The sequence below is a fragment of the Pseudoxanthomonas yeongjuensis genome (genome assembly GCF_010093345.1).
Classification (GTDB): domain Bacteria; phylum Pseudomonadota; class Gammaproteobacteria; order Xanthomonadales; family Xanthomonadaceae; genus Pseudoxanthomonas_A; species Pseudoxanthomonas_A yeongjuensis.
Window position 1 is genome coordinate 114186 of record NZ_PDWT01000005.1, and the last position, 57671, is coordinate 171856.

The 57671-nt window shown below is 66.3% G+C and carries 49 protein-coding genes (2 of these 49 cut by a window edge); 31 read left to right on the forward strand and 18 right to left on the reverse strand.

The annotated features are described in order from the left end of the window. Window positions 1-909, forward strand: the 3' end of a protein-coding gene (locus tag CSC74_RS13485) for a hybrid sensor histidine kinase/response regulator (RefSeq protein WP_162315007.1). 2532 nt of this gene lie to the left of the window's left edge; 909 of the gene's 3441 nt are visible here — the last part of the coding sequence; its start codon lies off the left edge, out of view; it ends in the stop codon at window positions 907-909. Here CSC74_RS13485 and CSC74_RS13490 read toward each other — a convergent pair. From CSC74_RS13490 to acs, 3 genes are all read right to left on the reverse strand, one after another. Beyond that, window positions 899-1987, reverse strand: coding sequence for a diguanylate cyclase (locus CSC74_RS13490; protein WP_162315008.1), 1089 nt, complete (start codon window positions 1985-1987; stop codon window positions 899-901). The two genes, CSC74_RS13485 and CSC74_RS13490, sit on opposite strands and share 11 nt — an antisense overlap. An 89-nt stretch (window positions 1988-2076) precedes the next feature. Further along, window positions 2077-2745: a response regulator transcription factor gene (locus CSC74_RS13495; protein WP_162315009.1), complete on the reverse strand. Its 669-nt coding sequence runs from the start codon at window positions 2743-2745 to the stop codon at window positions 2077-2079. Window positions 2746-2880: 135 nt separating this feature from the next. After that, window positions 2881-4824 (reverse strand): acetate--CoA ligase, encoded by a 1944-nt coding sequence (gene acs, locus CSC74_RS13500; RefSeq protein WP_162315010.1) that lies wholly within the window; start codon window positions 4822-4824, stop codon window positions 2881-2883. Window positions 4825-5056: 232 nt separating this feature from the next. On the opposite strand from acs, the gene CSC74_RS13505 reads away from it, so the two are divergent. Continuing rightward, window positions 5057-6433, forward strand: a complete 1377-nt coding sequence (locus CSC74_RS13505) for a DcaP family trimeric outer membrane transporter (RefSeq protein ID WP_162315011.1) — start codon at window positions 5057-5059, stop codon at window positions 6431-6433. A gap of 11 nt (window positions 6434-6444) precedes the next feature. Then, on the forward strand, window positions 6445-8112 hold the full coding sequence (locus CSC74_RS13510; RefSeq protein ID WP_162315012.1) for an MFS transporter: 1668 nt from the start codon (window positions 6445-6447) through the stop codon (window positions 8110-8112). A 183-nt stretch (window positions 8113-8295) separates the two neighbouring features. Here the strand turns inward: CSC74_RS13510 and CSC74_RS13515 are convergent, their stop codons facing one another. Both CSC74_RS13515 and CSC74_RS13520 read right to left on the reverse strand, forming a co-directional pair. Further along, window positions 8296-8610, reverse strand: coding sequence for an EF-hand domain-containing protein (locus tag CSC74_RS13515; protein WP_246193243.1), 315 nt, complete (start codon window positions 8608-8610; stop codon window positions 8296-8298). A gap of 143 nt (window positions 8611-8753) precedes the next feature. Beyond that, window positions 8754-9956 carry a DesA family fatty acid desaturase gene (locus tag CSC74_RS13520; protein WP_162315014.1) on the reverse strand — a complete coding sequence of 401 codons (1203 nt, stop codon included), beginning with the start codon at window positions 9954-9956 and terminating at the stop codon, window positions 8754-8756. 148 nt (window positions 9957-10104) lie between these two features. Between CSC74_RS13520 and CSC74_RS13525 the strand changes: the two genes are divergently transcribed. The 4 genes from CSC74_RS13525 to CSC74_RS13540 all read left to right on the forward strand — a co-directional run bounded on the left by CSC74_RS13525 (window position 10105) and on the right by CSC74_RS13540 (window position 15445). Beyond that, window positions 10105-10938: an ABC transporter ATP-binding protein gene (locus tag CSC74_RS13525; protein WP_162315015.1), complete on the forward strand. Its 834-nt coding sequence runs from the start codon at window positions 10105-10107 to the stop codon at window positions 10936-10938. A gap of 231 nt (window positions 10939-11169) precedes the next feature. After that, window positions 11170-11982: a bifunctional DNA-formamidopyrimidine glycosylase/DNA-(apurinic or apyrimidinic site) lyase gene (gene mutM / locus CSC74_RS13530; RefSeq protein WP_162315016.1), complete on the forward strand. Its 813-nt coding sequence runs from the start codon at window positions 11170-11172 to the stop codon at window positions 11980-11982. Between the two features lie 67 nt (window positions 11983-12049). Further along, a complete protein-coding gene (locus CSC74_RS13535) occupies window positions 12050-12616 on the forward strand; it encodes an ECF-type sigma factor (protein WP_162315017.1) in 567 nt (188 codons plus the stop codon). Between the two features lie 24 nt (window positions 12617-12640). Further along, window positions 12641-15445, forward strand: a complete 2805-nt coding sequence (locus CSC74_RS13540) for a serine/threonine-protein kinase (protein WP_162315018.1) — start codon at window positions 12641-12643, stop codon at window positions 15443-15445. Window positions 15446-15570: 125 nt separating this feature from the next. On the opposite strand, the gene CSC74_RS13545 is transcribed toward CSC74_RS13540, so the two are convergent. From CSC74_RS13545 to CSC74_RS13555, 3 genes are all read right to left on the reverse strand, one after another. Continuing rightward, the gene (locus CSC74_RS13545) at window positions 15571-16197 is read right to left on the reverse strand and encodes a thymidine kinase (protein ID WP_162315019.1); all 627 of its coding nucleotides are present in this window, start codon (window positions 16195-16197) and stop codon (window positions 15571-15573) included. 32 nt (window positions 16198-16229) lie between these two features. Next, window positions 16230-16964 carry a sel1 repeat family protein gene (locus tag CSC74_RS13550; protein WP_162315020.1) on the reverse strand — a complete coding sequence of 245 codons (735 nt, stop codon included), beginning with the start codon at window positions 16962-16964 and terminating at the stop codon, window positions 16230-16232. Window positions 16965-17073: 109 nt separating this feature from the next. Continuing rightward, the gene (locus tag CSC74_RS13555; RefSeq protein WP_162315021.1) at window positions 17074-17880 is read right to left on the reverse strand and encodes a tetratricopeptide repeat protein; all 807 of its coding nucleotides are present in this window, start codon (window positions 17878-17880) and stop codon (window positions 17074-17076) included. Between the two features lie 318 nt (window positions 17881-18198). Between CSC74_RS13555 and CSC74_RS13560 the strand changes: the two genes are divergently transcribed. From CSC74_RS13560 to CSC74_RS13570, 3 genes are all read left to right on the forward strand, one after another. Further along, complete coding sequence (locus tag CSC74_RS13560; protein WP_162315022.1) at window positions 18199-20175, forward strand: UvrD-helicase domain-containing protein; 1977 nt, start codon at window positions 18199-18201, stop codon at window positions 20173-20175. Between the two features lie 173 nt (window positions 20176-20348). Beyond that, window positions 20349-20735 (forward strand): hypothetical protein, encoded by a 387-nt coding sequence (locus CSC74_RS13565; protein WP_162315023.1) that lies wholly within the window; start codon window positions 20349-20351, stop codon window positions 20733-20735. 208 nt (window positions 20736-20943) lie between these two features. After that, on the forward strand, window positions 20944-21486 hold the full coding sequence (locus CSC74_RS13570) for a DinB family protein (protein WP_162315024.1): 543 nt from the start codon (window positions 20944-20946) through the stop codon (window positions 21484-21486). 7 nt (window positions 21487-21493) lie between these two features. On the opposite strand, the gene CSC74_RS13575 is transcribed toward CSC74_RS13570, so the two are convergent. Then, window positions 21494-22171 (reverse strand): YceH family protein, encoded by a 678-nt coding sequence (locus CSC74_RS13575; RefSeq protein WP_162315025.1) that lies wholly within the window; start codon window positions 22169-22171, stop codon window positions 21494-21496. A 273-nt stretch (window positions 22172-22444) separates the two neighbouring features. On the opposite strand from CSC74_RS13575, the gene CSC74_RS13580 reads away from it, so the two are divergent. From CSC74_RS13580 to plsB, 4 genes are all read left to right on the forward strand, one after another. Further along, window positions 22445-23356 carry a 5'-nucleotidase, lipoprotein e(P4) family gene (locus tag CSC74_RS13580; RefSeq protein ID WP_162315026.1) on the forward strand — a complete coding sequence of 304 codons (912 nt, stop codon included), beginning with the start codon at window positions 22445-22447 and terminating at the stop codon, window positions 23354-23356. Continuing rightward, entirely contained in the window at window positions 23353-24099 is a 747-nt protein-coding gene (gene pyrF, locus CSC74_RS13585; protein WP_162315027.1) for an orotidine-5'-phosphate decarboxylase, read from the forward strand. Before CSC74_RS13580 ends, pyrF begins: the two co-directional genes overlap by 4 nt. A gap of 340 nt (window positions 24100-24439) precedes the next feature. Continuing rightward, the gene (locus CSC74_RS13590; protein WP_162315028.1) at window positions 24440-25336 is read left to right on the forward strand and encodes a hypothetical protein; all 897 of its coding nucleotides are present in this window, start codon (window positions 24440-24442) and stop codon (window positions 25334-25336) included. A gap of 128 nt (window positions 25337-25464) precedes the next feature. Next, window positions 25465-28098 carry a glycerol-3-phosphate 1-O-acyltransferase PlsB gene (gene plsB, locus CSC74_RS13595; RefSeq protein WP_162315029.1) on the forward strand — a complete coding sequence of 878 codons (2634 nt, stop codon included), beginning with the start codon at window positions 25465-25467 and terminating at the stop codon, window positions 28096-28098. A gap of 3 nt (window positions 28099-28101) precedes the next feature. Here plsB and CSC74_RS13600 read toward each other — a convergent pair whose 3' ends face one another. Together CSC74_RS13600 and CSC74_RS13605 are read right to left on the reverse strand one after the other, a co-directional pair. Continuing rightward, window positions 28102-28839, reverse strand: coding sequence for an N-acyl amino acid synthase FeeM domain-containing protein (locus tag CSC74_RS13600; RefSeq protein ID WP_162315030.1), 738 nt, complete (start codon window positions 28837-28839; stop codon window positions 28102-28104). A gap of 397 nt (window positions 28840-29236) precedes the next feature. Beyond that, the gene (locus CSC74_RS13605) at window positions 29237-29479 is read right to left on the reverse strand and encodes a YdcH family protein (RefSeq protein ID WP_162315031.1); all 243 of its coding nucleotides are present in this window, start codon (window positions 29477-29479) and stop codon (window positions 29237-29239) included. Between the two features lie 31 nt (window positions 29480-29510). Between CSC74_RS13605 and ttcA the strand changes: the two genes are divergently transcribed. The 6 genes from ttcA to CSC74_RS13635 all read left to right on the forward strand — a co-directional run bounded on the left by ttcA (window position 29511) and on the right by CSC74_RS13635 (window position 34087). Further along, complete coding sequence (ttcA, locus tag CSC74_RS13610) at window positions 29511-30392, forward strand: tRNA 2-thiocytidine(32) synthetase TtcA (protein WP_211369648.1); 882 nt, start codon at window positions 29511-29513, stop codon at window positions 30390-30392. A gap of 115 nt (window positions 30393-30507) precedes the next feature. Then, window positions 30508-31413 (forward strand): recombination-associated protein RdgC, encoded by a 906-nt coding sequence (locus CSC74_RS13615; RefSeq protein ID WP_162315033.1) that lies wholly within the window; start codon window positions 30508-30510, stop codon window positions 31411-31413. An 80-nt stretch (window positions 31414-31493) separates the two neighbouring features. Next, window positions 31494-31862 carry a hypothetical protein gene (locus CSC74_RS13620; protein ID WP_162315034.1) on the forward strand — a complete coding sequence of 123 codons (369 nt, stop codon included), beginning with the start codon at window positions 31494-31496 and terminating at the stop codon, window positions 31860-31862. Window positions 31863-31973: 111 nt separating this feature from the next. Continuing rightward, complete coding sequence (locus tag CSC74_RS13625) at window positions 31974-32348, forward strand: hypothetical protein (protein WP_162315035.1); 375 nt, start codon at window positions 31974-31976, stop codon at window positions 32346-32348. A gap of 226 nt (window positions 32349-32574) precedes the next feature. Beyond that, complete coding sequence (locus tag CSC74_RS13630; RefSeq protein ID WP_162315099.1) at window positions 32575-33366, forward strand: M48 family metallopeptidase; 792 nt, start codon at window positions 32575-32577, stop codon at window positions 33364-33366. Window positions 33367-33478: 112 nt separating this feature from the next. Further along, complete coding sequence (locus CSC74_RS13635) at window positions 33479-34087, forward strand: hypothetical protein (protein ID WP_162315036.1); 609 nt, start codon at window positions 33479-33481, stop codon at window positions 34085-34087. Between the two features lie 249 nt (window positions 34088-34336). Here the strand turns inward: CSC74_RS13635 and CSC74_RS13640 are convergent, their stop codons facing one another. Then, on the reverse strand, window positions 34337-35185 hold the full coding sequence (locus CSC74_RS13640) for an alpha/beta fold hydrolase (RefSeq protein ID WP_162315037.1): 849 nt from the start codon (window positions 35183-35185) through the stop codon (window positions 34337-34339). Continuing rightward, window positions 35182-36180, reverse strand: a complete 999-nt coding sequence (gene hemH / locus CSC74_RS13645) for a ferrochelatase (RefSeq protein WP_246193245.1) — start codon at window positions 36178-36180, stop codon at window positions 35182-35184. Before hemH ends, CSC74_RS13640 begins: the two co-directional genes overlap by 4 nt. 292 nt (window positions 36181-36472) lie before the next feature. On the opposite strand from hemH, the gene CSC74_RS13650 reads away from it, so the two are divergent. The 4 genes from CSC74_RS13650 (at window position 36473) to tatC (ending at window position 38831) form a co-directional block, all read left to right on the forward strand. Continuing rightward, a complete protein-coding gene (locus tag CSC74_RS13650) occupies window positions 36473-37372 on the forward strand; it encodes a lipid-binding SYLF domain-containing protein (RefSeq protein ID WP_162315038.1) in 900 nt (299 codons plus the stop codon). A 93-nt stretch (window positions 37373-37465) separates the two neighbouring features. After that, window positions 37466-37690, forward strand: a complete 225-nt coding sequence (tatA, locus tag CSC74_RS13655) for a Sec-independent protein translocase subunit TatA (protein WP_162315039.1) — start codon at window positions 37466-37468, stop codon at window positions 37688-37690. A 21-nt stretch (window positions 37691-37711) separates the two neighbouring features. Beyond that, complete coding sequence (tatB, locus tag CSC74_RS13660; protein WP_162315040.1) at window positions 37712-38098, forward strand: Sec-independent protein translocase protein TatB; 387 nt, start codon at window positions 37712-37714, stop codon at window positions 38096-38098. Continuing rightward, complete coding sequence (gene tatC, locus CSC74_RS13665; protein ID WP_162315041.1) at window positions 38079-38831, forward strand: twin-arginine translocase subunit TatC; 753 nt, start codon at window positions 38079-38081, stop codon at window positions 38829-38831. The genes tatB and tatC overlap by 20 nt, the downstream gene beginning before the upstream one ends. A 185-nt stretch (window positions 38832-39016) precedes the next feature. Here the strand turns inward: tatC and CSC74_RS13670 are convergent, their stop codons facing one another. Further along, a complete protein-coding gene (locus tag CSC74_RS13670) occupies window positions 39017-39892 on the reverse strand; it encodes a BPSS1780 family membrane protein (RefSeq protein WP_162315042.1) in 876 nt (291 codons plus the stop codon). A gap of 54 nt (window positions 39893-39946) precedes the next feature. Then, on the reverse strand, window positions 39947-40684 hold the full coding sequence (locus tag CSC74_RS13675; protein ID WP_162315043.1) for a glutamine amidotransferase: 738 nt from the start codon (window positions 40682-40684) through the stop codon (window positions 39947-39949). 66 nt (window positions 40685-40750) lie between these two features. Here CSC74_RS13675 and glyQ point away from each other — a divergent pair, with 66 nt between their 5' ends. The 6 genes from glyQ (at window position 40751) to CSC74_RS13705 (ending at window position 51229) form a co-directional block, all read left to right on the forward strand. Continuing rightward, window positions 40751-41656: a glycine--tRNA ligase subunit alpha gene (gene glyQ, locus CSC74_RS13680; protein ID WP_162315044.1), complete on the forward strand. Its 906-nt coding sequence runs from the start codon at window positions 40751-40753 to the stop codon at window positions 41654-41656. Beyond that, a complete protein-coding gene (locus tag CSC74_RS13685) occupies window positions 41653-41985 on the forward strand; it encodes a cupin domain-containing protein (protein WP_162315045.1) in 333 nt (110 codons plus the stop codon). Before glyQ ends, CSC74_RS13685 begins: the two co-directional genes overlap by 4 nt. A gap of 159 nt (window positions 41986-42144) precedes the next feature. Further along, window positions 42145-44250 (forward strand): glycine--tRNA ligase subunit beta, encoded by a 2106-nt coding sequence (gene glyS / locus CSC74_RS13690; protein ID WP_162315046.1) that lies wholly within the window; start codon window positions 42145-42147, stop codon window positions 44248-44250. Between the two features lie 227 nt (window positions 44251-44477). Further along, window positions 44478-46286, forward strand: a complete 1809-nt coding sequence (locus tag CSC74_RS13695; RefSeq protein ID WP_162315047.1) for an autotransporter assembly complex protein TamA — start codon at window positions 44478-44480, stop codon at window positions 46284-46286. Between the two features lie 92 nt (window positions 46287-46378). Then, window positions 46379-50125 carry a translocation/assembly module TamB domain-containing protein gene (locus tag CSC74_RS13700; RefSeq protein WP_162315101.1) on the forward strand — a complete coding sequence of 1249 codons (3747 nt, stop codon included), beginning with the start codon at window positions 46379-46381 and terminating at the stop codon, window positions 50123-50125. 9 nt (window positions 50126-50134) lie between these two features. Continuing rightward, window positions 50135-51229, forward strand: coding sequence for a winged helix DNA-binding domain-containing protein (locus CSC74_RS13705; protein ID WP_162315048.1), 1095 nt, complete (start codon window positions 50135-50137; stop codon window positions 51227-51229). 200 nt (window positions 51230-51429) lie between these two features. Here the strand turns inward: CSC74_RS13705 and CSC74_RS13710 are convergent, their stop codons facing one another. After that, window positions 51430-52725 (reverse strand): sialidase family protein, encoded by a 1296-nt coding sequence (locus tag CSC74_RS13710; RefSeq protein WP_162315049.1) that lies wholly within the window; start codon window positions 52723-52725, stop codon window positions 51430-51432. 188 nt (window positions 52726-52913) lie between these two features. Between CSC74_RS13710 and CSC74_RS13715 the strand changes: the two genes are divergently transcribed. After that, window positions 52914-55268 (forward strand): Tex family protein, encoded by a 2355-nt coding sequence (locus CSC74_RS13715; RefSeq protein WP_162315050.1) that lies wholly within the window; start codon window positions 52914-52916, stop codon window positions 55266-55268. Between the two features lie 90 nt (window positions 55269-55358). Here the strand turns inward: CSC74_RS13715 and mnmG are convergent, their stop codons facing one another. Together mnmG and CSC74_RS13725 are read right to left on the reverse strand one after the other, a co-directional pair. Continuing rightward, window positions 55359-57248, reverse strand: coding sequence for a tRNA uridine-5-carboxymethylaminomethyl(34) synthesis enzyme MnmG (gene mnmG, locus CSC74_RS13720; RefSeq protein WP_162315051.1), 1890 nt, complete (start codon window positions 57246-57248; stop codon window positions 55359-55361). 412 nt (window positions 57249-57660) lie between these two features. Beyond that, window positions 57661-57671 carry the 3' portion of a hypothetical protein gene (locus CSC74_RS13725; protein WP_211369649.1) on the reverse strand. 556 nt of this gene lie beyond the right edge of the window, so 11 of the gene's 567 nt are visible here — the last part of the coding sequence; its start codon lies beyond the right edge, outside the window; the stop codon is at window positions 57661-57663.

Consider the following 57671-nt stretch of genomic DNA (forward strand, 5'->3'; position numbering starts at 1 on the left):
CGCCTGGACGCCGGCGGCATGCATACCGAGATCAGCGACTTCGATGCCGGCGCGCTGCTGCGCGAACTCGCCGCGCAATACGCACCGGTCGCCGCCGGGCGCGGCCTGGATCTGCGCGTGCATGCCGCCGCGCTGGCGGTACGCAGCGACCGCCGCCTGTTGCGCCGGGTGCTGCAGAACTTCATCGCCAATGCGCTGCGCTACACCCGCAGCGGCCGCATCGTGCTGGGCATGCGCCGTCGTGGCGGAAACCTGGAACTGCAGGTGTGGGACACCGGCCCGGGCATCCCCGAGCATCACATGCGGCAGATCTTCGACGAGTTCCACCGTTACCCGCAGCCGTTCGACTGGGGCGAACAGGGGCTGGGGCTGGGGCTGTCCATCTGCCAGCGCATTTCGCGCCTGCTCGGCCACGACCTGGGCGCGCACAGCGTGGTCGGCCACGGCAGCATGTTCTCGATCACGCTGCCGCGCGCGGCGCGCGCCTCCGCCGTCGCGTACGAGCCGAAACCGGCGCTGCGCGCCGCCGATTCGCTGGCCGGCCTGCGGGTGCTGTGCGTGGACAACGACCACGAGATCCTCGACGGCATGCGCGCCCTGCTCGGACGCTGGGGAGTGGAAGTGATCACCGCCGCGACCGTGGACGAGGCCCTGCAGGAGATCGCCGCGATGCCGGCGGTGATGCTGGTCGACTACCACCTGCACGACCGCCTGGACGGCCTGGAGACGCTGGATGCGTTGCGCGCCGCCAGTCCCTCGCCCATCGCCGGCGCATTGTTGACCGCCGATGGCCGCGACGAACTGAAGCAGCTCGCCCGCGAGCGCGGTTACCGGCTGCTGACCAAGCCGGTGAAGCCGGCCTCGCTGCGCGCCTTCCTGGCCGCGCACCACCAGGCGCTCACGGCCTGAGGGCGGGATCCTGCAGCGTTGGAACCGCATACTGCGGCAAACGCGCCACTTCGATGCAATCGCGGCCGCGGCGCTTGGCCGCGTACAGCGCCGCGTCGGCGCGGTTGATCCAGTCGGTCGCGCTGGCGATGGATGAGTTGACCTCGGACAAGCCGACGCTGATCGTGCAGTGCAGGTCGATGCCCGCGAACGCATACGCCGCCACCTGCCTGCGCAGGCGCTCGGCCGCGACGATGGCTTCTTCCCAACGCGTTTCCGGCATGACGATGCCGAACTCGTCGCCACCGTAGCGCCCGCCGCTGTCCATGTCGCGCAAGCAGGCCTTCATCAACCGCGCGAATTCTTCGATCACGTTGTCGCCCACGACATGGCCATGGCCGTCGTTGATCTGCTTGAAGCAATCGATATCGATCATCAGCAGCACCGCCGGGCGTCCGGTGCGGACGAACCGGCTCAGTTCCAGGTTGGCCGCATACAGCCACTGCTGGCGATTCAGCAGCCCGGTGGCCGCGTCGAAACGCGAGGTCTTCTCCAGCATGCGCTTCTGCTGCAGCGTCTTCTGCGCCAGCAGGCGACTGGTGCCGCCGATCACCAACGGCAACACCACCAGTATCGGCAGGCAGGCCAGCATGGTCCGGTAGCTGGTGACCGGCTGCAGCGGAAAGCCGAGCAGAGCGCTGGTCAGCAGGCAGGCCACGGCCATGCTCGCCAGGGTCTTGGCCCCGAAGCGGCGCCCGCCGACGATGATCTGGTTCATGGTCAGGATGATCGCCAGCAGCACGCTGGGCAGGGTGTCGAAGGCCATCGCCGCGATCCAGAAGCCGACCAGCGCCGAATCGACGAACAGGTTGCGGTATTCGGCGCGCAATGGATCGCGGCTGCGCAGGGCCAGGGCGTAGGCCAGGTGCGCCCACAGCAAGCCACACAAAACCAGCAGCGCCCACAGCCAGCGTGGGCTTTGGTGCTCCAGCAGCACCGCGCCCACGCACACTGCGCCCAGCGCGAAGCCCGCGGCACGCAGCGGGTGCATGCGCTTGCTGAAGTTGAGGCGGCGCCTCTCACCCCGGTCGCTGTCCATGGACGGATTATCGGCCAATGGAGGTGGTCGGACCGTGTCCTGGGTCATCCGGGAGCGAGCGTTCAAGGCGCAGGCAACAGGCGCCGTCGCTAGTCGGGCTCTTCCGGCGGCAATACCAGCGTATCGGGGTCCACCGACAGGCGCCCGGCCATCAGCACCGCCTGGGTGCGGTTGGTCACGCCGAGCTTGCGCAGGATCGCGGTGACATGGGCCTTGATGGTGGCTTCGGACACGCCCAGGTCGTAGGCGATCTGTTTGTTCAAACGGCCGGCGCCGAGCATCTGCAGCACGCGGAACTGCTGCGGCGTGAGTTCGCGCAGGCGTTGCGCCACTTCGTATTCGTCGCGGCCGATGCCCGGTGCGGCATGCGCTGCCGGCGGCGCCCAGCGCTCGCCTTCCAGGACCTGGCCGATGGCCTCGCCGATGGTGTCGGAGGACGCCGACTTGGGAATGAAACCGAGCGCGCCGTGGTCCAGCGCGCGCCGCATCACCCCGGGTTCCTCGCGCGCGGACACCACCACCACGGGCAGTTGCGGATGCAAGGCGCGCAGATGGACCAGGGCATTGAAACCGTGCGCGCCCGGCATGTTGAGGTCCATCAGCAACAGGTCGGCATCCGGATGGGCCTCGACCAGCGCATACAGCGCATCGACGCTGTCGGCTTCATGCAGCTTCACCCCCGGCATCACCCGCTGCACCGCCCCGCGCAGGGCCTCGCGGAACAGGGGGTGGTCGTCGGCGATCAGCAGGGTGGTCATGGAGGGGCGAGGAACCAATAGAGAGGAACGAGTGGAGAGAAACGAGGAACGAGGAGTGAGGGACGAGTCGGGAAAACGCCGTTGCTTTTGCTTTTGCTTTTACTCGTTCCTCACTCCTCGTTCCTCGTTCCTGCCTTACTTCACCTTGCGTTCCGCAACAAGAGACTCGACCACCGTCGGATCGGCCAGCGTCGAAATGTCGCCCAATTGCTCCGGCGCGTTCTCGGCGATCTTGCGCAGGATCCGGCGCATGATCTTGCCCGAGCGCGTCTTCGGCAGGCTCGGCGCCCATTGCAGGTGGTCGGGGGTCGCGGTCGGGCCGATGGTCTTGCGCACGTGCGCCACCAGCTCCTTCTGCAACTCCTCGGTCTGCGCCTCGCCGGCGACCAGGGTGACGTAGGCGTAGATGCCCTGGCCCTTGAGGTCGTGCGGGAAGCCGACCACCGCGGCCTCGGCGACCTTGGGGTGCAGGACCAGCGCGCTTTCCACTTCGGCGGTGCCGATGCGGTGGCCGCTGACGTTGATCACGTCGTCGACGCGGCCGGTGATCCAGTAATAGCCATCCTCGTCGCGACGGCAACCGTCGCCGCTGAAATAGGTGCCGGGGTAGGTGCGGAAATAGGTGTCGATGAAGCGCTGGTGGTCGCCGTACACGCTGCGCATCTGTCCCGGCCACGAATCCAGCAGCACCAGGTTGCCTTCGGCGGCGCCTTCGATGAATTCGCCGTTGGCATCGACCAGCGCCGGCTGCACGCCGAAGAACGGCAGGGTGGCCGAACCCGGCTTGAGGTCGATCGCGCCGGGCAGCGGCGAGATCATGATCCCGCCGGTCTCGGTCTGCCACCAGGTATCGACCACCGGGCAACGCGCATCGCCAACCACGTCGTAGTACCAGCGCCAGGCTTCCGGGTTGATCGGTTCGCCGACGCTGCCGAGCAGGCGCAGCGACTTGCGCGAGGTCCGCTTCACCGGCTCCTCGCCTTCGCGCATCAGCGCGCGGATCGCGGTGGGTGCGGTGTAGAACAAGGTGACCTGGTGCTTGTCGATGACTTCCCAGAAACGCGACACGCTGGGATAGTTGGGCACGCCTTCGAACATCACCGAAGTGGCGCCGTTGGCCAACGGTCCGTAGACGATGTAGCTGTGGCCGGTGACCCAGCCGACGTCGGCGGTGCACCAGTAGACGTCGTCCTCGCGCAGGTCGAACACCGCTTCGTGGGTGAAGGCGGAAAACAGCAGGTAGCCGCCGGTGGTATGCAGCACGCCCTTGGGCTTGCCGGTGGAACCGGAGGTGTAGAGGATGAACAGCGGATCTTCCGCGTTCATGCGTTCGGGCTCGCACTCGGCCGGCTGCGCATCGACCACCGCATCGAACCAGCGGTCGCGCGGCATCTGCATGTCGACCGCGCCGCCGGTATGGCGCACGACCAGCACGGTTTCCACCGTGTTGGTGCCGGGCAACTTGAGCGCGGCATCGACGTTGGCCTTCAACGCCACCTTCTTGCCGCCGCGCAGGCCCTCGTCGGCGGTGATGATCAGCTTGCTGGCGCAGTCGGCGACGCGATCGGCGATGGAATTGGCGGCGAAGCCGCCGAACACCACCGAGTGGATCGCGCCGATGCGCGCGCAGGCGAGCATGGCCACGGCCGCGTCGGGGATCATCGGCAGGTAGATGGTGACCCGGTCGCCCTTCCGCACGCCGAGGCTGCGCAGGGCATTGGCCAGCTTGCAGGTACGCTCGTACAGCTCGCGATAGCTGATGCGCTGGACCGGCGCATCCGGGCTGTCCGGCTCGAACAGCAATGCGGTCTTGTCGCCGCGCGTTTCCAGTTGCCGGTCCAGGCAATTGACGCTGGCGTTCAATTCGCCGTCGGCGAACCAGCGGATATGGAAGTCGTCGAGCTTGAAACTGACGTCCTTGATCTGCGTCGGCTTGGTGTACCAGTCCAGGCGCTTGGCGACTTCGCCCCAGAACTTGTCCGGATGCTCGACCGATTCGCGCCAGGCGCGCCGGTATCCATCGCGATCGATACGCGCCTTGGCGGCGAATTCCGGGTTGACGGGGTACAGGTCGGACATGGAGTTCTCCTTGCGGATAGATACGGGAACAGTGAGCGGCCGAGGGTACGTGCGCGCGATGCCGCAAGTCTACGCATTCAGGCAAGCCTCCATCTAGCACGAACCTTAGACCTTGGTCGTATTCGCATGCGATTACGACTAATGGCGAATAGGCGCGGCGGGAAGCGGCGCGCAGGCTCCCGGTTGCCGTGCCTACTGCGCGGTTCACTCATGCGTTATCGGGAGAGGGGTAATGAGCAAACGCTTTGTATCGATGTCGCGACGGCCCTTGGCCGCAGCACTGTTCGTCGCCCTGATCGCGCCGGGCGTGGCCTTCGCCGAAACCGCGAAGGAAAAGGAACTGGAGGCGCGCGTGGCCCATCTGGAACAGCAGATCCAGGCGCTGCTGTCTTCGCAGCAACAACAGCAGGCTGCGATCACCGAGACCCAGGCGCAGGTCAGCGAGGTCAAGACGGCGCAGGCCGCGCCCGCCGACGGCAAGCCGCGGATCCAGACTTCGCCGATCATGCCCGGCGCCAATCCGGGCACGGTCTTCTCGTATGGCGGCTTCATCAAGATGGACGCAATGGCCACCGACACCAGCGATGGCCGCATCGCCGACGGTTCGTCCGGCCGGTTGTTCTACCTGCCCAGCACGATTCCCGTCGGCGCCGATGGCGTCGATGGCGGCGACCCGTACACGGACTTCCACGCCCAGTTCTCGCGCTTCTGGCTGAGCGCCGATACGGTCACCGACTCGGGCAACAAGTTGAAGGCCTATATCGAAGCCGACTTCTTCGGCGGCGGCAGCAACGCCCTGGCCGGCAACGAAACCTCGACCAACACCTATGCGGTCACCCTGCGCCAGGCCTACGTCAGCTGGAACAACTGGCTGGCCGGCCAGACCTGGTCCAACTTCATGGATACGGCGGCGCTGCCCGACGCGGTCGACTTCGTCGGCACCACCGACGGCACCGTATTCGTGCGCCAGGCCCAGTTGCGCTACACCAAGGGACCGTGGTCGTTCTCCGCGGAAAACCCGCAGACCACCATCACCCCGTACCTCAACAATGGCGCGCGCTTCAACAGCGGGGACAACGTGATGCCCGACCTGACCGCGCGCTGGACCAGCAAGGGCGACTGGGGCCACTTCAGCGTCGCCGGCCTGGCGCGCCAGTTCAAATACCTGGACGAGACCGAAACCGGCGCCGCGGTCAGCGTCTCGGGCAAGTTCAACCTGGGCAAGAGCGACGACCTGCGCTATGCGGTCAACGCCGGCAGCGGCATCGGCCGCTACCTGGCCTTCGGCCTGGGCAGCGACACGGTCCTCGACGCCAATGGCGACCTGGATGCGCTCGATGGTTATGGCGCGTTCGTTTCCTGGCGCCATGTGTTCAGTCCGCAGCTGCGCGGCAACCTGATGTATTCGGCCGCCAGTTTCGACAACGACAAGGCCATCACCGGCCTTGGCGTGACCGAACGCGCGCAATCGCTGCACGCCAACCTGATCTACTCGCCGATCCCGAAGCTGGATCTCGGCGCCGAGCTGATCTGGGGCCAACGTTCGCTCGAGGATGAGCGCGAAGGCGATCTGAAACGCCTGCAAACCTCCGTCAAGTACAGCTTCTAAGGGGAGCCAACATGTCCACGACAACAGCAAACGGCGCCTTGCCCACGGGCAAGCCGCTGACCGCGGGCCACAAGAAGGTCATCTTCGCCTCCAGCCTGGGCACGGTCTTCGAGTGGTACGACTTCTACCTGTACGGATCGCTCGCCGCGATCATCGCCGCCCAGTTCTTCTCGGCGCTGAATCCGGCCAGCGGCTTCATCTTCGCCCTGCTCGCCTTCGCCGCCGGTTTCGCGGTGCGTCCGTTCGGCGCGCTGGTGTTCGGCCGCCTGGGCGACATGATCGGACGCAAGTACACCTTCCTGGTGACCATCGTGATCATGGGCTCGGCGACCTTCCTGGTCGGCATATTGCCCAGCTACAACACCATCGGCGTGGCCGCACCGATCATCCTGATCGGCCTGCGCATGCTGCAGGGCCTGGCCCTGGGTGGCGAATACGGTGGCGCCGCCACCTACGTCGCCGAGCATGCGCCCAACGGCAAGCGCGGGCTGTACACCAGCTTCATCCAGACCACCGCGACCCTGGGCCTGTTCCTGTCGCTGCTGGTGATCCTGGGTTGCCGCTTCGCCCTGGGCAACGAGGCGTTCGAGGCCTGGGGCTGGCGCATTCCGTTCCTGATGTCGATCGTGCTGCTGGGCGTGTCGGTGTGGATCCGCCTGCAGCTGGCCGAATCGCCGCTGTTCCAGGAAATGAAGGACAACGGCAAGCTGTCGAAGGCGCCGCTGACCGAGAGCTTCTTCTCCAAGAACGGCAAGATCGTGCTGCTGGCGCTGCTGGGCGCGACCGCGGGCCAGGCGGTGGTCTGGTACGCGGGCCAGTTCTACTCGCTGTTCTTCCTCACCCAGACCCTGAAGATCGATGGCACCACGGCCAACCTGCTGATCGCCGGCGGGTTGATCATCGGCACCCCGTTCTTCATCTTCTTCGGCTGGCTGTCGGACAAGGTGGGGCGCAAGCCGATCATCATGGGCGGCTGCCTGATCGCCGCGCTGACCTTCTTCCCGATCTTCAAGGCCCTGACCCATTACGGCAACCCGGCGATGGAAGAAGCCGTGGCGACCAGCCCGGTGGTGGTGGTGGCCGATCCGGCGACCTGCAAATTCCAGTTCGACCCGGTGGGCAAGAAGGTCTTCACCAGCAGCTGCGACATCGCCAAGGGCGCCCTGGCCAAGGCCGGCGTGACCTATTCCAACCAGGATGCACCGGCCGGCACGGTCGCGCACATCCAGGTGGGCAACGCGACGGTGGAAGCGTTCGAGGGCGGCGGCATGGAGGCGGCCGCGTTCAAGGCCCAGTCGGGTGATTTCGGCAAGGCCTTGTCGGCGAGCCTGACCGAGCACGGCTATCCGGCGAAGGCCGATCCGGACCGCATCAACATCCCGATGATGCTGGTGCTGCTGTCGATCCTGGTGATCTACGTGACCATGGTCTACGGCCCGATCGCGGCCTGGCTGGTGGAACTGTTCCCGACCCAGATCCGCTACACCTCGATGTCGCTGCCGTACCACATCGGCAACGGCTGGTTCGGCGGCTTCCTGCCGACCATCGCCTTCGCCATGGTCGTGGCCAGCGGCAACATCTACCAGGGCCTGTGGTATCCGATCATCATCGCGGCGATGACCCTGGTGATCGGCACCCTGTTCCTGCCGGAAACCAAGGACGTCGACATCACCAAATAGGTTTCCCCTGCGTCACCCGGATCCATGATCCGGTTTTACCAGCGCCGACTCGCAAGGGCCGGCGCTTTTTTGTGGGCCGGCTTTTTGTAGGAGCGGCGCAAGCCGCGAGCCTTTGGCTTTACTTTGGAGCAGGCAAAGAGCTCGCGGCTTGCGCCGCTCCTACAAGAAGCAGCTCCCACGCGGCTACTGCGGCGGCGCCGCCAGCTCTTTCGCGCTGAGGAAACCATCGCCATCGACGTCCTGCTTCTTGAATGTGGCCGCCAGCCGCTCGCGGTGCTCCGTGCGGGTGATGGCCCGGCCTTTTCCGCCAGGCAGTTCGTCCGCGCTCAACACGCCGTCGCGATCGGCATCGCGCGCATCGAAGGCATAGCTCATCCAGTCCAGGTATTCGTCCACGCCGACCCGCCCATCGGCGTTGGCGTCCATGCGCGCCAGGTAATCGCTGGTGGCGGCGACCTGGGCGAAGGCAGGCGCTGCGGCGAGCGCAAGCACGAACACGCAGGAGCGGGCCTTGCCCGCGATGCTCTTGCATGAGCCCGAGGAAGAGCATCGCGGGCAAGGCCCGCTCCTACGCCCCGAAGGAAATCCCGTTGGGGGGCAAAGGCAATATCGCGACGCGACCGCGTTTGTCATGGCACTGGTCAATGCGCGACCAGCGCGTAGCCCTTGAGGCGCTCGGCGTATTCCTGCAACGCGCGGATACCGCTGGCCTCGGCTTCCTGGCACCAGGCCTGCAATTGCTTCAAGCGCTCGGAGGCGTCGTGGGTCCGCGCTTCCAGCAGAGCGCTGAGGCGCGCGCGGTGTTCGACCAGGGCGTGGATGCGTGGACGCTGCAAGACCCAGCGCTGCAATTGTTCGCGCGCATCGGGCTGCAGCCAGCGGCCGTCGTCGGCCAGGCCCTTGCGCAGGCGGCGCGGCAGCAGGCGGCGCAATTTCTCGCCGGCCAGACGCGCTTCTTCCTTCAACGCCGGCTTCAGCACGTTGCGCTGGTAATCGGTCATGGCCAGGAAACGATGCGCGAGCAAGGCCTTCAGCGTGTCGGTATCGGGCACGGCGATGTTCGGGCGGACGTCCAGGGCAGGCGCGACGCGCAGCACCTTGGCCAGGCCCACGGATTCCATCAGCTTGATCATCGCCCAGCCGATGTCCACTTCCCAGCGCCGCATCGAAAAGCGCGCCGAGCTGGGAAAGGCATGATGGTTGTTGTGCAGTTCTTCACCGCCGATCCACACGCCCCATGGCGAAAGGTTGGTGGAAGTGTCGGCGGTTTCGAAATTGCGGTAGCCCCACCAGTGGCCCAGGCCGTTGACCACTCCCGCGGCCCAGAACGGGATCCACGCCATCTGGATAGCCCACAGGGCGACACCGGGAATGCCGAACAGGAGGAAGTCGAGGAACAGCAAGGCGATCGGGCCGAAGGTCGCGTGCGGCGTGTACAGATGGCGTTCGATCCGGTCGTCCGGCGCGCCCTTGCCGTACTGCTCGATGTCCCCGCGCTGCCAGCGCGCTTCGCGGTACAACTCGACGCCACGCCAGAACACATTGCCGATGCCCTTGAACTGCGGGCTGTGCGGATCCTCGTCGGTCTCCACCTTGGCGTGGTGCTTGCGGTGGATCGCGACCCATTCCCTGGTGATCATCGACGTGGTCAGCCAGGTCCAGAAACGGAAGAAATGGCTGACCACGGGATGGAAATCCACGCCGCGGTGAGCCTGGCTGCGATGCAGGTACAGGGTCACCGAGAAGATGGTCAGCTGGGTGAAGACCAGCAGCACCACGAGCATGCCCAGCCAACCAAGCCCGAGCAGGCCTCCGGAAAGGAAGTCGAACAGGAAATCGGGCATTGCAGGGCTCCAGCAGCAGACGGAAGCATCGGTGGATCCGATGCCGATCCAGTGATGATGGAGTCTGGCCAGGCAAATTTCACCCGTCGCCGGGGTATGGTATTCATCCGCCGCTGTCCCGTCCGCGCCTCCAGAATTCGCCCCTTCCATGTCCCTGTCCCCCACCGGGATCGCCCCGGATCCCGTTGTTCACCAGCCCCTGATCGAGCTCGACCGCGCCACCGTGGTCCGTGGCGACGCCGCGGTGCTGCACGCGCTGTCGCTGCGCATCGTCGCCGGCCAGCACACCGCGATCCTCGGAGCCAATGGCAGCGGCAAGTCCAGCTTCATCAAGCTGATCAACCGCGAGCTGTATCCGCTGGCGCGCGAGGGCGAATCGCCGGTCAGGGTCATGGGTCTAGATCGCTGGAACGTGAACGAACTGCGCACGCACCTGGGCGTGGTCACCGGCGACCTCGGCCGCGATCTGCTGGAGATGCCGGGACAGGGCGTGGAGGACGCGGTGCTTACCGGCTTCTTCGCCACGCTGATGCTGCACCCGGACGTGGAAATCGACGCCGGGCAGCGCCAGCGCGCGCGCGAAGCACTGGCCCGCGTGGGCGCGACCGCGCTGGCGCCGCGGCGATACGCCGAACTGTCCACCGGCGAAATGCGCCGCGTGCTGATCGCCCGCGCGCTGGTCAACCGCCCGCAGGCGCTGTTGCTGGACGAGCCCACCGCGGGGCTGGATCTGGTGGCGCAGCGCGATTTCCTGGATTTGTTGCGTGGACTGGCACGGCAGGGCATCACCCTGGTGCTGGTGACGCACCACCTGGAGGAAATCATCGCCGAGATCGATCGGGTGATCCTGTTGCGCGCCGGCAGCGTGCTGGCCGACGGCGCACGCGCGGACGTGCTGACGTCGGAATTGCTTTCGCAGGCCTACGGCGGGCCATTGAGGGTTCGCCGGGAAGGCGACGCGTATTCGGCCAGTGGCGGATGATCGTTTTTATTGCCCGTCATTACTTTATTGCCCGTCATTCCCGCGCAGGCGGGAATCGCTCATGCTTTGTAAAGTCGAACAACTCCGGCCCTACAAAGCAAAGGCAGTGAAGCAAGAGCGATTCCCGCCTGCGCGGGAATGACGGGCAAAAGCGATTACGCTTCCTCCTCACTCCTCACTCCTCACTCCTCACTCCTCACTCCTCACTCCTCACTTCTCGTTCCTCACCCCATGCCCGAACTGCCCGAAGTCGAAACCACGCGCCGTGGCCTTGACCCGCACCTCGTGGGCAAGCGCATCCGCCACGTCGTGCTGCGCCGCCCGGACCTGCGCTGGCCGATTCCCTACGACGTGGTCGAGACGCTGCCCGGGCAGCGCATCGACGCGGTGCGCCGCCGCGCCAAGTACCTGCTGATCGACACGAAGGCCGGCAGCGCACTGCTGCACCTGGGCATGAGCGGCAGCCTGCGTGTGCTGCCGGAGAAGACCCCGGTCACAACGCACGACCATGTCGACATCGCCATCGCCGGCGGCCGCGTGCTGCGCTTCAACGATCCGCGCCGTTTCGGCTGCCTGCTGTGGCAGCCCTCCGGCCAGGTTCATGAACTGCTGCAAGCGCTGGGACCTGAACCGCTGTCGGAGGAGTTCGACGGCGAGCACCTGTTCGAACGCAGCCGCGGGCGCACCGCGCCGGTCAAGACCTTCCTGATGGACCAGCGCGTGGTCGTCGGCGTAGGCAACATCTACGCCGCCGAAAGCCTGTTCCGCGCCGGCATCTCGCCGCTGCGCGAGGCGGGCAGGGTTTCGCGCGAACGCTACGTGCTGCTGGCGCAGGCGGTGAAGGAAATCCTCGCGTCCGCCATCGCCCGCGGCGGCACCACCTTGCGCGACTTCATCAGCCCCGATGGCGCGCCCGGCTACTTCGAACAGGAGCTCTCGGCCTATGGCCGTGGCGGGCAACCCTGCCCCAACTGCGGCCGCGCGCTCAAATCCGCCGAGATCGGCCAGCGCGCCAGCGTCTGGTGCGGCCACTGCCAGCGCTGAAGGCGGCGGTCGGCGCCCGATCGGGCGGATGGGCTATATTCCCTCCCTGCATTTTCGGGGAAGGGCGATGGCGGACTCGGCGGACATCACCGTATGGCTGGACTCGGCGCGCAAGGGCGACCGCGCCGCGCTGGATCATGTGCTGTCCACGCTCTACCAGGAGCTGCACACCATGGCCCGCCGCCAGTTGTCCGGCCAGCATGGCTACACCCTGGACGCGACCGCGCTGGTCCACGAGTCCTACCTGAAGCTGATCGGCAGCAGCGGCAACGCCAAGTTCGACGACCGCGCGCATTTCTTCGCCTACGCCGCTTCGTCGATGCGCAGCGTGGTCGTGGACTACGCGCGCAACCGCCTGGCGCGCAAGCGCGGCGGCGACCTCAAGCGCGTGGCCGAGATCCCCGAGGACGTGGAAGGCCCATTGCGCATCGACGAGGACACCCTGGCCCTGAACGATGCGCTGGACAAGCTCGCCGCCGCCGATGAACGCCTGGCCCAGGTGGTCGAGATGCGTTACTTCGCCGGCCTCTCGGAACTGGAAATCGCCGAACTCCTGCAACGCTCCGAGCGCAGCATCCGCCGCGACTGGCAGAAGGCGCGGCTGTTCCTGTTGTCGGCGATGCAGGAAGACTGACCCGGCGCCGGCGAATACCGCCCGATGGACGCCGAACGCTGGAAACGACTGTCGCCTCTGCTCGACGTCCTGCTCGAGCTGGAACCGCAGGCGCGCCTGGCGCAACTGCAACTCCTGCGCGAACAGGACCCCGGCATCGCCGACGAGCTGGAGAAATTGCTGGCCCTGGAGGACGGCAACGGCGACTTCATGGACAAGCCGCTGCTGGACAAGCCGGGGCAACCGCAGGTCGACACCCTGGTCGGGCCTTACCGCATGGAAGTGCTGCTGGGCGAAGGCGGCATGGGCATGGTCTGGCTGGCCGCGCGCGCCGACGGCCTGTACCAGCGCAAGGTCGCACTGAAGCTGCTGCGCCCCGGCCTGGCCGATCCCAACCTGCGCCTGCGCTTCAGCCGTGAGCGCGAGATCCTGGCGCGCCTGGCCCACCCCAACATCGCGCGCCTGCTGGATGCGGGCATCGGCAGCGAAGGCCAGCCGTACCTGGCCCTGGAGTACGTGGAAGGCATCCCCATCACCGACTATTGCCTGGTCCACGGCCTGTCGGTGGACACGCGACTGAAGCTGTTCCTGCAGGTCTGCGAAGCGGTCAGCCACGCCCACGCCAACCTGATCGTGCACCGCGACCTCAAGCCTTCCAACATCTTGGTCACGCCCACCGGCGAAGTGCGCCTGCTCGATTTCGGCATCGCCAAACTGCTCGACGATCCCGAGCCGGCGCCGGTGCACCCGCGCACCGAAGTGCGCGCCTTCACCCTGCACTACGCCGCCCCGGAGCAGGTGCGCGGCGAGCTGGTCACGACCATGACCGATGTGTATTCGCTGGGCGTGGTGCTGTACGAACTGCTGGCCGGGACCAAGCCGTACCGGCTGCGCCGGCAGACCGACGCCGAATGGGAGCAGGCGATCCTCGCGGTCGAGCCGCTCAAGCCTTCCATCGCCTCGCAACGCGCCACCGACGGCAGCCGCGACAACAGCCCGGAAGCGCGGCGCCAGGCGCGCCGGCTCGGCGGCGATCTGGACAACATCGTTCTCAAGGCCCTGGCCAAGCAGCCCGAGCAACGCTATGCCTCGGTCGAGGCATTCTCCCAGGATCTGCAGCGGCACCTGCAAGGCCGTCCGGTGCAGGCGCGGCCGCAAAGCTGGGGCTACCGCTTGCGCAAATACGCTTCGCGCCATCGTTGGGCGCTGGCCTTCGGCGGCATGGCCGGCTGCGTATTGCTGGCCGCGCTGGCCGCCAGCGTCTGGCAGGGCCGCCAGGCGATGCGCGAAACCGCGCGCGCCCAGGCCATGCAGGACTTCGTGATCGGCCTGTTCGACAACGCCGGCGTGGCCCAGCAGGGCAACATCTTCGACGCGCGCAAGCTGCTGGTCGCCGGCGAGCGCCGCGGCGAACGCGAACTGGCCGGGCAGCCGCTGGCCCATGCCGAACTGCTCGGCGTGATCGCGCGCCTGCGCATCGGCCTGGGCGATTACCAGGAGGCGCTGCAGTTGCTCGAACGGCAGGACACGCTGCTGGCGCAACTCGCCTCCGCACCGCCGGCACTGAAACTGGAAGCGGTGACCGAGCGCGGCCGTGCCCTGTATCTACTGGACCGCGCGCGCGACTGCCTGGCCACGATGACCCCTGCCGAAGCCGACCTTTCCCGCATCGCCTCGCAGATGCCGCAGCAGGAAGCCGACTTCCTGTCCCAGTACGGACGCTGCCGGCGCGTGATCGGCGAACGCCAGGCCGCGCAGCAGCTGTTCGAGCGTTCGCTGGCATTGCGCCGCACGGTGAAGGACCAGAGCGGCATCGCCGAGAACCTGTACGACCTGGCCCTGGTCGACAACGACCTGGGGCGCAACGACCATGCCCTGGCCGGTTACGACCGGGCGCTGGCCCACCTGCACAAATATGTCGGCACCCGCAACGCGCTGGCCGCGACCATCCAGGACAGCAGGGGACGCCTGCTGCGGGCCCGCGGCGACACTGCCGCCGCGCAAGCCACGTTCCAGGAGGCCTTGACCATCGCCGAGGAGATCCACGGCGAACAGCATCCGGTCACCCTGGGCATACGCAGGCAGCTGGTCGCGCTGCAGGTCGACCAGGAGAACTACGCCAGGGCGGAACGGCAGATCATCCCCTTGCTGGAACTGACCGAGAAGGCCCTGGGCCCGGCTCATCGCGAAACCGGACTGGCGTGGAATACCCGCGGCGTGATCGCCTGGCAACGCGGGCGCCTTGGCGAAGCGGTCGCCGATGTCGGCCGGGCCGTGCGTATCTGGCGCGGCCCGAACGGATCGCAGAACCTGCATGGCGGCCTGTTCGTCTACGGCATGGTCCTGCACGCGGCCGGGCGCGAGGAAGAGGCGCTCAAGGCCCTGCGCGAATCGCGGGCGATACGCGCCGCGCAATACGGCGCCAGCCATGCGTTGATCGGCGACACCGACCGCATGATCGGGGAAGTGCTGGCCAGCCAGGGCAGGTCCGCCGAAGCCACCGCCTATTTCGACCGTGCGGTGAAGCTGACAAGGGTGGGTTACGGACCGGAAAACCCCAACACCCTGGTCGCGGAACTTTCCATGGCGCGCCAGCTCGCGCGCAACGGCCAGGCCGCCATCGCGCTCAAGCAACTGGACGCCTTGGCGCTCCACCCTGGAACCGGCAGCGAGATTCCCAAGCTGCACTGGCGGGCGCGGGCCTATGCCGGCGAAGTACGCTGCCGCAGCGGCCAGCGCGAGCGCGCGAGGCGCGAACTGGATGCGCTTATCGAGGAACTGCGCGCTGCCCGGCCCGATGGCGGCGTGATCACCCGCGAAGCGCTGGCGATCCGCGCGGCCTGCGGCTGAGCGGCCCCGCCAGACCACGACCCTGTCCCCCCAAGGAGACTTCCTTCGGGGCGTAGGAGCGCCCATGGGCGCGAGCTTCTCGTTCCGATCGCAAGAAGATCAAGAGCTCGCGCCCATGGGCGCTCCTACAAAGAGAACGACAGCGAAGTCTGCAGCGGATCGATGCTGCCCTCGCCGCGCGCGATCTTCTTGTATTCGGCCCGGCTGACCGACACGTAACGTTCGTTGCCGCCTATTTCCACCTGCGGCCCGTCCTGCACCGCACGGCCCTGCGCATCCACGCGCACGGTCATGATCGCCTTCTTGCCGGTGTGGCAGATGGTCTTGATCTCGGTCAGTTCGTCGGCCCAGGCCAGCAGGTATTGGCTGCCCTCGAAAAGTTCGCCGCGGAAGTCGGTGCGCAGGCCGTAACAGAGCACTGGGATGCGCAACCGGTCGACCACTTCGCTCAATTGCCAGACCTGGGCGCGCGACAGGAACTGGGCTTCGTCCACCAGCACGCAATCGAGCTTGCCGTGCGCGGCGATGTCATCGCCGACCAGTCGCTCCAGGTCCGCGTCGCGATCGAACGCGATCCCCTCCGCGCTCAAGCCGATCCGCGAGGCGACCACGCCGCTGCCGGCGCGATGGTCCAGGCGCGGGGTCAGGATCATCACCCGCATGCCGCGCTCGCGATAATTGTGCGCCGACTGCAGCAGCGTGGTGGTCTTGCCGGCGTTCATCGCCGAATAATAGAAATAGAGCTTGGCCATGCGCCAATTCTATCGCCGCGCCAGCGGCACGGTCATTCCTTTGCCGGCGCGACCTGCTCGACATCGCCCACGTCGACCTCGCCCCTGGGCGGAGCGCTCCAGATCTGGTCCTGCCAGACCTGATACTGCACCGGATCCCAGAACTTCGGCGCCAGGAATCGATGGACCGGGATGCTCGCCATTCCACCCCCGGGTGCTGGAAACCTGATCTCCCTGGGCCTGCCAATGCTCATGCTCGAGCGCTTGCGGCTCTGCTCCGCCTTGACCAGGAACCTGGCCATGCGCGGCCGTGCTACCGCATCGGCGTATTCCGACAGCAAGGACTGGCCATCATGCAGCGCACGTGCACGATCAACCTCCGACAACTGTCGCCAGTATTGTTCGCGCAGTCGCAGGAACGACGGGTATCCGCGTTCCGCCGCCAGATCGGCCCAGGCATAGGCCAAGGCCCGGTCGACCGGTACGCCGCGGCCCTGCCACAGCATTTCGGCGACCATCGCTTGCGAAGCCTTGTCCGCATAGCGGGAGGCCGTCCTGAAATGCTCCATCGCCCGGCCATAATCGCCAGCCTCGTAGGCAACCCAACCTTCGTACCTGTATTTGAGATCGGGGTGGGCATTGAGGAAAGTGCGCGTGCTCATCACGCTCTGATCTTTGCGGTCGATGTCGCCGCCTGTCTTGCCCGATCCCACGGCAGGCGGCGCAATCGCCGCGATCAGCAGCCCGGCCAGTACGAATCTGCTGCGCAACCGACGCTTCGCATGCATGCTCGCCAACTCCTCTTCGGTGCTTCCTGCGGCCAGTTGGACATGCAATCGCCGCTTCGTCAATCGCCGTGATCGCCCGGCTTGCGCATGGGTTTGCCGCGCAGATGCATTACCGCGGCGGCTCGTTCCCCGAATCGGGCGGCGACGTCTTGCCCGCCTGCTGTACGTCGCCCACTTCCACCCGGCCCTTGCGCGCATCGGGTGCATCCCAGATCTGGTCCTGCCATTCGAAATACTTGTCCGCCTGCCAGTACTTGGGCGCGTAGTACTCGTCGGCGCGGATGCTCATGCCGCTGCCGGCATTGGGACCGGTGAAGGGAATGATCTCGAGGTTGCCGACGAATCCCACGCGGCTGCCGGTGACGCTGCGCTCCTTGCGCAGGACCTTGGCCATGCGCACCTTGGCCACGTCGTCGCCATATTCCGCCAGCAGCGCCTGGCCACGCTCGATCGCCTTGCGTTGTCCCTCGGCATCGAGCTTTTCCCAATACTGTTCGCGCAGGATCACGAAGTTGGAATAGAAGCGCTCGGCGGCCAGATCCATCCACGCGTAACCCAGTTCACGATCCTGGGGAACGCCGATGCCCTTCCAGTACATTTCCGCGATCATCGCCTGCGCCGGCTTATCGGCGTAGCGCGCGGCGCGTTGGAAATGCTGCATGGCCTCGCCGTAGTTCTTGTTGGCGTAGGCATGCAGGCCTTCGCGGCGCCAGCGCAGGTCGGGGTGCGCCGACAGGAAGCCCTCGGTCATCAGTTCGGGGGAAATCCCGGGCTCGCCCACGAAATTCCCCTGCTTCGGCCGCTCGACCGGGCCCTGCCATTCGGCCCTGGAGGGCTGGGCGCTCTCCTGCTGCTGCGCGGCGAGCACGTGTGCGCATGTCAATACGAGCATCGTGGCGACCATGTATTTCTTCATGCTGATTCCCTTCCTGGCGGGCTTGCGTAATGTCGATGCGCCGATCCACGGTGCGCGCGCCTTGCGTACGCACGCATTCCACCCGATACGGCGCAAGAGGAGGCTTCGTCGCAAGCCCTGTCCCCTACTGGACGCGCTGGCGCAACGATTCCAATGCCATGGGCTATTGCAGGGTGGCCCCGGAAGCCGGGTCCGGCCAGTGAAGCAAGTAATAGTGCTGTTCGGGCACGATCGGGTTCCCATCCGGGACCGCGCATCCCTTGTCGTGCGGCTGGGGCCGTGGCTTCAGTACAATGCGCGACCCCGCAGGCGGTTTCCATGCAAGGTCTCAACCCTCCACAACGCGACGCGGTCAGGCACTGCGACGGCCCCCTGCTGGTCCTGGCCGGCGCCGGCAGCGGCAAGACCCGGGTCATCATCGAGAAGATCGCGCATCTGGTGACTTCCGGGCGGATGCCGGCCAAGCGCATCGCCGCCATCACCTTCACCAACAAGGCGGCGAAGGAAATGCGCGAGCGCCTGGGCAAGCGTTTGAAGGGCGATGCGGCCGAGGGCCTGACCCTGTGCACCTTCCACGCGCTGGGCTTGAAGTTCCTGCAGATCGAGCATGCGTCGGTCGGCTTGAAGCGCGGCTTCTCGATCTTCGACGCCGACGACAGCAACGCGCAGATCAAGGACCTGATGCCGGGCGCGAAGAACGACGCGGTGGAAGCGGCGAAGAACCTGATCTCCCGCGCAAAGAACGCGGGGCTATCGCCGGAGGAAGCGCTGGCGGCTTCGAAGACAACGCGCGAACAGGAAGCAGCTAAGTTGTACGCGCGCTACCAGGCGCGGCTGTCCACGTTCAACGCGGTGGATTTCGACGACCTGATCCGCCTGCCGGTGCAGGTATTGGAGAACGACACCGAAATCGCCGCTGCCTGGCGCGAGCGCATCGGCTACCTGCTGGTGGACGAGTGCCAGGACACCAACGACGCGCAATACCGCTTGTTGAAAGTGCTGGCCGGCCCGCGCGGCGATTTCACCTGCGTGGGCGACGACGACCAGAGCATCTATGCCTGGCGCGGCGCCAATCCCGACAATCTCCTGCAGATGGCCGCCGACTATCCGGCGTTGCAGGTGATCAAGCTGGAGCAGAACTACCGTTGCAGCAACCGCGTGCTGCGCGCGGCCAACACGCTGATCGCCAACAATCCGCACGAGCATCCGAAGAAGCTGTGGAGCGACCAGCCCGACGGCGAACGCATCCGCGTGTGGGAATGCCGCGACAACGAGCACGAAGCGGAGAAGGTCGCCGCCGAAATATCGTTCCTGCACACCGCGCGCGATGCGCCGTGGAGCGATTTCTGCATCCTGTTCCGCGGCAACCACCAGTCGCGGCCGCTGGAGAAGGCGATGCAGCTGTTGCGCATCCCCTACCACCTGACCGGCGGCACCGCGTTCCTGGAACGCCAGGAAGTCAAAGACGCGCTGTCGTGGCTGCGGCTGGTGGTCAATCCCGACGACGACGCGGCGTTCCTGCGCGCGGTGCAGTCGCCCAAGCGCGAGGTCGGCGCGACTTCGCTGGCCAAACTCGCCGAGATGGCCCAGCACGCGCACCTGCCGATGTCGCGTGCGGCCGAATCGATGGGCGCGTTGAAGGCGTTGACGCCGCGTGCGGCCAATGGCCTGAACGCCTTCGTCGACATCCTCCGCGACTTGCGCAACCATTCCAAGCAACTCTCGGCGGCCGACCTGGTGCGGCGCCTGAGCGAACGTTCGGGATTGCTCGCCGAACTGCGCGCGCAGTGCAAGGACGATGCTTCGTTCGCGCGCCGACGCGGCAATCTGGACGAACTGGCCGACTGGTTCGAGGGCGCGCGCGGCGGCGGCAACGCCGGCGACCTGGCCGCGCAACTGGCGTTGCTGTCGCGCAACGACAAGGACGATGGCGGCAACCAGGTGCGGCTGATGAGCCTGCACGCGGCCAAGGGCCTGGAGTTCCGTTACGTCTTCATCGTCGGTTGCGAGGACGGCACCCTGCCGCACGAGATGAGCATCGATGAAGGCAACCTGGCCGAGGAACGCCGCCTGATGTACGTCGGCATCACCCGCGCCAAGCAGGCCCTGTACCTCAGCCACAACCGCGAGACGCGCCGCTTCGGCGACCGCATCCGCCTGAAGCCCAGCCGCTTCCTCGACGAACTGCCGCAATCGGAACTGCAGCGCGACGGCGCCGATCCGGAAGCCGATGCGGCCAACAAGAAGGAAAGGGCGAGTGCCGGACTGGCGGCGATCCAGGCGTTGTTCGATTGAACCAACACCTCTGTAGAGCCGAGCTTGCTCGGCTGCTTTTTGATTGAGCACCAAGAGCAGCCGAGCAAGCTCGGCTCTACGCCTCGAAGGAAGTCCCCTGGGGGTAAAGCCATGAGCATCCGGTCGTCGCTGCGGTACGCTGGGCACCCTCGTTGACCGATCGCGCGAATGCCATGACCCGATCCAGTCCCGCCTGGTTGCTGATCGCCTTCCTCATCGCCTTCATCGGCGTGGGTTTCCGCTATTGGCAGATTCCCTACTCCGAGGTGTCGTTGCCCGGCTCGTTGTACGGCCCGGGACTGGTGGCCGTCGGCGTGGTCGCGCTGATGGCGCGCGCGTTCGGCCTGGCGCGCTTCTGGAAGGTGTGGCTGTCGATCGCCGCTTCCGTGCCGCTCGCGGTATTGGTGCGGGTTGTCGTGGAAACCAGCCGCGATCCGGCTTCGCACAACCTGTGGCCACTGGAACTCGGCATCGCCGCGGCGCTCGGGCTGGGTTGCGCGCTGGTCGGCACGCTGCTGGGCAGCCTGTTCCTGCTCCGCAGCAGCAAGCGGCCGGCCTGAGGTGTTCAAGCTCCCCCGGTGCGCGGGTGGCGCTGTACAGGATCTACGCCATGGCCAAGGGCGAAGTGGTGTCCGGGCGGGACCCGGCGCACGCACGGTGCTGCATAGCGAATCGCCACGCTGTTTCTGGTGCGTCATCATCTATGCCGGGCTGACGCCTGCCCTGGCTTTTCTTTCCTGAGCCCTCCCGCGTCCGCTACCTGCAATCATGACCGAGCAATCCCACTTCGCCCTGCTGGCCGATTACAACCGGTGGATGAACCGGAAACTTTACGCCGCGGCCGCGACCCTGGACGCGGATGCGCTGGCGCAGGATCGTGGCGCATTCTTCGGCTCGATCCTGGGTACGCTCAACCACCTGGTCGTCGCCGACACGATCTGGCTCAAGCGCTTCGCCTCGCACCCGGCGCATGTGCGGACGCTTCGTGCCTTGGCGGAAGTGCCTTTACCCAACGCACTGGATGCTGTTCCGTTCCCCGATTTCGCCGCGTTGCGGACGCACCGCGAATGGCTTGACGCACTGATCGTCGATTGGACGCGGACGGCGCCCGAAGGCGGCTGGAACCAGGTGTTGTCCTACGGCAACACGCGCGGAGTGCCATTTCGCAAGCGCATGGATCTGCTGATGCTGCATTTCTTCAACCACCAGACCCACCACCGCGGTCAGGCGACCACCTTGCTCAGCCAGGCCGACGTGGACGTGGGCGAAACCGATTTGCGGGCGCTGCTTCCGGACGAAGCCGAGGACTGAACGCGCTTCAGGTGTCGCGATCCGCACTCAATGCGGCAATCGCCGCGCGCAATTCCGCCACTTCGTTTTCCAGCGCCTGCACCCGCGCCTCCAAGGCGGGCGACACGGCTTCACCCGAGGACGAAGATGAGGATGCGGACGAGGCGATCCGCGCCGTGACCGCCGCCACGTCCACCGCACCGCTGAGCAGGTGCACGTAGCGGTCTTCGCGCTGGCCGGGGCCGCGCGGGATCTGCTGCACCAGCGCCGGCTGGCGCTGGATCAGGCGATCGAGATGATGGCGCACGTCCTCGGCATCGTTGAACGTGGCCAGGCGCTCGCTGCGCGCCAGCAGTTCGTGCACGGTCTGCGGGCCGCGCAGCAACAGCAGGCCGACCAGGGTGAGTTGCTGCTTCGACAGGTCCAGGGTCTTGTCGGCGCGATGCTCGTAGCGTTCGGCGCGCGAGGAGAACACCTGCCTGGCCAGGCCCTTGGCTTCCAGTTGGCGCAGCGCGTGGTTCACATCGCCCGTGTTCAGGGCCATGATCGGATCGCGAGCGGTCTTCTGGTTGGCCGCGACCTGGGCGGCGTTGACGGTCAGCGGATAGGCGTCGGGCGTGGTCGCTTCCTTCTCGATCAGGCAACCCAGCACGCGCGCTTCGGCGATCGTCAGCACCAGGCTCGCGGTTTCGTCGGTGTTATCCATGTGCAGGCATCCCTTGAACAGCGCGCAAGGATAGCGGAGTGCGCACGGAAGCGGCCGTGGGAGCGGCGTCCCGCCGCGAGCTCCTGATCCTGTCCTTGTGGCCCGGCTTCTCGATTCAGAACAGAAACGAAAACAGGAGCAAGAACAAAGCGAAAGCAAAGGCTCGCGGCGGGACGCCGCTCCCACGACGCCGCTCCCACAAAAGCCGCTCCCACGTTCGGCCGTCATCCGCAGCCGGTAAACTGCGCAGGTTCCCCAGCCGAAGCCGAATCCATGCGCCTGCTCGTCCTTGCCGCCTGCACCGCCCTCGCCCTGTCCGCCTGCAAGCGCACCGAAGCACCCGCGAATGCGGCGATGCCCGTCGCTGCGACGCCGTCGCAAACTCCAGCCCCGGCGGCCGCAACTTCCGCCAATCCACCCCATGACAACCTCAACGCCGTGGCCTGGGTGCAGACCTCGGTGGAATACAAGGCGCTCAGCGAGCAGACCTACCGCGCCGCCGCCGACCACCTGGACCAGGCGCTGAAGGAAAAGAACTGGGATGCGCTGGTGCCGGAGGAGCGCGGCAACGCCGCCACCGGACTGAAACCGGCAGTGGTGATGGACGTGGACGAGACCGTGCTGGACAACTCGCCTTACCAGGCGCGCCTGGTCCGCGACGGCACCGATTACGACGAGGTCAGCTGGGACCAGTGGGTGGCGGAGAAGAAAGCCAAGCCCCTGCCCGGCGTGGTCGACTTCGCCAGGGCCGCCACCGCCAAGGGCGTGACCGTGCTCTATATCTCCAATCGCGCGGTGCACCTGGAGCAAGCCACCCTGGCCAACCTCAAGGCGGTGGGCCTGCCGGTGGCCAAGGACGTATTCCTTGGCCTGGGCACGGTGGTCGAGGGCTGCGAACAGAATGGCAGCGAAAAGAATTGCCGGCGCAGGCTGGCCGGACAGAAATACCGGGTGCTGATGCAGTTCGGCGACCAGATCGGCGATTTCGTCCAGGTCGTGGCCAATACCCGCGAGGGTCGCGACCAGTTGTATGGCGAATACCACGACTGGTTCGGCGAGCGCTGGTGGATGCTGCCCAACCCGACCTACGGTTCGTGGGAACCGGCGTTGTTCAACAACGACTGGGCCCAGCCCAGGGAAGCTCGGCGCCAGGCCAAGCGCGAGGCGCTGGACTACGCGCCATGAGCGGGCGCGCCGCCTTGCAGTTGGGCGAACGCGAACGCCTGATCTTCGCCCTGGACGCTCCCGGCCGCGAGCAGGCGCTGGCCTGGGTGGACCGGCTGGGCGACGCGGTCGGGTTCTACAAGATCGGCATGGAGCTGCTGGCCTCGGGCGACTACTTCACCGTGCTGGACGAACTGGCGCGCCGCGACAAGCGGATCTTCGTCGACCTGAAGTTCTTCGATATCCCGGCTACGGTGGCCGGGGTAATCCGCGGGCTGGCGCGCTGGCCGGTCAGCTTCTGCACGATCCACGGCTGGCATGCCGGGATGATGCAGGCCGCCGCCGAAGCCCGTGACGGCGCCCCCGGATCAAGTCCGGGGCAGGCTCTGCGCCTGCTGGCGGTCACCGTGCTGACTTCAATGGATGGGAACGACCTTAAACAATTAGGGATTTCCGGCGAAACGGCAGACATCGTCGTCGAAAGAGCCTGGGCCGCCAAGACGTCGGGAATCGATGGCGTGATCGCCTCGGGTCAGGAAGCCGGACTGATCCGGGCCGCCTGCGGCCCGGATTTCTCGATCGTCTGCCCCGGCATCCGCCCCGGCGGCCCGGTCGGCGACGACCAGAAACGCACGGTGGGCGTGGCCGAGGCCTTCGCCCGTGGCGCCGATGCCATTGTGGTCGGGCGCCCGATCAGCCAGGCCGCCGATCCGCGCGCGGCCGCTGAAGCGATTCAGGTTGAAATTTCCTCTTCATTCAAATAAATCAATAGCTTGAATCAATTTACTTGAGGTGTTGCATTAGGTTTACGTGAAGGTTAGGATGGCTGCATCCGGTTTCGGCCGGAGCTGTGCCACAACAATGTCTTCCGGCTTCGGCCGGCTTCGGGAGGCCCCAACAGGCCTCCCTTTTTGTTGGCCCGTTTGTAGGAGCGGGCCTTGCCCGCGATGCTTTTCGGCCGGCTCGCAAAAACGCATCGCGGGCAAGGCCCGCTCCTACACGAGCACATTGACGCTGATCGTCCTTGCCAAGCCGTGCGCCACTTCCTTGCCCCTGCCCGGCCCATGCCGCCAAGATGCCCGGGCATCAAGGGGAATCGCCACCATGCCGTTGCGGGGAATCACGACGCTGTTGTTGTGCGGATTGCTGGTCGCAGCCGGCTGCCAGCGCACGCCTGCGCCTGCAGCCGTGGCCGAAACAACCGCCAGCGAACCGGCGGCCGCGGTCCAGCGCCTGGCCCGGCACCTGCATGACAACGACCTGGTCGGTTTCGCCCGCGACGCCATCCCGCCGGCCGAATACGCCGGCCTGGAAACCGCCTGGCGCGAAGGCCGCAGCCGCTGGCCGCTGACCGAGCTGCCGCTGGACGAGCAACTGGAGCCCCTCCTGGCCGCGCTGGCCGCGCCGGGTTCGGAGCGCAGCCTGCAGCAGGGCTTCAAGCGCAATTTCGCCAACCAGGACAAGGATCTGCGCGACGCCGCGCGCTCGCTGGGCTCGTTCGGGGTGCAATACGTGAAGCGCGAGGGCGTCTATACCGCCGAGGAGCGCGCGCACTACGCCCAGGTGATCACCGCACTCAGCGAATGGGGCGCGCAGGCGCCGCTGGGCGATCCGAAGCGCATGGCGGCGGCCATTTCGAAACTGGCGGCAGCGGCGCGCAGGACCGGGCTGACCAGCGAGCAGGTGCTGCGCGAGGCCGGCATGAGCGAAAGCCTGCGCCGGTTGGGGCCGTTCTTCGCCCAGGCCAAGGCCAGCCTGGCCAGCTACGGCCTGTCGCTGGACCGCAGCCTCTCCGGATTGCGCACCGAATTGATCGAACAAAAGGGCGACCTGGCCCGGGTCCGCATCCACTACCCGCTGGACAAGCGCGAGATCGACACCGTGGTCAGCTTGCGGCGCCGTGACGGGCACTGGTATCTGGTCGATCACCTGCGCCACGCCGAGCAGGCGCTGGCGATGCCGGCCGGGGAAACCCCCGAGACGCCAGCAAAGCCCGACTGAGCGGCGCGTAGGGGCGCCCCTTGGGCGCGATGCCCTTCGACCAGCTCGTTCAAGGGCATCGCGGGCAAGGCCCGCTCCTACGCCGCTCCACGATGCCGCGGGTCGCGTTCGCAAGCCGCTGGGCCATAATGTCGCCGATGCCTGAACAGAATCCGCTGCCCTTTCCGGACGAGCCGTCCTCGCCGCCGCCCGCGCCGTCGCCGGAGCCTTCCGCACCAGAACCCAAGACGGCGCTGGCTGTGTCGCCTGCACCCGCCCGCACGACCAAGCGCCCCCTGTGGGCCAGGCTGATGAGCAAGCTGGCCGACCCGTGGCTGACCCTGAACATCGAACCGGAAGACCCGCGCCAGCAGATCGACGCGCGCCCGGTCTGCTACGTGCTGGAAGACTACGGGCTATCCAATGCGCTGATCCTGGACCGCGCCTGCCGCGATGCCGGCCTGCCTTCGCCGCTGGTGCCGCTGCCCGGCGATCCGCTGGGGCGCAAACGCGCGTACGTGGCCCTGTCGCGGCGCAACGCCAGCGCGCTGATTCCGGAACCGGGCAGCCACAAGACCCATTCCGGCTCGCTGGCCCGGCTGCTGCAGGCGCATCGCGCCCAGCCCGAGCTGGACGTGCAACTGGTCCCGGTGTCGATCTTCGTCGGCCGCGCCCCGGACAAGGCCAGCGGCTGGTTCTCGGTGCTGTTCTCGGAAAACTGGACCATCGTCGGCCGCTTCCGCCGCCTGCTGGCGATCCTGCTGAACGGCCGCGACACCATCGTGCGTTTCGCCGCGCCGGTGTCGATCCGCGACAGCCTCGCCGAGGACCTGCCGCCGGAACGCACCGTGCGCAAACTCTCGCGCGTACTGCGCGCCCACTTCCACCGGATCCGCGAAGCGGTGATCGGCCCCGACCTCTCCACCCGCCGCCTGCTGGTGGACAAGGTGCTGGCCGCCGATCCGGTGCGCGAAGCCATCGCCAGCCAGTCCCGGCGCGACAACACCAAGCCCGAGGACGCGTGGAAGAAGGCCCATGCCTACGCCTGGGAAATCGCCGCGGACTATTCCAACCCGGTGGTGCGCTCGGCCAGTTTCCTGCTGTCGCACGTCTGGAACCGCATCTACGACGGCATGCTGGTCCACCACCTGGACAAGTTCAAGGAAGCCGCGCCCGGGCATGAAGTGGTGTACGTGCCCTGCCACCGCAGCCACATGGATTACCTGGTGCTGTCGTACCTGCTGTACGAACGCGGCATCGTGCCGCCGCACATCTTCGCCGGGATCAACCTCAACCTGCCGGTGATCGGCGGCATCCTGCGCAAGGGCGGCGCGTTCTTCGCCCGCCGCAGCTTCCGCGGCAATGCGCTGTACTCGGCGGTGTTCCGCGAATACATGGCGCAACTGGTCTCCGGCGGCTATTCGATCGAGTACTTCATCGAAGGCGGGCGCTCGCGCACCGGGCGCCTGCTGCCGCCGAAAGCCGGCACCCTGGCGATGACCGTGCGCGCCTACCTGCGCCAGCCGACCCGGCCGGTGCTGTTCCAGCCGGTGTACATCGGCTACGAGAAGCTGATGGAGGGCAACAGCTACCTCGACGAACTCACCGGCAAGCCCAAGGAAAAGGAATCGATCTGGGCGCTGCTGTGGAGCATCCCCAGGATCCTGCGGCAGAACTACGGCCAGGTGGTGGTCAACTTCGGCGAGCCGATCCTGCTCAACGACGTGCTGGCCGAACATGGGCCGGAGTGGCAGGGCGAAGCGGTGGCCGAGGAAGAGAAGCCGGCGTGGCTGTCGACCGCCATCGATGCCCTGGCCCAGCGGATCCAGGTCAACATCAACCGCGCCGCCGACGTGAACCCGATCAACCTGCTGGCGCTGGCGCTGCTGTCCACGCCCAAGCATGCGATGGGCGAAGCCGACCTGGTCGCGCAGATCGAACTGTGCAAGACCCTGCTGTCGGACATGCCCTATTCGGACCGGGTCACCGTGACCCCGCACTCGCCCGAACGGATCATCGCCCATGGCGTGGAGATCAACGTCCTGCAACGCATCCAGCATCCGCTGGGCGACGTGCTGGACGTGGTCAGCGAAGACACCGCGGTGCTGATGAGCTACTACCGCAACAATGTGCTGCATCTGTTCACCGCGGCGGCGTGGATCGCCTGCTGCTTCCAGAACAACCGGCGCATGGTCCGGCAGCGGGTGATCAAGCTGGGCCGCACGCTGTACCCGTTCCTGCAGCAGGAGCTGTTCCTGCCGTGGAACGAGGACGAGTTCGCCGAGCGCATCGACCGCACCATCGACGTGTTCGTGCGCGAAGGCCTGCTGGAGCAGGTCAACGAGGACGATGGCGGCATCCTGCAGCGCAACGCCGGCCAGACCGACGAAGTGTTCCGCCTGCGCGCGATCGGCCATTCGTTGCAGCAGGCCTTCGAGCGTTATTACATCGCGATCTCGGTACTGGTGAAGAACGGCCCCGGCGTGCTCGGCGCGGCCGAGCTGGAAAGCCTGTGCCAGCAGGCCGCGCAGCGCCTGAGCCTGCTGTACGCGCCGGCCGCGCCCGAGTTCTTCGACAAGACCCTGTTCCGCAGCTTCATCCAGAAACTGCGCGAGCTGAAACTGGTGTGGCCGGACGAAAACAGCAAGCTGGTGTTCGACGAGCACCTGGATGCCTGGGCCAAGGACGCCAAGGTCATCCTCGGCCGCGAACTTCGCCACACCATCGAGCGGGTCAGCCCGGAAGCGGCGAAGCCGGAAGCGGAGACGACCAGCCCCGACTGAGTTTCAGTCGGCCAGCCTGAAGGTCCGCCGCATCCACGCCAGCGGAGCCGCCGCCGCGGCGGGATCGCGGACCAGGTGTTGCAGCGGCGAATCGCATTCGCGCAGGTGCGCCGCATCTTCCAGCACCAGCAGCATGCGCAGCACCGCGTCGCCGTTGGGCAGGATCGCCGGCGGCAGGTATTCGCGGAAACCGTAGTATTCGAACAACCCATGCAGCGAGGGCGCGCAGGCGGCCAGGCCGAAACGGATTCCGCGCTCGAGCGCGTAGCGGTAGGTTTCTTCGATCAGCGCGTCGCTCATGCCCTTGACCCGCTGCTCGGACTGCACCGCCAATTGCGTGCCGACCGCGACCTGCGACAGCGGCCAGGCGCGGGCGAAATCGTCGATCTGGAACAGGCGGCCGTATTCCACCTGCACCGTCAGCGCGTCGAAATCGTGGATCCGCAAGGTGCCCACGGCCCGCGCGCCGCTTTCGACCACGATGACCGTGCCGCTGCCATCCAGGCCGTCGACGATGCGCCGGCTGTCTTCGCGCTGCTGGCCCTGTTCGTGGAAATAGACCTCGCGGCGCAGGCGCTGCACGTCGCCCAGCGGTTGGCCGGGCAGGATCCGCCGGACCCGCAAAGCCTGCCCCGGACTCGATCCGGGAGCCTGGTCCTGCGGCTTCATCGCGTGCGACAGCCCGCGATGTCCGGGATCGGACACGGCCAGCCTCGGCGCGGATGCAGCGTTGTCATTCACCTGTTTTCCCCTGTGCCGGAGCCTGGCCGGCGGACTGTCGTCCGCGGGGGTCAGGTTCCCTCGCCAGGATTACGCAAGCATCGGGCCAACTTCAGGGGTGCCCGGTGGACCGTATATCTTCCGACAGAGGCCGGATATCGGGCGTCGGCAGCGGCTACGGAAACGAGGAGTGACGCGCTACGTCAGTAAGCAACTGCGATTGGGATTTGAAAAAGCCACGCTCTGCCTCTCCCATGCGCAGCAGAGCCCGCCCTCGCGAAGGCGGGGGGAGGATCGAGGAGGGGTGCTTTTGATGTTGCTTGCTTTTCATCAACTGCATAGATACCCGAGCAAGCCTTCCCTCTCAGCCATCCGAAGGCGGTTTCGAGCTCCCTTGCTACGCAAGGGAGGGACTCGTTCAAGCGGGTTCGTCGGGAATCAGCGCGCTTTCCAGCCGCGAGATGCAGTCCTTCAGCCACAGCTTGCGCTTCTTCAGGCGCTTGATCGACAGCTCGTCGGCCTGGATATCGGCGATCAGGCGGTCGATCTCGGCGTCGAGATTGCGGTGCTCGAGCTTGAGCTCGGACACCCGCTGGTTGATCTCGGAAAAGCTCAAGGATTCCACGTCGCCAGCGTACACCGCAGCGGGCGCAGCCGTCATCGCGGGCGCGGCCGCTACAATGGAGCGCTCGATGAATGCCGTCCCGTCCCCGCCCGCCGCCCTGCGCGATCCCGTTTCCCGCCCCGCCCCCGGCGTGGATGCGAAGCGTGGCTTGCGCCTGCGCCACCAGGTCGGCCAGGCCATAGCCGACTACGGCATGATCGGCGCCGGCGACAAGGTCATGGTCTGCCTGTCCGGCGGCAAGGACAGCTACACCCTGCTGGACATGCTGTTGCAGTTGCAGAAGAAGGCGCCGGTGGATTTCGAACTGGTCGCCGTGCACCTGGACCAGAAACAGCCCGGCTACGACGCCCGGGTCCTGCCAGACTACCTGCGCCGGCTCGGCGTGCCGTTCCAGATCATCGAACAGGACACCTATTCGGTGGTCAGCCGGGTGATCCCGGAAGGCCGCACGATGTGCTCGCTGTGTTCGCGCCTGCGGCGCGGCGCCCTGTATGCGCATGCCGAGGCCAATGGCTTCACCAAAATCGCCCTGGGCCACCACCGCGACGACATCGTGGCGACGTTCTTCCTCAATCTGTTCTTCCACGCCAAGCTCAGCGGCATGCCGCCCAAGCTGCTCAGCGACGACGGCGAACACGTGGTGATACGTCCGCTCGCTTACGTCAGCGAAACCGAGATCGCCGAACACGCGCAGGCCATGGCCTTTCCGATCATCCCTTGCGACCTGTGCGGCTCGCAGGACAACCTGCAGCGCAAGCAGGTGCAGAAGATGATGGCCGCGTGGGAAGCCGAAACCCCCGGCCGCATCGACCAGATCGCACGCGCGCTGGCACGGGTGGAGCCGTCGCAGCTGGCGGATCCCAAGCTGTTCGATTTCCTCGGTCTGGGCCCGAGGAATGAAGCCGTCGCCTTGTCGCAAGCCGGAGCCCGGATTCCAGACAACGGCTAGCGGGATCCCGGCATACGCCGGAACGACGTCCCGAAGGTTCATTTCCCCGCTTCCCCTCACTCCTCGTTCCTCGTTACTCGTTACTCGCCCCTCACCCACTCCTCCCGGATCCTAGATGTTCTTTCGCAACCTGACCCTGTTCCGCTTCCCCACCACCCTCGATTTCTCCCAGCTCGACACCCTGCTCCCCGAAATGATCCTCAAACCCGTCGGCGCGCTGGACATGTCCTCGCGCGGCTTCGTGCCGCCGTTCGGGCGCGGCGACGACGTGCTGGCGCATCGCAGCGGCAATTCGCTGTGGCTGACCGTGGGCGGCGAGGACAAGATCCTGCCCGGCTCGGTGGTCAACGACCTGCTGGCCAAGAAACTGGCCGAGATCGAAGAGAAGGAAGGCCGCAAGCCCGGCGGCCGCACCCGCAAGCGCCTGAAGGAAGACCTGCTGCACGAACTGCTGCCGCGCGCGTTCGTGAAGCCGTCGCGCACCGACGCCCTGCTCGATCTGGAGCATGGTTTCGTCGCCGTCGATACTTCGTCGCGCAAGAACGCCGAGACCGTGGTCTCGGAGATCCGCCATGCGATGGGCAGCTTCCCGGCCCTGCCGCTGAATGCGGAAGTCGCGCCGCGCTCGATCCTGACCGGCTGGATCGCCGGCGAACCGATGCCCGAGGGCCTGGCCCTGGGCGAGGAATGCGAACTGAAGGATGCGATGGACGGCGGCGCGGTGGTCAAGTGCCAGAACCAGGACCTGCAGGGCGACGAGATCGCCAAGCACCTGGAAGCCGGCAAGCAGGTCACCCGCCTGGCCCTGACCCTGGACGACCACCTGTCCTTCGTCCTCGGCGAGGACCTGGTGATCCGCAAGCTGAAGTTCCTCGACGGCGCCGTCGACCAGCTGGAAAACAGCGAGCAGGAAGACCTGCGCGCCGAACTCGCCGCGCGTTTCGCGTTGATGAGCGGCGAGGTGAAGCGGCTGTTCGTGGTGCTGGAGGCGGCGCTGAAGCTGAGCAAGGCCGAGGCTTGACGGGAATCCGCCCGCCGCGACGCTTCCGTCCCCGGCTGCGTACTATCTGGGATTCCGACCCCCGTTAAGGAGATAGGCAGATGAAGACCACGCTGAAGTCCGCAATCCTGTTGTCCCTGCTGGTTCCCTCCCTCGCCATGGCGGGGGAAGCCAAGACTGACGCACCGGTGGTACCCGGCGTGATGACCGCCGTCGGCTACAAGTTCGCCAACCAATGCAGCGACGAGGCATTTGCCAGGGCCGACGACCATGATCGGCTGGCGAGGAAATGCGTCCGCCTGTTGGCGTGGTGGCGCGAACAAGCCGAGCTGCGTGTCCGGCAGCATGCGAATCCACGCCTCGTGGCGGTTGAGGTCGCTTCCGCCGACCGCGGCGCCGACCTTGCATTCGACACCGTCGCCGCATTCCGCAACGCCCCTTTGCTGTTCAGCGTCGGCGCCAGCCGCTGAGCCCGCACGTTAATTTGCTTGCCTGTGCCGTGGTTTGACTGGACCCCGGCACAGGTGTAGGTTCGATTACAGGGTCGCTGGATAACTGGAATAACTGGATAAGGAGTTCACATGAAGCTGCTCACCTGCACTGCCCTGGTCACGATCCTGCTCCCCGCAATAGCCATGGCGACCGAGTCCAACGCACCGCAAACGCAAGCGCTGGCGCTACCCGACACGATGACGATTTCCGGCCAGCAATTCGCCAGCCGATGCTCGGACGAATCCTTCGCCAAGGCGACTTCGCGCAAATGGCTCGCCGACCAGTGCGAAGCCTTGCTGGCGAGGTGGCAAGAGGAGTCCAGGTGCCAGGATCCGGCCAATTCGCGGCAGGACTGCGTGGTGATCGACAACAGCAAGCCCAGTGCGCTGGCGCTACGCGGTATTCCGAAGTATCCACCGAGCGCTCCAGCGAGCCGTCCAGCGAGCCGTCCCGCCTCGCGGTAGAGGCCAGGCCGGAAGGCAGAGCGCCTGTTTGTGGTGCTCGAAACCGCATTGAAGTTGGCAAGGCGAAAGCCTGAAGTTCTGTCCCAAAAAGGACTTCCATCGGTGCATAGGTCCGGGCTTGCCCGGATGCTTTTCGCGAAGATCAGGAGCGTCCGGGCAGGCTCGGATCCACAAGGAATGCGGATCGTGGCTTGACTGGCGCGGGAATTCGCACATGCTTCATGCCATGCCCGGCCTGTTCCAACGCCTGATCGCGCCAAAGCCCCGAGCGGTCGAGCGCGATTCGATTCCCCTTGCCCTCCACGACGGACGCAGCGTCGACATCCAGCGTGTGCGCGACCCGCGCGCCAAGCGCATCAAGCTGAGCGTGGACGAACGCGGCGCGCGACTGACTTTGCCGATGCGCGCCAGCCTGGTGTCCGGCGATCGCTTCCTGCACGAGCATCGGCAGTGGCTGTCGATGCAGCTGGAGAAATACTCGAGCGACGACGATCTGCCGGGGCTGGTCCGCGATCGGACGGCCAGCCTGCCCTTGCGGGGCGAAGCAGTGGCACTGCATTGGCACGAAGGCCGCTATGCCCGGCTCAGCCACGATGCCGGCACCGGCCTGCTGCATTTCCACGCTCCCCTGCGCGCCAGCGAGGCGACCCTGCGCCGTGCCCTGCGCGAGTTCTACGAAGCCGAAGCGCGCGCCGACATCGGCCGCTGGCTGCCGAAGTACCTGCCCTCGCTGCCGCGGGCGCCGGCCCGGATCCGGCTCAAGGTGATGTCTTCGCAATGGGGCTCATTGAGCCCGGATGGTTCGCTGGCCCTGGACCTGGCCCTGGTGCTGGGCTCGGCGTCCGCGTTCGAATACGTGCTGGTGCACGAGCTCTGCCACCTGCTCCATGCCAACCACGGCGCCGCCTTCTGGCGGGAGGTCGAGGCGCGATCCCCCGCCTGGCGGGCCGAACGCGACTATTTCCATGCCGAAGGCCGCCGACTGAAGGCGACCCTGCGTCGCCTGCTGGGGTCGTAATCCCTATTCAGCGGGATCGGGCACCCAGAGAGCCGATTCCGGGGTACTATTTTTGTGCAGGGGATCACACTTTACGTTCGGGCCGGATCGGGCGCGGACCAGGAGCATCGGCATGGCCGTGGGATCCAGCCACTGGATGGACCGGTTGCGCAGCGTGGAATCAGGCGACCCTTCCTGGCATGCAACGTTCGCGCCCGACACCGGGCCGGAATCTATCGATGTCGTCAACGCGCGCAATGCGCTGCGCTACCGACGCAGCTTGATGCAGGACGCATCGCTGCCCTTGCTCAAGCCGCCGCGCAGGAATGTGTCCTTCAGCACGCGCGTCCCCAGACGGGTCGCGTTGGCGGTGATCATGGTCAGCCTCGGTGCGATCCTGAGTTATGGCGGCAGTGTCTACACCAGCCAGCCTTTGCTGTTGGCCGGATTCGCCTGCGCGCTGGTTGGCGTGCTGGCCGGTTGCATCGCTCTGGCGACCCTGCTCGATTTCGGCATGGCCAACCGCGCCGGTACGCTGGACACCCCGGCACAATGGCAGCGCGCCAGCACCGAGCAGATCGCGGCGATGAAGCGTGCGGCCCGTGCCGACCCCGAGCTGGGCAACCTGATCGACGACTGGTGGAAGGATCCCGCGCCAATCAGCCGGCATGACGTTGCCCTGGTGCTTGCCTTCCAGAAAGCCAGGGCGATCGCCGCGCGAACGGAGTCCACCTTGCACTGAGTGGGACACGCATCCAACGACATGGGGCGGGCGTAGGAGCGACGTAAGTCGCGACCGGATCCAGCCCGTGGTCCCGGGAGCACCGCGGGAAGGACCGGGAACCTATCCGCGATGCGAAGCAGCGGCGGATCCGCGGATGTCTGATCAAGAGAGCGGCTTACAGTCGCGACTTACGTCGCTCCTACGCTGGCACGGTCACCCTCTCTATTCCCTGAGCGCTCCTGCTTCAGGAAATCACCCGGAGCTGCGCTAAGCGAGGAAGAACCCGCCAATGGCCGCGGCCACCGCCGCTGGCGCTTCCATGTGCAGGTGATGGCTGCCGGGCAGCACGGTCAATTCGCCACGGGGCAGTAGCGCGGCCCGCTCGCTGCGCAATGGTTCCGGCAGGTAGGTCTGCGGCGGATCGGCGAAGACCACCCGCGTCGGGCATTCGATCCCGGCGATCAGTTGCCGCACCTGCGCCTCGGTCATGCGTTGCATCGCCGGCAGGGTCAGGCGCGGATCGCTGCTCCAGGTGAAGCCTCCGTCCACGGCGACCACGCCCCGTTCCACCAGCAAACGCGCACTGGGCTCGCTGAGCTGGTTGGCCTGCATGCGCGCGCGGATCGGCGCGGCCAGGTCGGGGAACACGCGCAGCTTCTTGGAAGCGAGCGCGCGGGCGGCGGCGACCGCCTCGCGCAGCCGCGTGGTGGTGCGTTCGGGCTCCTCGGCCAGCGCGCCCAGGGCCTCGATCGCGACCAGCCGCGCGACCCGCTGCGGCAATGATGCGGCGAGGATGCTGCCGATGCCTGCGCCCATCGAATGCCCAAGCACCGCGAAGCGTTCCCAGCCCAGCGCATCGGCGACATCGAGCACCGCATTCACCGTCACCAGCAGGTTGTAGTCGGCGCCCGCGCCGAGATGCGCGCTGTGGCCATGGCCAGGCAGGTCCAGCATCACCAGGTCCAGCTCCGGAAAGTGCGCGGACAGCGGCAGGAAGCTGGCCGCATTGTCCAGCCAGCCATGCAAGGCCAATACCTTCGGACCGTCCGCCGTGCCGCCGCGCAGGCCGGCGATGCGGCCGAACGGGATATCGAAGCCGACTTCGCGCACGCTCATGCGCCGGTTTCCAGCGCCCGCCGCGCCAGCGCCGCCAGCGCGTCGGCGTGGGCGGCGGAGTCGTTGAGGCAGGGGATGTAGCGCAGCTCGCCGCCTTGTGCCGCGAATCCTTCGGCGAACAGGATCGCCACTTCCTCCAGCGTCTCCAGGCAATCCACGGCGAAACCCGGGCAGACCACATCCACCCGGCGCAGGCCGCGCGCGGCCAATGCGGCCAGGGTCTTGTCGGTGGACGGTTCCAGCCAGCGTTCCTTGCCGAAACGCGACTGGAAGGTCAGCGTCCAGTCGGCGGGCGCCAGACCGAGCGCGGCGGCGATCGCCTGCACGCTGGCCTGGCAGCGCTGCGGATACGGATCGCCGCCATCGGCGATGCGTTGCGGCAGACCGTGGAAGGAAAACAGCAGGTGTTCGCCGGTTCCGTGCTGCTCGCGCCAGGCACGGATGGAAGCGGCCACCGCCGCGACCCATTGCGGATCGGTCGAATAATCGTCGACCAGGTTCACCGCCAGGCCCTTGCCCTCGGCCGCGACCACGTCCTCGACCGAGGCGGTGGTGGTGGTCGAATACTGCGGATACAGCGGCAGCACGACCACGCGCCCGGAACCTTGCCGGTCGAGTGCGGCCAGCGCCTTCTTCAACGACGGTTCGCCGTAGCGCATGGCCGCGACCACGCGCCAGCCGGGAAGCCGCGACCGCATCGTCTCGGCCAGGCGTTGCGTATGCACGGCCAGCGGCGAGCCTTGCGGCAACCAGACCTTGGCGTATTTGGCCGCGGCTTTCGGCCCGCGCAGCGGCAGGATCAGGAAATGCAGCAGCGGGCACCAGATCCAGCGGCTCAGCTGGACCACGCGGCGGTCGTGGAGGAATTCGGCCAGGTAACGGCGCACCGCCGGGGCGGTCGGTGCCTCGGGCGTGCCCAGGTTGACCACCAGCAGCGTCGTCGCCGGAGGTCCGGCAGACAGGGGCATGGCGGCGTGGTCATCGGTTGCGGACATCGCAATATGATGACAGAAGGCCGATTTTGGGCCGGTGGGGAGAATCCTGTGGGAGCGGCGTAAGCCGCGAGCTCTTGGCTCGATCCATTGCTGTCCTGCTCTGGCCTCGAAGTCTTTCTGCAATCAAGAGCTCGCGGCTTACGCCACCCCCACAGAAGCCGCTCCATGGAAGGCTTCCACGCAGGCCGCCGGACTCATCGCCGATTCACGCGGGCGCGCCTAGTCTCATCTTTCAATGCCTTGGCGCATGTTCCTGTTCCATTACCTTGCCAACTGACTGCGGAGCCTCCCCATGTCTTTCCCGAATTTCCCGCGAGAATCGCGCCTGCCGCGTCTTGCCCTGTTCCTCTGCGCCGCGCTGTTCGCCGGCCACGCATTCGCGGGCGAGGAAGAAGACCAGCGCGCGCGCAATGCGGTGCGTGTACTGAGCGAGATCCAGAAGATCCCCGAACAGGGCATTCCCGACAAGCTGCTGGATGAAGGCCGCGCGGTGGTGGTGATTCCCGACACGCTGAAGGTCGGTCTGGTGGTGGGTGGGCGCCGCGGCCATGGATTGATGTCGGTGAAGAGCCCCGACGGCAGCTGGTCGCAACCGGTATTCGTCAAGCTCACCGGCGGCAGCATCGGCTTCCAGGCCGGGGTGCAGTCGTCCGATGTGGTGATGGTGTTCCGCAACGACCGCAACCTGGAAAACATCGTCAACGGCAAGATCACCCTCGGCGCCGATGCCGGCGTCGCCGCCGGCCCGGTCGGCCGCAACGCCTCGGCCTCCACCGACGGCCAGCTGAAGGCCGAGATCTGGTCGTGGTCGCGCGCCCGCGGACTGTTCGCCGGCGTGGCCCTGGACGGCGCGGTGCTGCAGATCGACGACGACGCCAACGTGGCCGTGTACGGCAGCGCCGCGACCCCGCGCGCGATCTTCGAGAGCCGTGCCGGTGCGCCTTCCGATGCCGTGGTCGGCTTCCGCGACCAGCTGGAGGAAGCCACCGCCATCGCCCGCGCCGCCCGTGGCGACAAGCCGGTATCGGCGCCGATCGCGCCCGCTTCCGATGCGCCCATGGCCGCACCGGTCACGGTGAGCGGATCCGAGGCTGCCCCGGCCCAGTCGCAAGCGGCGGAAACCCAGACCCAGGGCTTCCAGCCGGTGGCCGAAGGCGAAATCCGCAGCGAACCGCTGCAGACCACGCCGTGAACCCCGCGCCGTGAGCCGGATTGCGGGCCGACTTCGCAATCGTCGGCCCGCGGCTGCGTTATCCTGACACCCCTACTTTCTTGCGAGTACACCATGGGCGGTTTGAGCATCTGGCATTGGATCATCGTGCTGGTCGTGGTGTTGCTGGTGTTCGGCACCAAGCGCCTGCGCAATGCCGGCCAGGACCTGGGCGAAGCGGTCAAGGGTTTCAAGAAGGGCATGAAGGACGACGACAAGCCCACCGGCCAGATCGGCGACCAGTCGCGGAGCGACGAAACCAGCAGCGAGTCGAAGGAACGCGACCGCGACGCGCATTGATCTCCCGGGACTAACCCGGCCATGTTCGGCATCAGCAGCGGCGAACTTTTCTTCATCGCCATCATCGCCTTGATCGTGCTCGGCCCCGAGCGCCTGCCCAAGGTCGCGCGCCTGGCCGGGATGTGGGTGCGGCGCGCGCGCAACCAATGGCATTCGGTGAAGGACGAACTGGAGCGCGAGCTGGCCGCCGAGGAGCTCAAGCGCAGCCTGCATGACGCGCAGTCGGCCCTGCACGACACCGAGCAGAAGATCCGCGACAGCGGCAGCGAAGTGCAGCGCGAGTTCGAACAGATGCGCGCCTCGGTCGCATCGAAACCCGATGCCGAAACGCCGGTCGTCGATGACGACGCCCCCTCCACGAGCACGACCCCAGCCGAAGGCGAGAGCGATGAACCGCGCAACGCCTGAGCCCGAAGCCGAGTCGAGCCTGCTCGGTCATCTCATCGAGCTGCGTTCGCGGCTGATGCGCGGGCTGGCCGGGGTATTCGTGGTCCTGTTGGGACTGCTGCCATTCACCAGCAAGCTCTATACGTGGATCGCCGAACCGCTGATCGCGCGCCTGCCCGCGGGCCAGACCATGATCGCGATGGACCCGGCCGGCGGCTTCATCGCCCCGGTCAAGCTGGCGTTCTTCGTGGCGCTTTTCGTCGCCGCGCCGTGGCTGCTCTACCAGACCTGGGCCTTCGTCGCGCCAGGGTTGTACCAGCGCGAGAAACGCCTGGCCCTGCCGTTGCTCGCTTCGGCGGTGGCCCTGTTCTACGCGGGCTGCGCCTTCGCCTATTTCCTGGTGTTGCCGGCGCTGTTCAAGTTCGTCATCAGCTTCACCCCGGCAGTGATCGCGGTCACCCCGGACGCCAGCGCCTACCTGGATTTCGTGCTGGTGATCTTCATCGCCTTCGGCGCGAGCTTCGAGCTGCCGGTGGCGCTGGTGATCCTGGTCCTGCTGGGCTGGGTCACCCCACAGCAGTTGAAGGATTCGCGTGGCTACGCATTGGTCGGGATCTTCGTGCTGGCCGCGATCATCACTCCACCCGATGTGGTCTCGCAGCTGTTGCTGGCCATTCCCATGTATCTGCTGTACGAAGCCGGGATCGTGGCATCGAAGTGGGTCACCCCACGCGAAGCGAAAGAATCCACGTAGGAGCGGGCCTTGCCCGCGATGCTCTTGCGCGACCGGGCCGAAAGGCATCGCGCCCAAGGGGCGCTCCTGCGATATCCCCCACCACGATGTTTCGTGCAAACCCCGTAGGAGCGGGCCTTGCCCGCGATGCTCTTCCGCAACCTGGCCGAAAGGCATCGCGCCCAAGGGGCGCTCCTACAACGACATCAAGCTTCGAAGTGGGTCTGCGCGGCCGGAGCCGCCGCCGCGTCGCCACCCAGCATCTGCCGCCAGGCATGGAACACAGCGCCTGCCATCACCGGCATCAGCACCGCCATCAGCAGCAGGTTCGATACCCACAAGGCGGCGGTCGGCCCCGCCACCAGTTGCACGACCATCGACAGCAGCTGGATGCCGAAACTCATCATGAAGAAGGCGATGAACAGCAGGACGTAGAACACCAGCATCGCCAGCAGGTTGTGCAGGCAGGCATGGAAGCTGTTGCGCATGGCGACGAAACCGCGACTGCCGCCGAAAACGATGTCGGGCACGGCCACGAACGTCACCAGGCTGACCACGATCACCGCGGCGAACAGCAGCAGCATCCACAGGAACAGGCGGCCTACCGGCAGGCTGCGCATCAGCTCCGGATCCGGTTGCCCGCCGGCCTGGGCGGTTTCCTGCAACTTGCCCATCACTTCGCGCAGTTGCTGGAATCCGTCCGCGCCGATCATCGCGAACAACAGGAAACCCAGCACGGCGGCGGCGGCGAGCTGCGGCAACAGGGTCGCGAGCAGGCTGCCGGAGTGTTCGCTGCGCAGCGCATGGAACAGGTGCGCCGGCTGCGCCGGCCGGCCCTGGTCCACTTCGCGGACCGCCCAGAGCATGCCCGCGAACAGCAGCGGCGCCAGGAGCGCCAACGCCAGTTGCAGGAACATGCCCACGCTGGCGTTCAGTGCCATCGCCTGTACCGCCAGCATCGACAGCAGGCCCCAGATCAGTCCCAGCGACCCCAGCGCCAATGGCGCCTTGCGAAGCAGGGAGAACGCGCCCAATAGCCATTCCGCGCCGGCACCGGCCGGCACTTTTTTGATCGTAGACATCCAGGGGATTCCGATGGGTCTTGTGGGGGAAACGTGGGGGAAATCGTTGTGGAGTCAGCCGAGGTGCAAACCACGGGCGTGCTTGACGAAACGCCGCAACAGTTTGCGCGACTGCGGCGCCGCCGTCACCTCGCGGGCGATCGCGTTCGGGCAACGGCCGGCCTTGCGCAGCTCTTCGCCGCGGAAAGCGACGTAGCCGCGCATGTGATGGGTGGCGAATTCGGGATGGAACTGCATGCCCCAGGCACGATCGCCCCAGCGGAAAGCGTGGCATTCGTCCTGCTCGGACCTGGCCAGCACGGTGGCGCCTTCGGGCGGGCGCAGCACCGTCTGCACGTGGGTCGAATGCGCCGGAAAGGTCAGCGGCATGTTGGAAAACAGCGGATCGTCCTGGGCCGGCGGATGCAGATCGATGCGCACCGTGCCCGATTCGCGTCCGGCCGGGTTGTAGGCGACTTCGCCGCCCAGCGCATGGGCCAGCAGCTGGTGGCCGTAGCAGATGCCGAGCAGCGACATGCCTTCGTGCGCGGCGTCGCGCAACCAGTCGGCGCTGCGTTCGCTCCACTCGGCCTTGTCGGTGACCATCGCCGCCGAGCCGGTGACGATGACCCCGGCGAAACCCTCGCGTCGCGGCAGCACATCGCCTTGTTCGACGTTCACCACTACCGCTTCGCTGGCTTCCAGCCCGGCGGCCACGCGGATCCAGTGCGGAAAGCGGCCGTAGCGGCGCAGCCGGGTGGCGGGCTGTCCGGTTTCGACGATCAGGAAAGGGGCTTGGTGGGGGGTGTTCACAGCGCTAATCGGAGGCCGGTCAGTGGCTTGCGCCTTATACTAGCCCGCTTTTCCGCAGTGCAATAAATGCCGATGACAGGACCCACCTTCCAGGGCTTGATCCAGACCCTCAACGCCTATTGGGCGGCCCAGGGCTGCGTGCTGATCCAGCCGCTCGACATCGAAGTCGGTGCCGGCACCTTCCACCCGGCCACCTTCCTGCGCTCGCTGGGCCCGGAGCCGTGGAGCGCCGCCTACGTGCAGCCCTGCCGCCGCCCCACCGACGGCCGCTATGGCGAAAACCCCAACCGCCTGCAGCATTACTACCAGTACCAGGTGGTGATGAAGCCCAACCCCGACAACATCCAGGAGCTGTACCTGGAATCGCTGAAGGCGCTGGGCATCGACCCGCGCGTGCACGACCTGCGCTTCGTCGAGGACAACTGGGAATCGCCGACGCTGGGCGCCTGGGGCCTGGGCTGGGAAGTCTGGTTGAACGGCATGGAAGTCACCCAGTTCACCTATTTCCAGCAGGCCGGCGGCCTGGAATGCCGTCCGGTGCTCGGCGAGATCACTTACGGCCTCGAGCGCCTGTGCATGTACCTGCAGAACGTGGACAACGTCTACGACCTGGTCTGGACCGAAGGCCCGCAAGGGGTCGTCACCTACGGCGATGTGTACCACCAGAACGAAGTCGAGCAGAGCACCTACAACTTCGAAATCGCCGACGTCGCCGAGCTGTTCCATCGCTTCGATGCCTGCGAGGCCGAGTCGGTGAAGCTGGTCGAAGCCGGCCTGCCGCTGCCCGCCTACGAACAGGTGTGCAAGGCCAGTCACTGCTTCAACCTGCTCGACGCGCGCCGCGCGATTTCGGTCACCGAACGCCAGCGCTACATCCTGCGCGTGCGCAGGCTGGCGCAGGCGGTGGCCGAGGCCTACCTCGCCCAGCGCGAGAAGCTCGGCTTCCCTGGCGTGCGCAAGGCCGGTGCGTGAACGAGCGCCTGACCCCGCAAGCCGCGCTGGCCGCATTGGCGCGCAGCGAGGACAAGCTGCCCTTCGTGGAGTTGTTCGCCCGTGGATCGCTATCGGTGGAGATCTACAAGCCGCTCGGCCGCGACGAGCAGACGCCGCATGCGCGCGATGAGGTCTACGTGGTGGTGTCGGGCAACGGCGAGTTCGTCAACGGTGGCGTGCGCAGGCCTTTCGGGGCGGGCGAGCTGCTGTTCGTTCCCGCCGGAATCGAGCACCGTTTCGAGAATTTCAGCGACGACTTCGCCACCTGGGTGATTTTTTATGGTCCCAAGGGTGGGGAAGCGGCGTAACGCTTTCCCCTCTCCCCTTGTGGGAGAGGGTGCCCGAAGGACGGGAGAGGGGAAGCTTTTGACTTTGCACTGCAATCAAGCCGGCAAGGCCGCCCCTCTCCCTGGCCCTGCGGGCCGTCCCTCTCCCACAAGGGGAGAGGGAAAAACACAGGAACCAGAATGGACAACATGAAACCCCTGCTGATCGAACTAGGCACCGAAGAACTCCCGGTCAAGGCGCTGCCCGGCCTGGCCCAGGCGTTTTTCGACGGCGTGATCGACGCGCTGCAGAAGCGCGGCATCGACTTCGACCACACCGGCGCCAAGGCGCTGTACACGCCGCGCCGGCTGGCGGTGTTGCTGCCGGGTGTTTCGACGGAGCAGCCCGAACAGAGTTCGGAAGTGCTGGGCCCGTATCTCAACATCGCACTGGATGCGGAAGGCCAGCCGACCCGGGCGTTGCAGGGTTTCGCCGCCAAGGCCGGCATCGACTGGTCGCAGCTGGAACGCACCAGCGACGCCAAGGGCGAGCGCTTCGTGCATCGCTCCAACAAGCCGGGCGCGAAGACCGTCGACCTGCTGGCGGAAATCGTGAGCGAGTCGATTGCCTCCATGCCGATCCCCAAGCCGATGCGCTGGGGCGGCCACGACTATGCGTTCGCGCGGCCGGTCCATTGGCTGGTCGTGCTGCTGGGCAAGGACGTGGTCGATGTCGAGCTGATGGGCGTGCGCAGCGACCGTATGAGCCGCGGCCATCGTTTCGAGCACGACAAGCCGGTCTGGATCGGCAATCCCGGCGAATACATCGACGCGCTGCGCGGCGCGCATGTGCTGGTCGACGCCGACGAGCGCCGCGCGCGCATCGGGCAGCAGGTTGAGGAAGCCGCAGCGAAAGCCGGTGGCGTGGCCCGCATCACGGAAGACAACCTGGAACAGGTGAACTGCCTGGTGGAATGGCCGTCGGCGGTGCTGTGCAGCTTCGAGCCGGAATTCCTGGCGGTACCGCAGGAAGCGCTGATCGCGACGATGGAAGCCAACCAGAAGTTCTTCCCGGTGCTGGACCACGGCGGCAAGCTGACCGAGCATTTCATCGGGATCGCGAATATCGAATCGCAGGACGTGGGCGAAGTCAGCAAGGGCTACGAACGCGTGATCCGCCCGCGCTTCTCGGATGCGAAGTTCTTCTTCGACGAGGATCTGAAGCAGGGGCTGGTATCCATGGGCGATGGTTTGAAGACCGTCACCTATCAGGCCAAGCTCGGCTCGGTCGCCGACAAGGTCGCGCGCGTTGCCGCGTTGGCGGAAACGATTGCCAATGAGATCGGTGCCAACCCCGCCTTGGCGCGCCGTGCGGCAGAACTTTCGAAGAATGATCTGCAATCACGCATGGTCAACGAGTTTCCGGAGCTGCAGGGCATCACCGGCCGGCACTATGCGGACGCTGCCGGTGAGCCGAGCGAGATCGCGCTGGCGATTGACGAGTCGTATCAGCCACGGTTTGCAGGTGATGACATTGCGTTGTCGCCAGTCGGCAAAGTGCTGGCGATCGCGGAACGTCTCGACACGTTGGTGGGTGGCTTCGCTGCAGGCTTGAAGCCGACCGGTAACAAGGATCCGTTCGCATTACGTCGCAATGCGCTGGGTTTGGCGCGCACGGCGATCGAGAGCGGATTGAATCTCGATCTGCGGTCGCTTCTGGATAAGGCGGTCGCCTTGCTTCCAGAAGCCGTGGCGCCGCATCCGGACCGCAATACCGAGACAATTCGCGTCGACGTTTTCGATTTCATCATCGACCGCCTCCGTGGGTATTACGCCGACAAAGGCATCCAGGCAACTCATTTCAATGCTGTTGCCGAACTCGCTTACAGCAGAGTTGTTTCCCTCTACGACTTCGACACCCGCCTCGACGCCATCGGCCAGTTCGCCGCGCTGCCGGAGGCCGAAGCGTTGGCCGCCGCCAACAAGCGCATCAACAACATCCTGAAGAAGGCCGATGTCGAGATCCCGCATTCCATCGACCGCAGCCTGCTCAACGACCCGGCCGAGAGCGCACTGGCCGAAGCCGTGGAAGCGGCCATCGGCGACACCGACGAAGCCCTGCACCACCACGACTACATCAGCGTGCTCAGCCGCCTGGCCCTGCTGCGGCCGCAGGTGGACGCGTTCTTCGACAGCGTGATGGTCAACGTCGACGATGCCGCGATCCGCGCCAACCGCCTGGCTTTGCTCAAGCGCCTAGCCGACCGTTTCCGCGCCGTGGCGGCGATCGAGCATTTGTCGTCCTGACTTTCTGCTCGTCATCCCAGCGAAAGCTGGGATCCATTTGGCTCTTGCTTTTGCATGCCCAATAATCAGCCGGAGCAAAATCAAAGTGGTTCCCAGCTTTCGCTGGGATGACGGCAAGAGTGATTCCACTGAATGACCCGCCGGCTTGCAGTTGGGGCTCGCCGGAAATGGCAAACATTCTCACCCCGCATTAACCAGATTCATCGCCTGCCCGGTATCCTTCCCGCATGCGACCACTCCCCCACCTCGCCGCCGCTGCCGTCCTGTTGTCCGTTTCCGGCCAGGCCCATGCAGCGGCCACGATCGAGAAGGTGGAGGTCCGCGGCTTCGACCTGGACAACGAAACCGAGGCGTTGATGGTCGAGAACATCAACGTGGCCCTGTCGCTGAACGACGTGATCGGCCGCCGCCAGGGCGAATCGCGGCTCGAATACCTGATGACCGAGGCCCAGACCGAGGCCCGCGAGGCGCTGGAACCCTTCGGCTACTACTCGCCGCAGATCAAGGTCGATGCCGCACGCCCAGGCGGCGAGAACGAGCGCATTACCGTGGTCATCGACATCGACAAGGGCGAGCCGGTGCGGGTGCGGCATTCGGACCTGAGCATCGAAGGCGCCGGCGGCAACGACCGCTACCTGAAGGAAGACCTGGCCGCGTTCCATCCGCAGGTCGGCGACATTTTCGACCACACCACCTACGAGACCAGCAAGACCCAGATCGTGCGCCGGCTCGCCGATCGCGGTTATTTCGATGCCGACTTCATCCATCGCCGGGTCGAAGTCACGCGTGCCGAGCGCGCCGCCGACATCGACCTGACCTGGGCCAGCGGCATCCGCTACGACATGGGGCCGACCACCTTCCACCAGACCAAGTTCAGGCCCGGCCTGCTGGACAAGCTGGTGTACTGGGAAGAAGGCAGCTATTTCCACCAGGGCAAGCTCGACCGCCTGCGCGAATCCCTGGTCGGACTGGACTACTTCAACAACGTCGACATCCAGGCCAAGCCGGAGGACGCGGTCGATGGACGCGTACCGATCGACGTCAACCTGACCCTGGCCAAACGCGACATCTACACCACCGGCGTCAGCTACGGCACCGAGAGCGGCGCCGGCGTGCGCTTCGGCCTGGAACGGCGCTACGTGAATTCGCGCGGGCATAAATTGTCCACACAGCTGGACTACGCGCAGAAGCGCAAGAACTTCATCACCCAGTACCGCATCCCCGCGTTCAAGTGGCTGGATGGCTGGTACACGATCGCGGCCCAGGTCTACGACGAGCAGACCGACTACATCGACACCCGCCTGATCAAGTTCAGCGCCGCCCGCAGCGGGCAGATCAACGACCATCTGCGGGCCATCGCTTCGCTCAACACCGTGCGCGAGCGCTGGGCCTATACCGTCGCCGACGATGGCGGCGGCGCGCTGGCGCCGCTCGTCTACCGCTATGCGACCTTCACCTATCCGGAATTGAGCGCCGACTACGTGGACGTCGACCAGCGCAGTTTCCCGCGTCGCGGCATCGCCGGTTCCGCGTCCCTGCGCGGTGGCGTCGAAGGCGCGGGTTCGGACGCCAACTTCGCCCAACTGCATGCGCAGGCGCGCTGGTTCAAGGGCATCGGCAGCAGCGACCGCCTGATCCTGCGCGGCGAACTGGGCCACACCTTCACCGACGGGCTCAGCGACATGCCGCCGAGCCTGCGCTACTACGCCGGCGGCGACAACAGCATCCGCGGCTACCAGTACCGCGAAGTCGGCCCGCAGGTGGAGACCGACAAGGGCAAGTTCTCGGTAGGCGCCAAGAACGTGGTCACCGCCAGCGCCGAGTACGAACATTATTTCAACGCCAGCTGGGGTGCCGCCGCATTCGTCGACAGCGGCAGCGCGTTCGACGGCACGGCCGCGGACTGGCGTACCGGCGTGGGCGTGGGCGTCCGCTGGAAATCGCCGGTCGGCGCGGTGCGCATCGACATCGCGCGGGGACTCGATGATCCCGACTCGTCGTTCACCATCGGCCTGGGCATCGGGGCGGAATTCTGATGGCTCCCTGGCGCAAGCGGATCGCGGACGATATCCCCCCGGAAGAACGCGAGGCGCGCATCGCCGAATTGCGTGCGCGGCGGCGCGCGCGCATGCGCGTGCTGGCGATCCGCAGCGCGATCGGTTCGACCGCGTTGCTGGTGGTGCTGGCCATCGCGCTTTACTGGCTATTGCAGACGGTGGCCGGACGCGACGTCCTGCTCAACCAGATCATCGCGCGCCTGCCGGCGGGCTCTTCCTTCACCTGGAAGAAAGTGGAAGGCCCGCTGGCCGGACCGCTGACCCTGCATGGCGTGGACTTCCGTTACGAAAAAATCCATTTCACCGCCGAACGCATCTACCTGGATCCGGACCTGCGGCCGCTGCTCGGTAAGCGCCTGCGCCTGGATGCGCTGCAGCTCACCCATGCCACTCTGGACATTCCGAAGAGCGACGAACCGTTCAAGCTGCCGACCTGGCCCGAACTCCTGCCGCAGATCGAGATGCCGATCGCGATCCAGGCCGACACACTGGCCATCGACGGGCTGCGCATCACCCAGAGCACCCAGCCGCTGATCGACATCCGTCGCGCCAAGGGCGGCATCGATATCGGCGATGGGTACTTCAAGGCGACCGGGCTGGCGATCGACAGCGATCGCGGGCGCATCGATCTGCACGGCGGCTATGAACCGCGCAGCCGCTATCGCACCGACGTGGTGGCCACGGCGGTGTTCCCCGCGACACTGGGCCGCTCCCCGGCGCGACTGGGCCTGGTCGCGCGCGGCGACCGCATGAAGATGGACATCGGCCTGGCCGGCAACGCGCCGGCGCCGGTGCGGGCACTGCTGGGCGTGCGTGGCGAGGAGAATCCGACCTGGGTATTCAGCGGCAAGACCGAGGCGCTGGACCTGGCGCTGCTGGGACTTTCCGACACCAGCATGCCGTTGGCGTTCGATCTGAAGGCGAACGGCGCCGGTGGCGCGGCGGACCTGCAGGGACGCGTCGTCCAGGGCGATTTCGTGGCCGTGATCGAGCCATCGAAAATACGTATTGCCGATGAAGTGCTGACCGTCGAACCGCTGGCGGTGCGCGCATTCGACGGACTGACCACCTTGCGCGGGCGTGCCGATTTCAAGGATCCGGAAAACCCGCAGTTCAAGTTCTCGATCAACGCGCGCGGATTGCGCTGGGGCGAAGACGCGGCGACGCGGATCGCCGCCGATGCGGACCTGGGTTTCGCCGGACAGGTGAAAGCCTGGGCAGCGATCGGCAAGGCCACGCTGGTGCGCGAGAAGCAGACTGCGACGGTCGATTTCGATGGCGCCGGCAACGGCGAGCAACTGGTGTTGAACAGGCTGCAGGCGAAGATGCCGACGGGCACCCTGGACGCGACCGGTATCGTCGGCTGGGAACCGGGGTTGCGCTGGGACCTGGGCGCGAAGCTGGCCGGTTTCGATCCCGGTTATTTCCTGGCCGACTGGAAGGGCAATATCTCCGGCGATCTCGCCAGCAAGGGCCAGGCACGCGAGATCGGCGGCTTCGACGCCACGCTCGATGTTCCCAAGCTCGGCGGCAGCCTGCGCGGACGCAAGCTGGACGGACGCGGCAAGTTCGCCCTGCATGGCGATGAAGGCGAAGGCGAGCTCGCGCTGGCGCTGGGCAACAGCCGGGTGAACGCCAAGGGCGAGGTCGGCGCCAGGCTCGACATCGACGCCACGCTGCAACCGCTGCATCTGGACGACCTGCTGCCGGACGCCAGCGGCAGCATCGCCGGCACCCTGAAACTCACCGGCACCCGCAACGCGCCCAATGTGGACGCCGATCTTTCCGGCAGCGGGTTGAAATGGAGCGGCTACAGCGCCGATGCGCTCAGCGTGCGCGGACGCCTGCCGTGGCAAGGCGGCAATGGCGAACTGGCGATCCGCGGTTCCGCGGTCGACGTGGGCATGGTCCTGGACAACCTGCGCGTGGACGCGCGCGGCGCGGTCGAGGACCTGCAGTTCGACGGCGACGCCAGCAATGCGATGGGCTCGGTTTCGCTGGCGGGCACCGCGCTCAAGCGTGGCGCCAACTGGCAGGGCAGCCTGGACACGCTGCAACTGACCCCATCGAAGGGCAGCGACTGGCGCCTGCAGCAGCCCGCGCGCTATGCGCAGAACGGTTCCGCCTTCACCCTGTCGCCGGCCTGCCTCGCGGCCAGCGGCGGCGGCGCGCTGTGCGCCGAGGCCGACTGGCCGAAACAAGGCTTGCAACTGCACGCCGATGCGTTGCCGCTGACCCTGGTGCAACCCTGGTTGCCGCCTAGCAACGGCCGCCCGCTCACGCTGCGTGGCGAAATCAAACTGGATGCGTCGGTCAAGCCGGCCGGCAATGCCTGGGTCGGCGAAGTGCACCTGGCTTCGCTCGATGGCGGCCTCAAGCTGGGCAACAACGCGCGCGGCGAGATCGTGCGTTACGACAACTTCACCCTCGATGCCGATTTCAATCCGCAAACGATCAAGGGCCGCCTCGGCACCGGCTTCAAGGGCGACGGTTATGTCGATGCCACCATCGCCACCGGCTGGGACGATTTCTCACCGCTGAAGGGCGACATCTACTTCAACAATTCGCGCCTGTTCTGGCTGGAACTGTTCTCGCCCGACCTGGTGCGCCCGACCGGCGACCTGCACGGCCATGTCGGCCTGGCCGGCACCCGCGGTACGCCCGCGCTGAGCGGTGAAGCGCAACTGACCCAGTTCAAGGGCGAACTGCCTTCGCTGGGCATCACCCTGACCGAGGGCGTCGCCAACCTGGTCGCGCAGGCCGACGGCAGCGCGCGCATCGACGGCACGCTCAAGTCGGTGTCGTCCACTGGCGGCACCGCCAACGGCGGCACGCTCAGCGTCGATGGCGCGCTGGACTGGAAGGTGGAAGGCTCGCCGCTGCAGTTCAACATCCGCGGCAAGGATTTCCTGGTCGCCGACACCGTCGACCTGCAGGCGGTCGCTTCGCCGGACCTGAGGGTGCAGTTCGCCGACAACACCCTCCAGGTGCGCGGCCAGGTGGTGGTGCCTTCGGCCAGCATCGACGTGGAGAAGCTCGACGACGGCGTGTCGGTTTCCGAGGACGTGGTGGTGCTGGACCCGGTGGATCCGGAGCGCACGCCGAGCTCGCGCCTGGACCTGGACATGGCCATCACCCTGGGCGATGCGGTGAAGTTGAAGGGCTATGGCCTGGATGGTTCGCTGGCCGGGACCATGAACGTGCGCTCGCGCGTCGGCCGCGAGATGGTCGCCACCGGCCGCCTCGACGTCGACGGCCGCTACACCGCCTACGGGCAGAAACTGCTGATCACCCGCGGCGAGCTGGTGTGGAGCAACAACGCCGTTTCCGATCCGCGCATCAACATCCGCGCCGAACGCGAGGTGGTGAGTTCCAGCGTCACCGCCGGCATCGACGTGACCGGGCGCGCTGGCAGCCCCAAGGCCACGGTCTGGTCCAACCCGGCGATGGGCGAATCCGAGGCGCTGGCCTACCTGGTGCTGGGGCGTTCGCTCAATACCGCCAGCACCGACGAAAGCCAGAAGATCAACGCCGCTTCCACCGCCTTGACCGCCGGTGCCGGCCTGCTGGCTTCGCAGCTCGGGGCGAAGATCGGCCTGGACGACGCCGGCGTGCTGGAATCGCGCACTTTGGGCGGCTCGGTATTCGGCGTGGGCAAGTACCTGTCGCCCAAGCTCTACGTCAGCTACGGCGTGTCCATGGTCGGCAGCGGTTCGGCGATCACCCTGAAATACCTGCTGCGCAAGGGCTTCGACGCGGAGATCGAGTCGAGCACGGTGGAAACCCGCGGCTCGATCAACTGGCGCAAGGAAAAGTAGGGCGTCTTGGTGAAGACGCGCGGGATTTCCCGGATCGCGCAACTGCGCCTGCAACGGCAGCGCATCGTCGGCGCGGGATTCGATTCGCCCGGGCAGGTCGTCTCCTGGCTCGGCGCGATCCAGGCGCAGGACTACGCGGCCTCGCTCTGGGCCATCGGCCTGCGCATGCGCGAGGCGACCCGGGCGAAGGTGGAGCAGGCTATCGCCGAACGCCGCATCGTGCGCACCTGGCCGATGCGCGGCACCTTGCACTTCGTCGCCGCCGAGGACGCGCGCTGGATGTCGGCCTTGATGACGCCGCGCGTGATCGCCGCCAGCAAGGCGCGATTGCTGCGCGAGTTCGGACTGGACGACGCCGTGCTTGCGCGTTGCCGCAAGGTGCTGGTGAAGGCGCTGCGCGACGGGCAGTCGCTCACCCGCAGCGACCTGTATGCGACGCTGGAAAAAGCCGGCATCACCACCGGGAAACAACGCGGCATCCACATCACCGGCCGCCTCGCCCAGGAAGGCCTGCTCTGCCTGGGACCGCGCGCGGACAAGCAACCGACCTTCGTGCTGCTGGAAGAGTGGGTCGCTGCCCACCGCGACATGGAGCGCGATCAGGCGCTGGCGGAGCTGGCGCGTCGCTATTTCTTCAGTCATGGCCCGGCCACGACACAGGATTTCGCATGGTGGTCCGGACTCACGCTCAAGGACGTGCGGTTGGCGATACAACTCGTCGGCACCGATCTTGAGCAGGAAACCATCGGCGATCGGGTTTACCTGCACGCGGGTGACGCAATCGCCACGAACGAAGGACTGCGCGCACCGCAACTGCTGCCCGCCTTCGACGAATACCTGGTCGCCTACAAGGACCGCAGCGACGCGCTGGAAGCGCGTTTCAGCCGGCAGGTCATCGGCGTCAACGGACTGTTCAACGCCGGTCTGGTGATCGACGGGCGGATCGTGGGCACCTGGAAGCGTAGCCTGGGCCCGACAGGAATCGTGATCGAGCTCAGTCCGTTCCGTGCATTGCTCAAGAAAGAGCTGAAGGCGCTGGACAGCGTTGCGCGTCGTCACGGCGATTTCATGGGCATGCCGGTGCGATTGCGACGGGCGGAATAACTTGCGTCCTCTCTCCTACCCTGCATTAAGCGTCGGGCGAGCCTTGGAGGAAGGTTTTCCCCGTAGGAGCGCCCATGGGCGCGAGCTCTTGGCAACATGTTCCAGCCGCGAGCTTTTGCTTGCTGCTCTAAAGGCAGGAGCTCGCGCCCATGGACGCTCCTACAAATCGACGAGCTTGACCGGTAGTGGCTGAAGAATCTTCATTGCACCGCTGGCGAAGGGATATCCGGATCTTCTTTCGCAGCCAGTCGCGCACCCCGCAATACCGGCTTGCCGTCGATCACGTCGGTCCACACCAGATAGACGATGCCTCCGCGCGCGACCATTTGCGGAAATCCGGTCGCACGGCCCCTGCCCTGCAGTTTCGCTACTTCGATGCGCTCTACTTCCTTCGACGGGTCGGCGGCGTCGTAACGCGCCAGCCACAGCGACTGTCCATCGGCCTGCTCGCGTGTCCAGTTCACCCACGCGCTGGCGCCATCGACGGCCACGCCGACACGCCCCTGCACCTGCAGGCCGCTGTCCAGATCGACCGGCGCGGAAAAACTGTCGCCGCCATCCTGCGAGCGGGCCACGCGCACCTTCGGCATGTCGCCGGCCGCCGTGTACCACGCCACCCATGCCTGCCTGCCGCTGGCGGCGACGGCCGGGCCATTCACCGGGCAGGCCGGCATCATCCAGCGGTCGTCGTGGACCTTGCGCGGCAAGGTCCACGCGCCGCGGTCGAAGCGAGTGGCGACGATGTCGCGGATCTCGTCGCCGTCGCGATCGCGGTAAACCAGCAGCGGACCGCCTGCAGTCATCGCGGCACTGGTCTGGCAACAATCGCAGGTGCGCGGATCGAGTTCGCTTTCCGCGGATTTGCGCAGCGCCGCATCGAAGTTCGCCACCCGCAATGTCATCGCTCCACCACCATGTTCTTCATGGCCGCCATGTCCTTCGCCGGCCGTGTTGCGGCCGTCCAGCCAGGCGATGCCAAGGGAGTCCCGTGATTGCGGCCACAGGGAGACGAAGCCATGCTCGGTCGGCGTGCCGTCCTCGTTGACCGCCAGTGGCGGCGACCAGGTTTTCCCGCCGTCGCCCGATCGCGACAACACCACGTCATAGGCATAGGCCGCCTTGGCCGACTGGCGCAGCCAGTGCGCCCACAACGCACCATCTTCGGTGGCCGCGATATGCGGGGTGTCGGCCCAGTTGACGAACCAGTCGTCGCCACGGGCGATTTCCTGCGGTGAGCTCCATGCGCTGCCATCGAACGAGGCGAACACCAGCGCATGCCTGCTGCCGGATCCGGCCTCGACCCAGGACAGCAGCAATCGTCCATCGGGAGCGATGACCAGATCGGATTGCGCCGCCGTGCCAGGCACGGGCAACGGCCAGTCCGACAGTTCATGCGCGGCGCGCGTCTCCGCGGCCGGCACCATCGATGCCGGTGCAGCAGGATCGCCGCCACAGGCGGTCAGCAGGAAAAGCAGGAGTACGAGGTAATGGCGCATGGCGAAAGCATAACGCTTGGCGTCAATTCCTTCCGGTGACCAGGAACCGTGGGAGCAGCGGGACGCCGCTTCCACGCCATGCCACACGCGTTTGCGAAACCTGCAATTCACAGTCCTGTCAACGGGTTTCCCGTACGCGTCGCGACCGCCACAATTGGGCTCCCGCTACATGGTTTCGAACGGACACAATGCAGGACATCCCCAAGCAACTCGCCCAGCAGATCGCCCGCACCATCGCCGAAGAGATCGGCGCGCAGACCGCGCAGGCGCTCGCGGCGATCGCATTGCTGGACGAAGGCGCCAGCGTTCCGTTCATCGCGCGCTATCGCAAGGAAGTCACCGGCGGCCTGGACGATACCCAGCTGCGCAATCTGGAAACCCGGCTGTCCTATCTGCGCGAACTGGAAGAGCGCCGCGCCACGGTGCTGGCCAGCATCGAGGAACAGGGCAAACTGACCACCGAATTGCGTGCCGATATCGAAGCGGCCGACAGCAAGGCGCGGCTGGAGGATCTCTATCTTCCGTACAAACCCAAGCGCCGCACGCGCGCGCAGATAGCGCGCGAAGCCGGATTGGAGCCGCTGGCCGACGGCCTGCTGGCCGATCCCTCGCAGTCGCCAGAAAACTTCGCGGCAAGCTTCGTCGACGCCGGAAAAGGCGTCGCCGATACCAAGGCCGCGCTCGACGGCGCGCGCGCCATCCTCATGGAACGCTGGGGCGAGGATCCGGCGCTGGTCGGCGAGCTGCGCCACTGGCTGGGCGAAGTCGGCATGATCCGCGCCCGCGTCGCCGAAGGAAAAGAAGAAGCCGGCGCCAAGTACCGCGACTATTTCGAACACAGCGAAGCGCTGTCCCGGATTCCTTCGCACCGGTTGCTGGCGCTGTTCCGCGCGCGCAAGGAAGAGATCCTCTACCTCGACCTGGATCCGGGCAAGGATGCCGAGGCCGGGCATCTGTACGGCGACGGCCGCGTCGCCCTGCATGCCGGCATCAGCGACCAGGGCCGCGCCGCCGACCGCTGGCTGCTGGACAGCGCGCGCATGACCTGGCGTGCCAAGCTGCATTTGCACCTGCTGCTGGATCTCTTCAGCCAGGCGCGGGAAAAAGCCGAGGCCGAAGCCATCGCGATCTTCGGCGACAACCTGAAGGATCTTCTGTTGGCCGCGCCGGCCGGCGCACGCACGGTGATGGGCCTGGATCCGGGCATCCGCACCGGAGTGAAGGTCGCCGTGGTCGACCGCACCGGCAAGCTGGTGGCGACCGACACGATCTATCCGCACGAACCGCGCAAGCAATGGGACCAGTCGCTGCACGCGCTCGGGAAATTGTGCACGCAGCACGGCGTGGAGCTGATCGCCATCGGCAACGGCACCGCTTCGCGCGAAACCGACAAGCTGGCGGGCGAAGTGATCGGCCAGCACCCACGACTGAAACTGCAGAAGATCGTGGTCAGCGAAGCCGGTGCGTCGGTGTATTCGGCATCGGAACTGGCGGCGAAGGAATTCCCGGAGCTGGACGTGAGCCTGCGCGGCGCGGTGTCGATCGCACGCCGGCTGCAGGATCCGCTGGCGGAACTGGTGAAGATCGAGCCCAAGGCGATCGGTGTCGGCCAGTACCAGCACGACGTGGATCCGTACCGCATGGCGCGTGCACTGGATGCGCGGGTTGAGGACTGCGTGAACGCGGTCGGCGTGCATGTCAACACCGCCTCGGCCGCCCTGCTCTCGCGGGTTTCCGGATTGTCCGCCTCGGTGGCGGAGAACATCGTCCTGCATCGCGACCAGAACGGCCCGTTCAAGCGCAGGAAGGAGCTGTTGAAGGTCCCGCGCCTGGGCGAGAAGACCTTCGAGCAGTGCGCCGGCTTCCTGCGCATCGCCGATGGTGACGAACCGCTGGATGGCTCCTCGGTCCATCCCGAAGCCTATCCGGTAGTGGAGCGGATCGTGAAGGACAGCGGCAAGGCCGTGCGCCAGCTGATCGGCGACACGGGTTACCTGCGCGGGCTGAAAGCGGAATCGTTCACCGACGAAAAGTTCGGCGTGCCCACGGTGCGCGACATCCTCAAGGAACTGGAGAAACCCGGCCGCGATCCACGCCCCGAGTTCAAGGCCGCGCGCTTCGCCGAAGGCATCGAGGACATCAAGCACCTCAAGGTCGGCATGATCCTGGAAGGCGTGGTCAGCAACGTCGCCGCGTTCGGCGCCTTCGTCGATATCGGCGTGCACCAGGACGGCCTGGTCCACATCTCCGCGTTGTCCGATACCTACGTGAAAGACCCGCGCGACGTGGTCAAGGCCGGCGATATCGTCAAGGTGCGGGTACTGGAAGTGGATATCCCGCGCAAGCGGATCGCGTTGACGCGGCGGCTGGACGATGCGCCGGTGGCGAGATCGCCGCAGGAAAACATACGACGCGATGCGCGGCCAGCACCTGAAAGGAAACCGGAACAGCGCCATGGAAAAGCGGCTGCAACCAGCCGGCCACAACAACCGCCCGCCGACAATGCATTGGCCGCGGCCTTCGCACGGGCCAAACAAAGCTGACAACCCTGTAGGAGCGGGCCTTGCCCGCGATGCTCTTCGTGACGCCTCGCCAAAAGCATCGCGGGCAAGGCCCGCTGCTACGGGCTTCGTTTACGCCACGCGGCTGCGGCGCGCGCGCGTCAGGTGCACCAGCAGCAGCGAAATCGCGGCCGGCGTCATGCCGGGGATGCGCTGGGCCTGGCCAATGGTCTGCGGGCGCACCCGTTCGAGCTTCTGCATGACCTCGAAGGACAGGCCGCGTACGACCGCATAGTCGAAGTCGACGGCGATCTGCGTGCCTTCGTTGCGCTGCTGGCGATCGATCTCTTCGCGCTGGCGATCGAGGTAGCCGGAATATTTCACGCTGATCTCGACCTGTTCGGCGACCTTGGGATCGGCCACGCCCGGGCCCAGCGACGGCACCCGCATCAGTTGCGCGTAATCCAGTTCCGGGCGCTTGATCAGGTCCAGCACGTTGGTCTCGCGGCTGACCGCTACGCCCAACGCGGCTTCCACTTCGCGACCCAACGCATTGCCGGGCGTGGCCCACAACCCACGCAGGCGCTCGGTTTCCGTCGCCACCGCATCGCGCTTGGCCTGGAATTTCCGCCAGCGCGCGTCATCGACCAGGCCGAGGCCGCGACCGGTTTCGGTCAGGCGCGCATCGGCATTGTCCTCGCGCAGCTGCAGCCGGTATTCGGCGCGTGAGGTGAACATGCGGTACGGCTCGTTGGTGCCGTGGGTGATCAAATCGTCGATGAGTACGCCGATATAGGCTTCGTCGCGGCGCGGGCACCAGGCTTCTTTATCCTGCACCTTGCGCGCGGCGTTGAGGCCAGCGACCAAACCCTGCGCGGCGGCTTCCTCGTAACCGGTGGTGCCGTTGATCTGGCCAGCGAAGAACAGCCCGGCCACGGCCTTGGTTTCCAGCGAGGACTTCAATCCCCGCGGATCGAAGAAGTCGTATTCGATCGCATAGCCGGGGCGGGTGATGTGCGCGTTCTCCATGCCGCGGATGCTGCGCACCAGTTCCAGCTGCACGTCGAACGGCAGCGAGGTGGAGATGCCGTTGGGATAGATCTCGGCGACGTCGAGGCCTTCGGGTTCGACGAAGATCTGGTGACTGGCCTTCTCGGCGAAGCGCACCACCTTGTCCTCTATCGACGGGCAGTAGCGCGGACCGATGCCCTCGATCTGGCCGCTGTACAGCGGCGAACGATGCAGCGCGCCACGGATGATTTCGTGGGTGCGCTCGCTGGTGTGGGTGATCCAGCACGACACCTGGCACGGATGCTCGGCGACATCGCCGATATACGACATCACCGGCAGCGGATCGTCGCCGGGCTGTTCCACCATCGCCGAGTAATCCAGCGAACGGCCGTCGATACGCGGCGGCGTGCCGGTCTTCAGCCGGTCGACCACGAACAGGCCTTCGCGCAGTTTGTGCGCCAGTGCGGTCGCTGGTGGATCGCCGGCGCGGCCGGCGGCGTACTGGGTTTCGCCGACATGGATCTTGCCGGCGAGGAAGGTGCCGGCGGTCAGCACCACCGACGGCGCATCGAAACGCAGGCCGGTCTGGGTGATGGCGCCGCGCACGGTGTTGTTCTCGATCACCAGGTCGTCGACCGCGGCCTGGAAGATCGTCAGGTCGGGTTGCGCCTCGACGAGGCGGCGGATCGCGCTGCGGTACAGCGAGCGATCGGCCTGGCAACGCGTCGCACGCACCGCCGGACCCTTCGAGGCATTGAGCGTGCGCCACTGGATGCCGGCCAGGTCGGCGGCGCGGGCCATGGCCCCGCCCAGCGCGTCGATTTCCTTGACCAGGTGGCCCTTGCCGATGCCGCCGATGGCCGGGTTGCAGCTCATCGCCCCCACCGTTTCCACGTTGTGGGTCAACAGCAAGGTGCGGGCTCCGGCGCGCGCGGACGCCAGCGCGGCCTCGGTGCCGGCATGGCCGCCGCCGATGACGATGACATCGTAGTGGTGGAAGGAAGCGTTCATGGGGCCATTTTGACACCGCCATGCCCGACGGCCTAATCGAAAGGCGTGGGGCGGAAAGATTTGGCACGGTTTCTGCGTTATCCCTCCTGCACCCGTCGTGGCAAGCGACCAGGGGCGCAGGCTGGTAATTGGAACAGGGGCCAGCCGTGTGCACTGCGGGGGAGCGCCGGGGCCGGTAGTCGGGGGACTGCCGGCCCCATTTTATTTGCGCTGGACGCCCCTGCAACAGAAAAAGCCCGGCATTGCCGGGCTTTTTTGTTGAGTGCCGACGCCCGGCAGGGCCGGAACAGGGGGGATCCAGATTTCCCCACCGGACGTCGACATAGAGGCGTGTCATTCCAATCACGTCAGTAAGCGACGTAACCGGTCAACTCGCGCTCAGCCTGTGACGTCCTCGCGGGCAATGCAATGATCAAGGCTCCT

Bases quoted from the DNA above. Each gene is read 5' to 3' on its own strand.
- CSC74_RS13490 (WP_162315008.1), bottom strand. From the start codon at position 1,987: ATGGACAGCGACCGGGGTGAGAGGCGCCGCCTCAACTTCAGCAAGCGC.
- CSC74_RS13495 (WP_162315009.1), bottom strand. From the start codon at position 2,745: ATGACCACCCTGCTGATCGCCGACGACCACCCCCTGTTCCGCGAGGCC.
- acs (WP_162315010.1), bottom strand. From the start codon at position 4,824: ATGTCCGACCTGTACCCCGTCAACCCGGAATTCGCCGCCAAGGCGCGT.
- CSC74_RS13505 (WP_162315011.1), top strand. From the start codon at position 5,057: ATGAGCAAACGCTTTGTATCGATGTCGCGACGGCCCTTGGCCGCAGCA.
- CSC74_RS13510 (WP_162315012.1), top strand. From the start codon at position 6,445: ATGTCCACGACAACAGCAAACGGCGCCTTGCCCACGGGCAAGCCGCTG.
- CSC74_RS13520 (WP_162315014.1), bottom strand. From the start codon at position 9,956: ATGCCCGATTTCCTGTTCGACTTCCTTTCCGGAGGCCTGCTCGGGCTT.
- CSC74_RS13525 (WP_162315015.1), top strand. From the start codon at position 10,105: ATGTCCCTGTCCCCCACCGGGATCGCCCCGGATCCCGTTGTTCACCAG.
- mutM (WP_162315016.1), top strand. From the start codon at position 11,170: ATGCCCGAACTGCCCGAAGTCGAAACCACGCGCCGTGGCCTTGACCCG.
- CSC74_RS13535 (WP_162315017.1), top strand. From the start codon at position 12,050: ATGGCGGACTCGGCGGACATCACCGTATGGCTGGACTCGGCGCGCAAG.
- CSC74_RS13540 (WP_162315018.1), top strand. From the start codon at position 12,641: ATGGACGCCGAACGCTGGAAACGACTGTCGCCTCTGCTCGACGTCCTG.
- CSC74_RS13545 (WP_162315019.1), bottom strand. From the start codon at position 16,197: ATGGCCAAGCTCTATTTCTATTATTCGGCGATGAACGCCGGCAAGACC.
- CSC74_RS13550 (WP_162315020.1), bottom strand. From the start codon at position 16,964: ATGCATGCGAAGCGTCGGTTGCGCAGCAGATTCGTACTGGCCGGGCTG.
- CSC74_RS13555 (WP_162315021.1), bottom strand. From the start codon at position 17,880: ATGAAGAAATACATGGTCGCCACGATGCTCGTATTGACATGCGCACAC.
- CSC74_RS13560 (WP_162315022.1), top strand. From the start codon at position 18,199: ATGCAAGGTCTCAACCCTCCACAACGCGACGCGGTCAGGCACTGCGAC.
- CSC74_RS13565 (WP_162315023.1), top strand. From the start codon at position 20,349: ATGACCCGATCCAGTCCCGCCTGGTTGCTGATCGCCTTCCTCATCGCC.
- CSC74_RS13570 (WP_162315024.1), top strand. From the start codon at position 20,944: ATGACCGAGCAATCCCACTTCGCCCTGCTGGCCGATTACAACCGGTGG.
- CSC74_RS13575 (WP_162315025.1), bottom strand. From the start codon at position 22,171: ATGGATAACACCGACGAAACCGCGAGCCTGGTGCTGACGATCGCCGAA.
- CSC74_RS13580 (WP_162315026.1), top strand. From the start codon at position 22,445: ATGCGCCTGCTCGTCCTTGCCGCCTGCACCGCCCTCGCCCTGTCCGCC.
- pyrF (WP_162315027.1), top strand. From the start codon at position 23,353: ATGAGCGGGCGCGCCGCCTTGCAGTTGGGCGAACGCGAACGCCTGATC.
- CSC74_RS13590 (WP_162315028.1), top strand. From the start codon at position 24,440: ATGCCGTTGCGGGGAATCACGACGCTGTTGTTGTGCGGATTGCTGGTC.
- plsB (WP_162315029.1), top strand. From the start codon at position 25,465: ATGTCGCCGATGCCTGAACAGAATCCGCTGCCCTTTCCGGACGAGCCG.
- CSC74_RS13605 (WP_162315031.1), bottom strand. From the start codon at position 29,479: ATGACGGCTGCGCCCGCTGCGGTGTACGCTGGCGACGTGGAATCCTTG.
- ttcA (WP_211369648.1), top strand. From the start codon at position 29,511: ATGAATGCCGTCCCGTCCCCGCCCGCCGCCCTGCGCGATCCCGTTTCC.
- CSC74_RS13615 (WP_162315033.1), top strand. From the start codon at position 30,508: ATGTTCTTTCGCAACCTGACCCTGTTCCGCTTCCCCACCACCCTCGAT.
- CSC74_RS13620 (WP_162315034.1), top strand. From the start codon at position 31,494: ATGAAGACCACGCTGAAGTCCGCAATCCTGTTGTCCCTGCTGGTTCCC.
- CSC74_RS13625 (WP_162315035.1), top strand. From the start codon at position 31,974: ATGAAGCTGCTCACCTGCACTGCCCTGGTCACGATCCTGCTCCCCGCA.
- CSC74_RS13630 (WP_162315099.1), top strand. From the start codon at position 32,575: ATGCCCGGCCTGTTCCAACGCCTGATCGCGCCAAAGCCCCGAGCGGTC.
- CSC74_RS13635 (WP_162315036.1), top strand. From the start codon at position 33,479: ATGGCCGTGGGATCCAGCCACTGGATGGACCGGTTGCGCAGCGTGGAA.
- CSC74_RS13640 (WP_162315037.1), bottom strand. From the start codon at position 35,185: ATGAGCGTGCGCGAAGTCGGCTTCGATATCCCGTTCGGCCGCATCGCC.
- hemH (WP_246193245.1), bottom strand. From the start codon at position 36,180: ATGTCCGCAACCGATGACCACGCCGCCATGCCCCTGTCTGCCGGACCT.
- CSC74_RS13650 (WP_162315038.1), top strand. From the start codon at position 36,473: ATGTCTTTCCCGAATTTCCCGCGAGAATCGCGCCTGCCGCGTCTTGCC.
- tatA (WP_162315039.1), top strand. From the start codon at position 37,466: ATGGGCGGTTTGAGCATCTGGCATTGGATCATCGTGCTGGTCGTGGTG.
- tatB (WP_162315040.1), top strand. From the start codon at position 37,712: ATGTTCGGCATCAGCAGCGGCGAACTTTTCTTCATCGCCATCATCGCC.
- tatC (WP_162315041.1), top strand. From the start codon at position 38,079: ATGAACCGCGCAACGCCTGAGCCCGAAGCCGAGTCGAGCCTGCTCGGT.
- CSC74_RS13670 (WP_162315042.1), bottom strand. From the start codon at position 39,892: ATGTCTACGATCAAAAAAGTGCCGGCCGGTGCCGGCGCGGAATGGCTA.
- glyQ (WP_162315044.1), top strand. From the start codon at position 40,751: ATGCCGATGACAGGACCCACCTTCCAGGGCTTGATCCAGACCCTCAAC.
- glyS (WP_162315046.1), top strand. From the start codon at position 42,145: ATGGACAACATGAAACCCCTGCTGATCGAACTAGGCACCGAAGAACTC.
- CSC74_RS13695 (WP_162315047.1), top strand. From the start codon at position 44,478: ATGCGACCACTCCCCCACCTCGCCGCCGCTGCCGTCCTGTTGTCCGTT.
- CSC74_RS13700 (WP_162315101.1), top strand. From the start codon at position 46,379: ATGCGCGTGCTGGCGATCCGCAGCGCGATCGGTTCGACCGCGTTGCTG.
- CSC74_RS13710 (WP_162315049.1), bottom strand. From the start codon at position 52,725: ATGCGCCATTACCTCGTACTCCTGCTTTTCCTGCTGACCGCCTGTGGC.
- CSC74_RS13715 (WP_162315050.1), top strand. From the start codon at position 52,914: ATGCAGGACATCCCCAAGCAACTCGCCCAGCAGATCGCCCGCACCATC.
- mnmG (WP_162315051.1), bottom strand. From the start codon at position 57,248: ATGAACGCTTCCTTCCACCACTACGATGTCATCGTCATCGGCGGCGGC.